The organism is Prochlorococcus sp. MIT 1341 (assembly GCF_034092415.1).
GTDB lineage: Bacteria > Cyanobacteriota > Cyanobacteriia > PCC-6307 > Cyanobiaceae > AG-363-P08.
In genome coordinates this window covers 1,703,219-1,758,688 of the sequence record NZ_CP139304.1, presented here as the reverse complement: position 1 = coordinate 1,758,688, position 55,470 = coordinate 1,703,219, and the positions used below count along the sequence as shown (strand labels likewise).

The following is a 55,470-nucleotide window of genomic DNA, read 5'->3' as shown; positions in this document are numbered from 1 at the left end:
GTCTGGCAGGAGGGAAAGGAGTAACTGTCGCCGAATCCATCAACGCCACCGCGGAAGCTATATACGACACATTTGAAGGGAAATATATACCTCCTTCAGAACAAGTTGTTCTTGAGGAAAAACTTGAAGGCCCTGAAGTTTCGGTTTTTGCTTTATGCGATGGCAAAGAAATGGTGATACTTCCTACAGCTCAAGATCACAAGAGACTTAAAGATGGTGACAAAGGACCAAATACTGGAGGGATGGGTGCATATGCTCCGACCCCACTCATCACTCCTGAGGGGCTAGAAAACATAAAGAAAACAATTCTTGAGCCAGCCTTAAATGCCTTAAAGAAAAAAGGCATTGACTATCGAGGTGTAATTTATGCAGGTTTAATACTCACCTCATCTGGACCTAAAGTTATTGAATTTAATTGTCGCTTCGGCGATCCGGAATGCCAAGCCTTAATGCCCCTATTAGGTCCAGAACTGGCGAAGGTTTTACAAGCATGTGCGCACGGTTGCCTAGAGTTAGCGCCTGAGCTTTCAACAAAAAATATCTGTAGCGCATGTGTCGTGGCAGTTGCCCCTGGCTATCCAAAATCTCCACGAACCAATGAAGAAATCAAAATTGATCTTCAAACTTCAGATAATCTGCAAATCTTCCATTCTGGAACCAAAATGGATAAACAAGGATCTTTTTTTACAGCTGGAGGAAGAGTTCTATCAATTACAGCACAGGCAGAAAGTTTTGAAGAGGCTTTTAATCTCACCTATAAGGGCCTACTTGAAATTAATTTTGAAGGGATCAACTATCGTCGCGATATTGGCCACCAAGTCAGGAATTCTTAAGCTTGGACCGGAAGATAGTCAGCATGGCAAGCACATCTTCGCAAGCCATCTCTGATCGAGGAAAGAACCAACCTCCTCCTCAAGACCCTAAAGGGTTCTGGGAACGAGTAAAGATCTGGTGGTCTGAATTTAGCCTTCAAACAAAATTGCTAGCAATAGCAACCCTTGCGGTGAGCATGTTAATGACAGGCATCACCTTCTTTGTTCTTAATGGCATTCAAAGGGATGCTGGGATAAATGACACACGTTATGCAAGAGACTTAGGCTTATTACTTTCAGGAAATGTTTCTGAACTTATTTCAAAAGGGAAAGAGAGAGAATTAGGAAGTGTAGCGGAAAAGTTTTGGAGATCAAGTAAAAGCCTGCGCTATATCTTCTTTGCTGACAAGGAAGGGTTGATCTATTTAGGAATCCCAGTAAGTGGAACACCTATTAATGGATATAGCGAATTACAACTTACTCGAAGATTAACACTACCTGAAAACTTCAAAAAACGATCTCAAAATCCTCTAATTAGACAACACCTAACGCCGCAAGGACAAGTGACAGATGTATTTGTCCCATTGACATGGGAAGGTGAATTTCTTGGAACTCTTGCCCTTGGTGTTAACCCCAATGAAAAGGCACTTGCGAATGCTGCACTTACTAGAGAAGTTACCGTAGCCGTTTTCATATCTATTTGGGTCTTAGTGATACTAGGCGCAGTTATAAATACACTTACAATTACACGTCCAGTGAAAGAACTTCTCCGAGGGGTAAGAGAAATAGCTTCGGGTAAATTTGACGCAAGAATATCAATGCCAATAAGTGGTGAACTTGGTGAGCTGTTAAACAGTTTCAATGCTATGGCATTACAGCTAGAAGCCTATGATGAGGCAAATATAGAAGAGTTGACATCTGCACAAGTAAAGCAACAATCTTTAATAGCTACAATGGCAGATGGAGCTTTATTACTTGACGAAGAAGGCAAAATTGTATTAGCAAATCCAACTGCAAAAAGATTATTTCGATGGGAAGGTAGGAATCTAGAAGGACAAGAACTGCTAAATGAACTTCCCGAAATACTATCAAATGAATTACATGACTCGCTAACATCCATTCTTAATAGATCAAGTGAAAGCAACGACCTTCGTTGCAGCCTTGATGAGCCAAATAGAACTCTAAGAATAGTACTTCAATCGGTTAGGGACCCAAACAGAGAAACGCTAAAAGGTATTGCAGTTACAGTACAAGACCTAACAAGAGAAGTGGAACTAAATGCCGCACAAAGTAGATTTATAAGCAATGTTTCTCATGAATTAAGAACCCCATTATTTAATATTAAAAGTTATATTGAAACACTTCATGATCTTGGAGATAAACTGAGTGAAGCGGAAAAGATAGAATTCCTAGGGGTAGCAAATTCTGAAGCAGATCGATTGACAAGACTCGTCAACGATGTTCTGGACCTTTCCAAGCTTGAGTCTGGTAGATCAGTCCAGTTTGAATCAATAGATCTTCAACCTGCACTTGAACAAACACTTAGGAACTACAAGCTCAATGCAGACGAGAAGAAAGTTCTTCTCAAGCTGGATTTAAATGAAGACATCCCAAAAGTACTTGGCAACTGGGACCTTCTTCTACAGGTTCTAGATAATCTCGTAGGAAACGCCCTAAAATTCAATAAGGCTGGTGGCTTACTAATTCTTCGTTCTTATACATGGCCAGATACATGTACTGCAGAACCTCCAATAAACAAAGACTCTGCTCCTTTTTGCGAACTCATCTCACCACTCCCGAGGTTAAGGGTTGAAATTTCCGATACTGGTTCTGGCATCAGCAAGGAAGCTCAAGAGAGTATCTTCGATAGGTTTTACCGGGTTGAAAATTCTGTTCACACTGAGGTAGGTACAGGCCTGGGGCTATCAATAGCACAAGGAATTATTCAGAAGCATGGAGGGAAGATTGGCATAGCAAGTGAGCCAGGGACTGGAACAACATTTTGGTTTGACCTACCACTCGAGCAAGCTGATGCTGATGAAGTGTATCTACAGGCTGAGCGCTCAAACCAATTAGCCATATAGAAACAACTCCTCCAAATATATATTATTTACCAGGAAAAGAAACTAGGCTCTTTCTTCATTAATGACCCTATGAGGAACACCACTAAAGATTTGCTCAAAGTTACTAAAGGAGTCTTTAATCTGTGGACCTTTTCCTGTAATTACGAACTCCCTAATCCTTTTGTCATGCCATGATCCTCGCATCTTAAAAACATTTACAGCTCTAGCCATCTCCCCTCTTATTTCGACATATTGAAGCAATAAGATAGTGTCAGTGATAGTTGAAATATGAGAATCCGTTATAGAATGACTACCCATAAATTCTTCTGCTGTATTTGTAAAAAAGCCTGCAATTTCTTCTTGCTTAGCATAACCAGTGACGCCAATTACGAATTGTCTAAATGCATTTAGACTTACACCTCTTGCCAGTGCTGAAAGAGAGTCTATTGCCATTCTTGAAGGCTTGAATTGAGTAATCTGAGTCTTAATTATTTGCAGGTGATCTTCTAAGCCAGTTGACTCTGGGTAAGCACATATAATCTTTAACAGTCCATCTCTCTCCATCTGTTCAAAATCAATTCCCCAACTAGTTGCGTTTCTAAGAAGTTGAGCTCTTGATTCTTCGTAAGCAAAGAGGATTGCGCGCTCTTGATGAGTATAGGCATCCTCAATAAATTTAGAAACAAGCATTGTTTTGCCAGTTCCCGTTGCTCCAGTAGCAAGAATAATTGAATCTTGGAAAAAGCCCCCACCACACATCTCATCTAAATCAGAAACACCCGAACTAATCCTGACATTAGAAGACCTCTGGGTTAAACGCATAGCCCCAAGAGGGAAAACACTTATCCCACTTTCACCCATAGTAAAAGGGAACTCGCCTTTCATATGAGTAGTACCTCGTAATTTTAGGATCTCTACTGTCCTTCGTCTCTTTTCAGCTTCTAGAACATTTCTCAGGATTACGACATTATCAGAAACAAACTCTTCAACACCATAACGAGCAATTGGTCCATACTCTTCTATACGCTCAGTAGTCATAACTGTTGTCACTCCTATCTCCTTAAGTCGAGCAATCAAACGAAAAATCTCTCGTCGCACAACATAAATTGCATCGTATTGCTGAAAGACAGCAGTTATTGAATCAATCGAGACTCTTTTTGCCTTGTACTTGCGAATGGCATAACTAATCCTCTCAATCAAACCTGAAAGATCAAAGCTTCCTGCCACATCTTGCCCCTCTGGATCTGGGGAAGCATCAAGAATAAATAATTTATCTTGATCAACCATTTCTTGGAGATTCCATCCAAAACTTGCCGCATTTCGAAGAATGTCCACTGGAGATTCCTCAAAAGTCACAAAGATACCTGGCTCGTCATATTGCGTGATCCCATTATGCAAAAAATGAAGAGAAAAGACTGTTTTACCAGTCCCAGAAGTGCCGCTAATAAGTGTGCTTCTGCCAGCGGGCAAACCTCCATGACATACATCATCAAACCCGTCAATCCCTGTAGGGAGCTTTTGCACCTGCATTTGAGATGCAGGTCCATTGTTAGTCTTTGAATCCATAACTGCTTTGATCTAAATAAACGCTAGTAAAAAACAGATCAATAGCCCCCTCTCCACCGTGAGCCTTAAGAATCTGATGGTGCTATGTGCTCATCTCCAGACCAATCATGACGAATTCCCAGCAAAATCCTCTTCAGACAACTCTTCATAGAGCAAATCTAGTCCTATAAGAACCCTCTCTCGATCTGAAAGGTCTCCAATAATCCTTCTTACAGGAGGTGGGAGAATCTTTGCGAGTGTCGGAGTTGCAAGAATCTTATCCTCCTCAGCTAATTGAGGATTCTTCAATACATCAATTACCTTTAATGCATATACACCTCGAAAATCTGTTTCCAGAATGTCACGAAGGGTTTTCAAGGCACGCATTGAATTGGGCGTATTCCCTGCCACATAAAGCTTCAGGATGTATGTCTTAAGCGCACTCATAACCAAAAGATTGATTCTTGAAAGGAAAAAACAAGGGGCATTCTTTCTTGAACCAAACAATATCAAGCAAATACTAAAGGCAATTTCCCCTAATAATCGTTCAGAAATCAAATGATAAAGGACTTAACCAATTAAATCTTGACTGATTGACCCTTTACACATGAAAATGATTGATTGTAATTCGATTGCGATTCAGGCTTAATCGTTCGAATCTGGTTTTGAACCTATACCTCAGGTCAGGACAAATTTAACGAGCCTGGACGTGTCCCAATCCCATGGCAAACAAACCAACACCAAAAACAAAGGAGCAGAAAGAACTGCCCTACGTCATAGTCGAATCCTCAGGGAAACAGTTTTGGCTCCAACCCAATCGCTATTACGACATTGATAGGGTTCAGGCCAAAGTAGATGAAAAAATCACCTTGAAGAATGTTTTACTTTTAAAAAATGGCAAGGAAGCCACTATTGGGAAACCTTACGTTGAAGGAGCGACCGTCGAGCTCAAAGTGTTGGCCCATAGAAGAGGACAAAAAATAATTGTCTATAAAATGCGCCCAAAAAAGAAAACACGTCGCAAGAATGGGCACCGCCAAGAACTTACTAGAGTTATGGTTGAATCAATCTCTCTTGCTGGAAAGGTAATCAGCTAACTCCTTCCCTTCTAAACCTAAACCCTACCTCTTTAATCACATGGCTCATAAAAAAGGAACTGGCTCTACCCGTAATGGAAGAGACTCAAATTCAAAACGTCTTGGTGTAAAAGCTTTTGGTGGAGAATCAGTTACTGCTGGTTCAATCCTGATCCGCCAGCGTGGAACCTCAGTCCTGCCAGGGATAAATGTAGGGAAAGGGAAAGACGACACCTTGTTCGCTCTTACTGATGGTGTGGTTAATTTTGAAACCATTAAACGTGGGCTTCGCAACAGAAAAAGAATAAACATTGCCACAGCCGGCTAAAGGCCAAAATATTTTTTGAAGGCTTAAAAGTTTTTGTTTGATTTACTTTCTCTAATCCAATAATGTGCTGTTGCTAAATTAAGGGTTTATAAGTACGTGCTGTAATTAGTAGCGGGTGAAAAACCTCTAGAAAATTCTTCTGAAGAGTATTGAAGAATCCTTCAATCAACTCTTCGTCGTCAAAGTGAAATGGATATTCCCCACTAAATCCCTTAAAGAAATACCAATTAAGTAACGCTATAGAACCTGTATTCATGCGCTCTAAAAAGGAAAGCAACTGACTAGATGGATCTGGCAAATGTTCAAGCACATCTAAACAGACAACAAAATCAAAGCAAACGTTTCCTGTGCTATTTAAATCTCTATGGAAAGAGATCTTGCTATCTAATGCGAGTGCTTTCGCTCGTTGCTCTACAAAGGATCGGTTTTGAGGGTTTATGTCCACAAAGCAGACATGGTCAACTTGATCCAAAGCGGCAGCAAATAAGGCATGCGTGCCAATCCCTCCGCCAAAATCCAGGACATTCCCTCGAGAGAACATCTTTAAGAGTTTCAAGGTGTCAGCTATGTATTCTGCACTCCCTAAATGCCATGAAGCCAGATCCAACAAATGCGCTGTGCCCACACCCTCCTCATAAAAACTAGTGGGATCTGTTAATTCTGAAGTTTTAGGGTGCAGAGCTGCTAATTCCTCTGAACCTTTAGGCAAAAGATTATTTATATCATTTATAGTTGTCTTCAGGTATTTAGCTAAATGTAATTTGAGATCTAAGCCAGTTTTCAAGAATTCTCTAAGGTCAGAATCAACCTCTTCAAAAGGCTTATTCATGAATCTAATCCAACTTATAAACAACTTAGAATGTAATTAAGAGTAATGCGAGTAAAAAACTAGTTCCACCAACAAGAAGGAGACACAAATTGAAAGAGCCTTTCGGTTTTCTAAACATTAACAAGCCAACAGGCATAACATCTCATGGATGCGTAAGTCGCATAAGGCATATTTTGGGAATTAAGCGTGTTGGCCATGGAGGAACACTCGATCCAGAAGTAACAGGTGTTCTTCCAATAGCTGTAGGTAAAGCAACTAGGCTTCTTCCCTACTTACCAGGAGAGAAAACTTATCAAGGGGAAATTCAATTAGGAAGAAAAACAACAACTGATGACATGAGTGGAGAGCTTATAGACCAAACAGATTGGCCTATATTGGACAGTGAGCTGTTAGAGAAATATTTAAATAATTTTTGTGGTTCAATCCAGCAAAAACCGCCTCAATTCTCAAGCGTTCATATAGAAGGTAAACGTGCTCATGAAATAGCAAGATCAGGTAAATATATGGAGCTAAGTGCAAGAGATGTAACTATCCATTCATTAAACCTAATCAACTGGAGCCAAGAGAAAGGGCTTCTAGAAGTATTCATACATTGTTCATCCGGTACATACATTCGTTCCCTTGCAAGAGACCTAGGAGAACTCATCCAATGTCATGGTTGCCTATCAAGACTTCAACGAATACAAGCATTAGGATTACATATATCGCAATCAATTGAGCTCCCAGAGAAAGGAGATTTATTAACAGAATTGCATAAAAAGTTAATTCCACCAATCGAGTTATTCGGCCATATGCAACGGGTCAAGTTAACTAGAGAGCAAAATAATGATTGGATGAATGGAAGAGAAACTTCTACTACAAAAAGACAAGTAGAAGAGGCCCCAAAACAAGACAGTCTCAATCAAGGCAAGAGCTCATCAATCATTGTTCTTGATCCCATGAATGATGTTATTGGGATAGGAATATTAGAAGAATCAGCCATACTTAAACCAAAAATAGTTTTCAACGCCAAATAATCCTGGATCAAAATTCAGTCGGATTTAATGAATTATCACTGACCCAATTCCTAAGGGTAATCCATAGCAGATTTATCAGCCCACAAGTGAACATTATTGTGAACTTTTAACCAGCTAGCAGGGATCTCACCTATGGGCTCGGAGTGAAGCAAGGTTCTTAATATCTCTGCTTTATGTTCTCCAGTAACAACCAGATGGATCTCTTGCGAGGAGAGGATATCTGATATACCTAAAGTGATTGCTTTTAAAGGAACAGAAGTAATCCCACCTGAAAAATCCTTTACATTCTGCTGTCTTGTGGAAGCTGAAAGAGTAACCAAATGACAACCACTAGCAATATCGCATGGTGGTTCATTGAATCCAATATGCCCATTGACTCCAAGACCTAATAATTGCAGTCCTATCCCACCTGAGGATTTCAACAAACGAGAATAGTTATTTGCTTCCAAAATCAAATCTTTAGACATTCCATTTGGCAAATGAACCTTGGACTGATCAAAACCTAAAGGCTCAGCCAAATTTCTTCTCATAAATGAACTAAAGCTATTAGGATGGCTTTTTTCTAAGCCTACATATTCATCAAGATTAAAACTACACCAACCACTTCTCAGAGCCTCAAGATCTGACTGCTTCCATGAGCTCAAACGAGAAACCAATTGTTTATAGATAGGCTGCATAGTTCTTCCTGTGGCAAGACCTATTGGCTTCTGGTTAGAGGAGGAAACCCTTAATCTCAATTTCTTCTCTAAAAGATTAATAAGCTCGTAAATCAAAGAGGTTTCATCTTTACTAACATGGGCCACGTAGGGCCAGGCAGCTTTTTCGTATTTGGATTTCTGCATTTCAATCGAAACAAGTCTCAAAAAAGATTTACCATGATTTTTATTTGTGCATTAAATCAAACTTATTGAAGAATACTACCTAATTCGTCTATAAGGAATCACTTGAACCCCTGTGTAGTAGTGCTTGAGAATTTGTCTATAAGTTAATCCTCTATTGGCCAAGCCATAGGCCCCCCATTGACTCATTCCAACACCATGTCCAGCACCTAATCCACGAACATACAAGAAAGGTCTATTAGTTGAGACATCTATTTTGGGCAACAATGAAGGTGGTGATGTAAATAGCGATGGGGGTGAGAGTGGAGGTGCCCCTAACGGTGGAAGTGAAGGTGGCTGGGACAAGGAATCAAAATCTTTTTGGCCATCAAAACGAGAGCTATCCAAGTTATTTATACTTGCTTGTGAGTTAATTGAATACATTGGTTTCTCAAGATTTTGCTGTGGAGCATAAGTTCTGAAAGCTCGCTTCGGATCCACTTGAGAATTTGAAAGTACATCCAAAAGATCATGCTTTTGAGGCTTGGAGTCAAGCATTTCAAAACTAACAAATGTGCTCTTAAGTCCTAGGCGTCGACGAAGCTCTTGACCAGTTATTGAGATTGTGCCCATCGGACCAATAACCAAAACCTTTTTGACTCTTCCTGTTAAACTTTGACTCTGAACCCTGATAGTCTTTAGGCCATTAACCTCATGAAAAGCACGGCGCAAATACCTTGGAGTAAATGCCATTGACCATTTCCTAGAAGGACTATTATCATCAAAATCTTTTACGCTAATTAAATAAGGTAACTGTTCTCGCCAAACATCACCACTTGATTCTGTTACTCCTCCAGAACTACTATGAAAGACTGCATTTATAAGCTTTCCCTTATGAGCCAAAACTAATGTTCGAGTTGTTTCTGCTGCCTCTCTAGTGCTTTTCGTCTCAGCCTCAACCCCAAGATATACCTGATCTGACATAGTAGCTTGCACATCAAAAAAGTTTTTATTTGAATACCTTTTTAATGCATATGTCCTTGCAGCAATAGCTTGCGCTTGCAAAGCATTCATCGGCCAAGATTTAGGCATTTCACTACCAATAACACTTGCTAAGTAGCTCTCGATTCCTACATGATTCACTACAGTTAAAAGACCATTTTTTAAAATAATCCTCAAAGCCCCCTTATAACGTCGATTGCCGAACCACACCCCTCTTGGGTCATTAGTCCTAATCGAAATAACTGACTGGTCACCAAATCTCAAAGACTTTCTAGAAGAACCTGGAAAAATCGCTTCAAGTCGACCAGACCGTCTTCTCAAAGTCAATGAAACAGCTTGCCTTTCACCAGAAGAAATTCCTTCTATTAGCAATGGAATATCCCTATCCGCTCTAAATCTCAAATTTTTTGCTTGATCAAGTAAGACACGCATTATTGGCTCTTGAGCAGCAAAAGCTATCTGGACAGGAATGACTAGTGAACCCAATCCACCTATAAACAAAAAAAACAGAACCGGCAGATGCCGAACCACAAAAAATTCTTTAAGAAGAATCCCAGTGTGCCCATTTAAGGAGCGCAAAGCCAGTCTTTTAATCTGTTACATGTCAGCATGAACATCTAATCAACAAGGCCTTGCAGGTCACATTCCTCGGCACTAGCTCTGGAGTCCCTACAAGGGCCCGGAATGTCTCATCAGTTGCACTGCGACTTGAGCAGCGTTCTGAGTTATGGCTTTTTGACTGTGGCGAAGGGACTCAACACCAATTTCTTAGAAGTGAACTTCGACTATCTCAACTCAGAAGAGTCTTTCTAACCCATATGCATGGTGATCATGTTTTTGGATTACCAGGCCTCCTAGCAAGCCTAGGGCTCGCTGGAAATAGTTCTGGAGTAGAGCTATATGGCCCTGACCCACTGAAAAATTATCTTGATGCAGTACTTGAAAGCAGCTCAAGCAGGATTAGTTACCCCTTAGAAATACATAAAGTTCGAGAAGCAGCAGAAAAACAAAAAACTCTGTTTGAAGATAATGAAATCCTGGTTACTTGCATTCCACTCACTCATCGAGTGCCTGCTTACGCATACAGAGTGCAGGAAAAAGATAAACCTGGGCGTTTTAATGTAAACCGAGCAAAAGAGCTGGCCATACCACCAGGGCCAATATATGCAGCGCTAAAGAGAGGAGAGGAAGTCATCCTCGAGGATGGTCGAATTATTAAAGGAAATGCTCTATGTGGCCCAACCCGTCCTGGAGTAAGCCTTGTTTACTGCACAGACACACTTTTCTCTACAAAAGCAATTGAGCTAGCAGAAGGAGCAGACCTCCTAATTCACGAAGCAACCTATGCCCATTGCGATGCTGAACTGGCTTATAAACGGAAACATTCCACAAGTACCATGGCTGCTCAAACAGCTGCAGAAGCCGGAGTAAAGCAACTTATTCTCACTCATCTAAGCCCTAGATATGCACCAGGAAATGCAATTACACCTAATGAACTATTAAAAGAAGCACAAGCAATTTTCCCAAATACCCTCTTAGCAAAGGACTTTTTGCAAATTGACGTCAAAGCTCGCTGCAACAGTTCGTGATTCCTAGTGAGCGGTCATCCCACGTCGTGAAAGAATGTGTGCGTGCGGTTTTCGGTCAGTTCCTGTCGTCCTCAATGGCATCTCTAATTTCCTTCTTTCAACGCTCACTTGCAAAACTCCTAATACTGGTGCCAGTCCTAGTTGGCCTCAGCATCAGCCCGATGTCCGTAGGAGCTCTTTACCCAAGTGATCCTTCCTCAGTTGATGTACTCGATACAAGCCTTCGTGGTCAAAACCTACAGAACACGGAGTATGTGAAATACGACCTTTCTGGGAGGGACTTAAGCGAAGCTAATTTAAGTGGTTCTTTCTTCAGCGTATCCAACCTGCAAAATGCAAATCTCAGTGGAGCAAACCTCCAGAACGTAATTGCATATGCAACCAGGTTCGACAACGCTGATTTATCAGAAGCCAATTTCACTGGTGCTGATCTATTGAAAAGCTTTTTCAATGGAGCAGTTATTGATGGCGCTGACTTCAGTGATGCAGTGCTGGACTTAGATCAACAAAAAGCTCTCTGCCAAAGAGCCAGTGGCAAAACCTTTGATAGTTTGCAGTGCAGCTCTGTCACTGAGAGTTATGTACCCTCATCTGAAGTAGAAAACAAATTCAACCCTGGGGTTGGCTAAAAAACTGAAACCAACCTCAAATCCCAAAAGCTTGCATGGTGGAAATTTTTCCACCATGCAAGCTTTTGGTGTTAACAAACTAGTAATTACGGAGAAAAGTTTGATTCATCCTTAGAACGTGGATGCCTGCTATACCACCACTCCTGCATTGCTGGTGTGAAGCGATTTGAGAACAAAGTCAAAAGAGTTGGAACAGGTCTTGATCCTGGCTGCAAAAGCTCAACTGAATATGACGGGCAGCGTCGAGTAGCTATGTCAGGGACAAAACGACAGCCAACACGTTTCCAGCTGGGTTCCTTACTTTTCCATGCCAATCGGGAACAAGGCCAAGGGAGTTCCTCTCTGTCAAACAAACGACAACATGGACCTACTACGCGAAAGCTGTATTGGCCGCCAGGACTTTCATGAATAGTGCCATGTTCCAACAGAACATCTTCCTCTGAAAAATTTTGGGAAGCTAAACCCACAATCAAGCTGAAAAATAAACAAATTTAGAGTGACAAAAAAGCCACCCTCCGAGGGTGGCTGATGAAAGACCTAATAGCAAGGAAACGCTTAACTAATAAACAAAGTCTAATTCAGTAAAGCTCTTCCTCTGCATGAGTGGTAATTGTGCAGTCAGAAGTTGGGTAAGCAACACATGTGAGAACGAATCCAGCCTCAAGCTGGTCATCATCAAGGAAGCTTTGGTCTGACTGATCCACAGAACCGGCAGTGATTTTCCCTGCGCATGTAGAGCATGCTCCTGCTCTACATGAATAAGGAAGATCAATGCCTTGCTCTTCAGCGGCATCAAGAATGTACTGATCGTCAGGGACCTCAATGGTCTTGTTCAAACCCTCGCTCTGGTTTTGGAGGGTGACTTTGTAAGAAGCCATGAAAAATTGGGAGCGCAGAGAAAACCAGAGTAAAAAAAATCACACCTGGATGCACCCTTCTTACATCGGCAAAGGTCCATAAAAGGGGTATATACCGTGCCCCACATCCAAGGCCAATGAAAACCGAAAGTAGCATAAGAAAAACTTATGCCTTTTTTGGATTAAAAATTCCGCTTTGAGATCTCCAAAAGTGCCCAACTACCTTGATTTTTCTGGGATACAACTTGCCATCCCAAGCGATGGAAAGTCATTTTCAACTCAGAAACTTGTTCTACCAATAAGCCGCTTAATAATGCAACTCCATCGTCCTTAAGGATTCGTGCAAATTTGGGAGCAAGATCCTCAATAACTGAAGCGAGGATGTTACAAAGCATCAAATCCGCTGGTTCACCCATCAGGTTTGTTTCCAAGGCCTCAATAGACCCCTTGGAAACTATTAGGTTCTCCTGAAAATCATTCAAAGAAGCATTTTTCAAGGTCGCATTGACTGCTAAGGAGTCAATATCAACGGCAAAAAGACTCTTAGCTCCAAATTTCAAAGCCGTTAAGCCCAATATTCCACTTCCGCATCCAAGGTCTGCAATTCTCATGCCGTTAATATTTTCTCTCTCAAGAGCCTCTAAACAAAGTCGGGTTGTGGCGTGACTACCTGTACCAAAGGCACTTCCTGGATCGATGCGAAGAACTATTCGATCAGAATAAATAGTTGGGACTTTCAACCAAGCCGGCAAAATCAGCAAACTTTCGCCAACAGGATCAGGTTCCCAATGGATCTTCCAAGTCTGGCTCCAGTCTTCATTTTGTATGCGATCCCAAACCGGGCTGCCAAAATTGCGGTCAAAAGGCTCTGATAGCTCACACAAAGATCTTGTCAAAAAACTCCTCTCTTTTTCCTCCCATTCAAATTCAGGCAACCAAATAAAAAGTTTTGGATCTGATTTTGAGGAAATAAATGACTGAATTGCATAGTTATTTATAGAAAGTTGCTGAAGCCTCCATATCAAAGATTCCTCAACTTCGCGAGGAAAAACAATTGAAAGTCGCCACCAAGCATAATCTTCTACCATTTAAACAAGTCGTCTTTCCCTGTTTACAATGTCACTGGGTAAGCCTGTTGTATCCCTTTAATGGAATGAATAGCCTTTAAAAGGTCTGTAGGGATTGGATCATCAATACTCAAAACCATAACCGCATCACCTCTAACTATGCGACGGCCAACTTGCATTGAAGCAATATTCACATTGTGCTCTCCAAGCAATGATCCGAGCTGACCAATAATCCCAGGCATATCTCTATGCCTGGTAAATAACATGTGTCTGCTAGGAATAACATTTACAGGGAATTCATCAATAGTTGTTATGCGCAACTCACCATCAGCGAAAACTGCGCCAGTAACACTATGTCCCCCTTGCTCACCTCTTGCGGTTAACTGTAATGAACCACCTGCAAAATCTCTGATTGCTTCATCCTTAACTTCCAAAACATGTATGCCACGAGTTTTTGCTTCTAAAGAAGCATTAACGTAATTAATACGCTCCCCTAACGCAGTCGTTAATAAACCTTTTAAGGTAGCAACAACAAGGGGCTGTGAAGGATGCTGGGTAAACTCGCCTTGCAGCCTAACTTCAAGCTCCTCAACTTGCCCTCCAGAAAGTTGGCTAACAAATAGTCCTAGAGTTTCAGCTAACTGCAAATGAGGTTTAAGCCTTTCCATAATCTCTGCACTAAGTCCTGGGATATTGACCGCGCTTCGTGCGGGTAGACCTAACAAAACATCTCGAATTTGCTCTGCAACATCAATGGCAACATTTTCCTGAGCCTCTGCAGTAGATGCTCCCAAATGCGGGGTGAGGATCAAACGTTCATTAACTGCACGCAGAGGGGAGCCTTCTGGCAAAGGCTCCTTGGCATACACATCTAGAGCAGCACCTGCAATCACGCCATTCTCAACAGCCTCTGCCAAAGCCTTTTCATCAACGATGCCTCCCCGAGCGCAATTAACAATCCTTGCAGTGGGCTTCATTGTTCCAAGCAAAGTTGAATTAACAAGATTTTCCGTATCCGGAGTTCTGGGCAAATGAAGGCTGATGTAATCAGCTTGAGAGAACAGATCTTCTAGCGATATAAGCCTCACTTGCATTTGTTGAGCACGATCAGCGGAGATAAATGGGTCATATGCAAGAACTTCCATACCCATTGCATTTGCTACACGTGCAACATGCGAACCAATCTTGCCAAGCCCAACTACACCGAGATTTTTTTTATATAACTCATTACCTACATACTTCTTTCGATCCCATGCTCCGGCCATTGTTCTGGAATGAGCATGAGGGACATGTCTTGATAAAGAAAGAAGCAATGCCAAAGCATGTTCTGCTGCTGCAATAGTATTGCCCTCCGGAGAATTCACCACTAAGACTCCCCGTTGTGTAGCTGCTGGGACATCCACGTTGTCTACACCAACTCCGGCACGCCCAATGATTCGTAATCGTCCAGCCGCTTCAATCACATCAGCAGTCACCTGAGTACCAGAGCGAATCATCAAACCGTCATAGGCACCAATGATTTCTATTAGCTCCTCAACTGAGAGTCCAGTTTTTTCATCAACTTGAGCAACCTGGCTGAGAATATCAATTCCCGCAGAATCGATTGGGTCAGAAACAAGAACCTTAGCCATGAATACAGACAGACTGCCGATAAGAACTGTAGAGAGCCGTCGGTTCTTTTATGAAAGAAAACCAAATAGGGTTCAGAATTTAATTAATTGAGGAAACAATTCGTGCCTATTTGCGCAGTAGTTCTCCAGAACAGTGATTCAGCAAATGATCTCGAAAGAGAGTTACAAAAAACTGCTACACCTATTAAGCGTTGCGAGCTTGTTCCACCACCAACATCAGAAGCTGAGTCCCTAACGATACAAGACACCCCTGAAATGGAAAGCAGAAGAAAAATCACAACGATAGAAATAGAAAAGATACCTTTTCTAAATCCAAACCATTCACGGCAAAAACGCCAAAGGTTCATGGCTCTATGGCTAATGCCCTTCGGATTTCTAGCTGGGATCACCTTCTCTCAAATGACTGGCCTTCAAACCTTTTCAAACATTGGCCTGGGAGCTATTGGAGAACCACTAATAGGTGGACTCTTAGGAATGGGCTCTGGATTACTAGGCAGTTATGTCGCAACAGCTGGTGACCCCTCTGGGAAAGATGAAGACATACGTATTCTTAGAAAAAGGCATGAAGAAAACAATTGGCTCCTAATTTTGGAAACACCATTAGGAAGCGAAATACCTTGGCAAGCACTTCAATCAGCAAATCCCATTGAAGTCATTAGATTTAACGAGTTATGAGGCTATCCAAAAATGAGTTCTTAAAAGGATGCCATGACGCTGATGGAATGTCAGAGCTAATTCAGATAGCAGAAAAAGTTTACCAAACTCATCAACCTATTTGGTCCAACTTTGTCTCTGGAAAGTTACGCGAAGAAGCCATAAAAAAGCTCAAGCAGCTAACAGATATTGAATGCAGTAGTGAAGGTGGCTACAAATGTGCTGAACGTCATCGACTCCTTTTTGAGCACATTAATAATCCACTCAAAAGCCAAAAAGGAAATATACCTATAACTGGATTAAGAGTTGAAGGAAACTTCCTTTTTGATCATCCAAGTAAAAATGATTTTCTGGATGCCCTAAACCTAATAGGACTTCCCTCAGAATTCATTGGTGATTTATGGGTAATAAGAGATAGAGGAGCAAATGCAATATGCAGTAAAGAAATTGATTTTGACTTAAATGGCCTCAAAGGAAAGTTAAGAGACGTGGACTTTCAATGCGAGTCTGTGCCCTTAGAAGAACTACAACTACCACCACAACGAGTAATTAAAGAAATTGCCACCGTGGAAGCTTCATACAGAATTGATGCAATTGCCTCGGCAGGTTTTGGTATATCAAGAGCTAAGGTTGTAAAACAGATAAAAGCTGGCGGATTAAGGCTTAATTGGGACAAACTGTCTCAACCTAGTAAGCTTCTAGCCCCTGGGGATCGCATTCAACATGAATCTCGGGGAGTATTAGAAATACTCAGCATTGAATGCACAAAGCGCCAACGTTGGAGGGTTTTAATGCGTCGAACGTAAATTTTGGTTGGAGTACTGCTAATTTGCCCTAGTACTCTTTTGGTGCCCCAAAAACTTCCTCAAGGGATTAATTGGGCGATTAGCTCAGAGGTAGAGCACTACCTTGACACGGTAGGAGTCACTGGTTCGATTCCAGTATCGCCCACTGAAAACCTTGCCGTAAATATGGCGAAAAAAATCTGGCAGATCTATCTATCAAATTCTCCAAACAAACTTCCTCCAATCCTTGAGAAAGCTACAAGCACCATCAAAAGATATTTCAAAGGTTACCAACACAATCTTTTAAGAGAAGATGATCTTAGAGATTTTATATTTAGAAAATTTTCCAAAGAAGTACTTTGGGCTTATGACACTTTGATTCCATTGGCATATAAATGTGATTTAGGTAGATATTGCTTATTGCATCAATATGGCGGTTGGTATTTTGATATCTCTGTTGTTTGCAAAAACTATATCGAAATAGAAGAACAAATAGATATGCTTATTTTCAGAGATGACTTAAGACATTCACGAACATCCTGGGCCGTTTCAAATGGAATCATATGGTCAAAACCTAAAAATGGAATACTAGAAAATGCCATCAACGATGTAGTAAGAAATTGTAAAGAAAAATGGTATGGAGAGAATCCATTGTACCCAACCGGACCAGTCCTTTTTGGTGAATGTATTGCAAAGTCTAGCAGAAATTTGAATATAATTTATGGAGACCTAATTTGCCCAAAGGTACCTTTTACGAAAAAAGGAATCCCTTTCCTTAAAAGTTTATTTAGAGGTCGATTCGTTCTGCCAAATGGAAGGACTTTAGCCCTACTAAAAAAGAGCCATGGAGGAGACCTTTTACGCCTTGGGGGGCAAGGTACTAACAACTATAATCACATTTGGGAAAAGAAAGAAGTCTACAAAAGTATTGATTTTAGAAATTATTGAGTCATACCTTTGCACCAAGAAAGCTACAAGTCCCTAACAAACCAATTAAGCAGTTTACTTTACACTAGAAAAGTTCAACTCTTATCAAGCATATATCTATTAACCCTGAAAAGAAGGCGTTTCAAAAGGACTTCTATAGGTACTAAAATAGGGATGATTCAAAGCCTTTCTCACCTCCACAACAATAGAAGAGTCAGTTAATGTCGCTCACATTCATAATAGGGCTAGGTATATCAGGTATGGGGGCGGCGCGCTTACTCAATGCAGAGGGAAGGAAAGTAATCATTTTCGAACAAAAAAAGGATGAAAGGATATATGAGATTAAAAAAGAACTTGAGAAAGAGGGAATACAAGTAGAAATCGGAGAAGAGCTTGCAATAGAAACCTTTATTCGATTTCAAAAAGAAATTCAAGAAATCATTATTAGCCCTGGAGTAGAATGGGACCATCAAACACTTAACCAATTAAGAGATCTAAATTTTACCGTCAAAGGTGAGATGTCATTGGCCTGGCAAAGGCTCAATTGTATTCCTTGGATAGGAATAACTGGAACAAATGGAAAAACCACGGTAACTTACCTTCTAAACCATATTCTTGAAAGTAATGGCATAAAAGCTCCTATGGGAGGCAACGTAGGAATAGCCGCTTCAGAAGTCGCTAGAAAATTCAAATGCAACCCTAATAACAGCCTTGATTGGGTAATTATGGAAATGAGTAGCTATCAAATAGAAGCTTCATCTGAAATATCACCCAAAATAGGAATATGGACTAACCTTAGTCCTGATCACTTAGAAAGACATAAAACACTTGAAAAATATAGGAAAATAAAACGTGGTTTAATAGAGAAATCAGAAATTCGTATCTTTAATTGGGATGATATTGACTTAAGGAGTAATAAAGAAGACATGCCCTCTGGGATATGGGTAAGCACTAAAGAGAAAGGAACAAAGGAAAATAAAATAAAAGTCTGGGTTAACAGTGAAGGAATGATTGTTAATGATGGTTTGTCTATATTTCACTCTTCAACAAGCAATTTAATCGGCGAACATAACCTTCAGAACATCTTATTAGTAACAGCTACTGCGTTAGAAATCGGACTTTGCCCAAGAGAAATTGAACAAGGTCTAAAGACATTCCCAGGAGTTCCTCATAGGCTAGAAAAGATTGGCGAAATAAACGGTATTGAAGTCTTTAATGACAGTAAAGCAACTAACTTTGATGCAGCCAAGGTGGGCATTAGCGCAATCAAGTCACCTTCTATAGTCTTAGCAGGTGGACAACAAAAAAAGGGAGACCCATCTAATTGGTTAAATGAACTTCAAAGAAGAGCGACTGGAATAGTTCTTTTTGGGAAAGGTGCTCATTCGCTTCATGAACTAATAAAATCATCAGGATTCTCAAACGAAGTAATTTGCTGCGAGAGTCTCGCAAATGCAGTAAAGCTTGGCATTGAGATGGGCTTAAGATACAAAGCGAAAGCTATTATCCTATCGCCAGCTTGTGCAAGCTTTGACCAATATAAAAATTTTGAGGAAAGAGGGGATCATTTTAGAGAGTTAATAGGACCATCCTTAACAATCAAAGGACAGATATAAGGGAAGCAGGTATCAAGTCGAACTCGGGGCAATAGCTTAAGGGTTCAATCTTCCAGCAAAATATAATCCTTCACATTTAATTCTTATTACGTTAGCATCAAACATATAAAAGGTTAATTAATTTCATTCATTACCATGAACACTAAAACAAATCTCAAAGGTCCTGTGGATAATACCATTTTCTTTATAATAATCTCGATTATTCTTTTTGTTGAATCACTTTTAATCTTGATAGGAATAATTAGAAGAGGAGTGATGAAAAAAGATATTCTCCTAAAGAAGACTGATCTGGGGTTCGATATAACCATTTATCACGAATAGGAGAAGACATAGCTCTAACCAAAGGTTATATCTAGAAACACTAAAACAAAAGGTATATCGAAGACTAGGTGATATCGCTTAGGCACTTTATCTCCCGTAACCAATTCTTTTACATCTGGCCAAATTCATATTAAATATATGCCCACGTTCAGGAGAAGCCGATGAAGAGTCTACCCAAGGTCTCCTTGAAGAAAAAGAAGAAAGATACTTATGACTCATATTTCGACTGCATCACAACCTGCTATAGGCTTGGTGAAGAAGATTTTAAATGTGTAACACGCTGCGTAAATATTCACCTAGAAGAGGACCTTATATAATGTCACAAGAGCCCCTCTTTATAAGCAAAGAAGGTGGAACAATCCATCTTATTAAAGGAGATTCAGGGATATTCTTTCGTGTATGCTCCGACCATCTCTCGTTATATTGTCATGACCTTGTTTCAGCAAAAATGCAGCTGGAAAGACTTGAAGAATTTAGAGGTCGCTCTTATTGCATTAACATGGAGCCCATGAAGCAAGAAGGAGAATCACTGAGGAATTTAGTTGAATTATCAGCAGCACCTTATTTAAGAAAAGATGATTAGTCTATAAATTGGAGAGAAAGCATCCAAAAACTAGCAAAGTCAAGAAGTAGGTTTAACTTCTAGTAACTGCCGGAAAATGAAAGGCCAACATAGAACATTGATTCCCACTAAACAAATCAAGAAAAGCTGCTTGAACTAAGTGGTTTTCCTCATAGACATCAATAGATTATCTGACTAGAAAGAAAAAAAGGACCTACGGCACTTAACAAGCCACTCTGTTGTCAAGACTAATTTCTTTTCTCCAACAGGTAATTAGGTCCCCATTTCAAAGACAGGAGGAGAACCATGAACAGTCAAGAAGGGGCCACCTTAGTAGAAGCTCTCATCCCAGCAATTTTTGGAGGGAGTTTATTTATCCTTGCTATCATTGGCAGCCGAGAACTGATTAAGGAAGCAGGGGTAGCATTTAAGAAAAGAGCAAGCGTATAAGGGAAAAGGCCTTTATTTTTCCTCGCCTATTTTGGGAGTAATCAATGACAAGTCAAAAAATTCCAAGGCAAAACAGCCTCTCCTGTGATCTTCCAAGAAAACAACAAGCCATAGAAGCCCTGCTAGGGCTCGCTTGGAGAAAAGAGAAGAAGAAAAGGCCAGAATGGCTAATGAAAGAGTTAAGTGGTCATTGCTAGTGAATAAAAGGCTTTGCTCCTCACAGATGTATTTCTGGAACATATCAAAGAACGAAGAAATCAACCCAATATTGATTGACCCTTATTTTTTATAGAATAAAGAAATCAATTAAAAGCTTTTAATTGATTTTCAGAGTAGCTTGTTTCTCGTTTTATTTGTCCTGTTGGATTCAAGCAATCAAGTGGCAATCCCTGGCCAATCACAAAAAACAGAGGCGTCATAACTGCCAAGGTAAAAAGAAATCCCAAGCCACCGGATGGATTAAAGTCAATCAAAGTGGCCACCCCATGAAGAGTCGCGTAATAGGCAACGGTAAGGGCAGATTGAAGTGGTTTCTTTCCTAACCACCTAAAGAATGTGCCTAGAAAAAAAAGAACGCCGTTCATCACAAAGCCTTAAAAGCTTAGGTAAGGTTTCACTAAGCATAAAAGAAAAACCCCAACTTAGGGAATAAGTCTATTGCTATTGTTATGCATGACCTAATTTTCAATGGCCCTTAATAGAAGAATAAAGATGATGTTATTGAGATTAGCTTGGGTTTAATTGAGCTGCGTCAAGCCCCAAACCAAAGGTAGAAGTTATAGGCCTAATATACTTTGAATTATTATTGTAGTTATTACTCCTTTAAAAAAACAAAGCCAGAGCATTGCATAATCTGTGATTCCAAGCTGCTTTTGGTACCACTTAATGAACTTCTTATGTTTATCAATGAATTGCATTAAGCGAATCCTTAATGAGGACTCAATAACATAAACACATCCCCTATTCCTTTACAAGGTCAAGCCAAGGAGCTCATGCATAAAACATTTTCACAGCAAGAACTGTAAAACTATGATTACGAGCAAAAACCAAGCGCCTCTTCCATGCATAACCTCTACTTTGCTCAATTGGGCGAAAGTCATTTAAAAAGGCCCCCTGAAATTAAAGCCCCCAAGCCAATCTAAACTTCAAATTAGCTTGGGATAATTGCCAGCTGATCCCCATCACCCGGCCATTTTATAAACCATAACCAGTGTCAAGCCAAACGTCATGAGTAGTAAGCACTACTCATAGTGTTATTAGTGTTTCAAGATGGCACTACCTGTAGGGGGTTGTTTTTACAGTCAAATGGCTTTAGAAAAAGAGCCCCCATCACCCAGGCTCTTTGCAAAATGCGAGAGTCTTTTTTTCTGCAAAATTAAGATCATCCCTATTGAAGCCTATAAAAAGCTGAGTTTTTCATTTACTAGAGCGGAGGGAGCCGCTGAGTCCCTCTCCATGTTATAGGCCTAAAAAAGAACTCTCTGAAAAACAATGTACTGAGCTTTATTTAAAAAAAATGTACTGAATTTCTCAAGCAGGAACTTATTTAATCTGGGATAGCCAATCACATCACCGAAATAAACATAACAAAATAATTTAAAAAGGCCTGAAAGCAAAACACTTCCAGACCTTTTTAAAGTTTCATCTGATTCTAAAATTAACTCAGCTTAGCCCTAAAGGGAAAAATATCTTCTCAGGACCAGCAATTACTACTGAAAACGCAATACCTATTGCCAAGAGTTGAACACCAACAAATTGTTTCCAACGGTAAGAAAACAATGAACTGCCAGAATCAAGTCCCCAACCTGCCTTAGGCTCATTCTTCTCACGGGCATACCAATGGAAATTAGAAACCTGAATAATCGCAATCAAGCCGAAAATAGCTGGAACAATTGACAAACCACCAAGAGGCTTTACCAAGCCAATATCTGATGGATGAGGCAGCTGAGTCGCAAAATCAATGATGTGGGTTAAAGCGATCATATTTAAAGGTTAAAGCCAGCTATTATTAGCTGAGTAGGCATTGGGTTTAACAAGCTTTTGAGAGATCGTTACAAACTTAATAGAGATTGAGCTCTAACCTAAACACCTTTTTTAGATCAACTTCCAGGCAAGACCTTAGTTTTCAGGCTCACAATGACCGTGCATCCAACTAATCCGTTTTGAACTATTTACTTGCCTAAAAGATTTCGCCTCCTAATTTTCCTTGATCTTTCACCTAAGGCAGCCTTTAGCTCTAGCTGCCTATGAAGCAGCCTGTTCTCGTTCTTGATAAGAGTTGCTCCAAACCATGCTATACCTAGCCCCAAAATGGCAGGGACGCCGCCTACAAGCCATGCTGACGAAGTGCTTTTAGAGATCATCCTTTTGTTATAACTTGAGCTTTGGCGGTTCTGCTTTCCACTTAATTAAACCTAGAGCAAAAAGGGAAACCCAAAAGTACTTTTCAATAGGAGGTCACCAGTAGTTACCTCCTATTGAAAAGTCACAAGGTGTTTGAGTACTTCAATCAAACAGGCTAATTATTCTAAAGGGATTCGGATCTTCAATGGAGTCCAATTAGATCAAATCCCTTTTGCTTCTAAAGAAGCGTTATGAGCCTTCTGCATCTCAACCATCTCAGCGCATGTAAGAGCAGGCCTGTATTGGAAATCACAACCAAAAGCTGAACGCCAAAACATGAAATGCTTAAAAAGAGCCTTAGCATCAACTGCCTTGCAGACAATGCACAATTCGCCCGACTCTGGCATGTGTAATCTTGCAATAAGCTCGAACCCATCGAACTTATCGAGTTCTGCTCCCTCTTCCATATACTTGATAAAAGCCGTATACCCTTCATCTTGGGTTTCAGAAGGTACAACACAGGAAACAACGTAAAACTGCATTCTCAAATTTGGATAGTCCAAATTTGATTAGAGCAGAAGTTCTTGATTTTGAAAAGTATCGTTGGCAAGAAAACAGATTCAAAACACATCAGAAAATCTAAATTCAATTCATAAACCGTTTTCAGATACTGCATAATCACATGTGCATTAGAGTGGTAGAGCAACATCCCTGCCTCCAACAAAAACTATTTCTTGATGAATAGATTCTTAACCATTTGTGCTGCCATCCTTCTAATTACCTCTCTAAGCCAAATGACCCTTGCAAGTTCTGAAGAAGACTTTATGAAATATATGCAGGTATGGGATGAAAAAAGAGACCTGGCTAGTAAATATCTTGAAGAAGCTGAAAGTGAATTCAAAGCTGGTGACGAACTTTCAGGGTGTGCTTCTCAGCAAAAGGCTGCAGAATACGGAATAGACGCAACAAATGCCCTACTAAAAGCTATGAAAATGAATAGCTCGGCTGATGGCATTGAAAATATCGAATCTGGGTTAAGAAAATGGCAAGAGTTAAGAGATTTTTGTTGATCAAAGTATAAATAAATTATGGCTAAATACTATTGCCCTTTTTGTTCCCCTAGAAATCAAATTCACCATAGAAGCCCAAATGGAGAAATGATATGTGGAAATTGTGGGGACAATCTTGTTAAGATCCCTTTAATAAAACCTACGAAAATCCTAGGCTTACTAGCATTATTTGCATTCTCAGCTCCATTACTTATATCACTAATCTCTATCTTCCAACATAACCACACTCCTAAATCAATCAAACCTTCATTGCACGGGAGAGTACCAGAAAAGAGAATCTTGCCAAATAATAAAAGCACTAATCCCCAGCTGTTTCAAATTGTCTTAGCAGACGAAACCCCTTTCGCAAAATCAAAATTGCTCCATAAGTTCCCAGGCCTAAAGGCAAAACAACTAAAGGATTTAGCTTTCCAAATGTAGACCAAGTATCGCTCCCATGAGAAAGAGCATGGCAAGGGCTGAGCAACATAATTGAAACAAAGACAAGCGCCCATCCCAAGCAAGAAAGGATGCCTTCTCTATTTTTCCCATCATAAAAACGATCTAAGCCAATCGGCCAACCAAAAGATAGGACTGCTAGACGTGTTAGTGCCTTCTTTTCTTCTTTACGAAACATAGTTGCTTCAATAACCGAAAAATCTCAGATAGCACTATAGATAAGAAATTTTTAAAATGCGAATCATTTCATAGTTCATAGTTTATGTATGCCATCTCTCAAATATCTAATGAGATCAAAGGCTAAATAGTTTTTCTTCAGCAAAAGAAATTTCAGATTCGGCAACCAAGTTGGATCAATCCACTGTCCAAAAGTCTCCCAAGCTTTATAGCAGTTGCCTCTTCCAATCTTGAGAAATAAGGCTGATGGCTTGTGACCCAATCTAATTCCTCACTCGTTATCACACCGGAAGAGAGAGACTCAAGGAAAAGCAATCCTAAATTCATAGTTTCGGCAGATGAAAAGTTTTAAATGGCAGCCGCCCTAATTTGCATAGAGTGACTGCCTGAGCTGTCAGGCCGATTGATCCCCATCACCCGGCCGATGTGAGAACAGTACTAAGTTACAGAAGAGGATCATCGTTTCGTAACACTAGATATAGATTTCGCTTTACCTAACTTCAAGTAAATGCGCTACCAATAGTAGGCACTTCACCTAACCTAGTAGTAGACACAATAAAAAAACCTCGCCAAATGCGAGGTTTTTTTATTGATTAAGATGCTAATCAAACAAAGGGGTTTTCCTCAAACCTCTTAGTTAGAGGCTGGGGTTGCCAGACCTCCTAATGCATCAGCTATACGCCTGAAGTCAAAGCCCATAGCACGGAGTGCATGCCATAGATGACCTTGAATACAGAAGAAGCCAAAGTAGTACTGGACATTAACCAATGCCGCACGAGTTGTATGGCCTAAGAAATACTTACAATCAGATATGTCGCCTGTATCAACCCAATATGGGGAGATACCAAACTTAAGTTGTAATGGCTCACCATACCAATCGATTGGGTATACGGTGGTGTTCTGTGCCGCCCAGAAAGCAGCAATAATTCCCATCCAGCCAAGTCCAGCAAGTGACCAAGACAAGACTGCTTCCGCTGAAAGCAAACCAGCCCCTTTGAATTTGTCGTATTCACCAAGACGCTTTTTCTCGAAAGGTGTAGCACCTGTTGCTATGTGGAAAGCACCACCAGTTATTTGCAAGAAAGCCAAGAAAGCATGACCTTCCATAACTTCCTCAAGACTGTCAATAGCAAGGAAATCAGTTTGGTGACTCCATATTCTCCCGAAATCGCCATATCCAGGGAAAACTTGTCGCACAGATCCTATGGCTGGATCATAGATGCCATGCCATCTGGCCCATTCAACAAACCAAATACAGGCAACACCCAAGAAAATTAGATGGTGGCCAAGGATGAAAACCTGATTATCAGGGTTATCCCATTCAAGTTTGAACCTATCCACTCGGCCAATAGGACCACCTTTTAAATCAGGGTCGAATAATAAAGAGTGAAGAAGCGCTGCACCTCCATAAACAGCTGAAAAGATCAGATGAAAGAGTGCAATTGTGGCAACCCCAACTCCTGTCCAGACCCCAGCCTCGTCGAAGCCAATGCCTAGTGAAGCCAAATGGGAGAGGTATATAGAGCTCTGATGCCCCATTGGCAGGGAGGAGTCATAACGGGCAAGCTCCCAAAGGCAACTTGCACCAGTGAAGAAGCAAATAATTCCTGTGTGCCCAACATGCGAGCCAATGAATCGGCCTGCTCGGTTTGTAACCACAGAATTACCAACCCACCACCCATAGGTAGGGTTTGGATTTCCATAGGTCTGCATAATTTAAGAGTGCAAGACGGCGAGACGTAAGGCACCTTACACTCATTTTGCCCTTGTAAGGCAGGGTGATTTAGTATCCGTAAAAGACTGCGGCATAAGGGTTTTGACCACGAAGTTCAATAATTGATTATGATTGTATTTAACTTAATAGAGCACGAGAGTCCTTATCAATACTGACAATACAGACTCTTTTAACGAGATATTTTCTTGAAAATATTGCAACTAATTCACATGGATTATGTCGGTTATAGAGGTTAATTCGGTTTTGAACTAAGAAATTTTTTGTCGTAAACCGTCGTTAAAAAGTTCCTGACTTGAACGATTTGATGATTTATCCCTTGCCTTAAAGAATCCCCAGGGTGCCATGCCAGCATCGTTATATAGCTATGCCGCAAGGATGCAGCCTCAATAAATAGAGCCATCTTCTTCATGTTGTTGAAGAGACTCCTGCGTTAAATGTCTCTCAGAGACGGAACCTGTCAGCTCCTCAGAGACGGAACCTGTCAGCTCCTCAGAGACGGAACCTGTCAGCTCCTCAGAGACGGAACCTATCAGCTCCTCAGAGACGGAACCTGTCAGCTCCTCAGAGACGGAACCTGTCAGCTCCTCAGAGACGGAACCTATCAGCTCCTCAGAGACGGAACCTGTCAGCTCCTCAGAGTCAGGATCTTCGTCAAACTCACTTTCTAACAAGCCTTTTAATTCACTAGCGTCAGTCTCTATCTCCTTCACTTGCTTGTCGGTATTACTGAAATTTCGCTGCCTAGCATCATTAATCAATAGCAAAGAGAGGTCTTTGATGTTGAGCAAAGACTCCTTTTCATGAAAATAGATTTTCTTGATAGTTGCTTTTATTTCATGGTCAAATGGACCTTTCTCTACCACTACAAAGCCAGTCCAGCCAGTCAATATTAAAACTAAGATTAGGAAGACAGAGATTAGGCCCCGAAAAAGAATGCTCACGTCAATTCCGCCATAATGTTGCTCCCTACTTCGTCAGTTTATTAACCAAGACTAGATTTACAGCGAATTAATGAAAAGATAAAAATCATTACCAGATCCATCTGCATGGAAATCTTGTTGTCTCCACTCCCATCTTCGATAATTGCGATCACAGTGCTGACAGCAGTAACGGTATTTATACTTATAACTAGACAGCAAGAAAAGCCAAAAAAGAAGTCATATGACAGCAAAGTACTTCTAAAAGAGCTACTTGAAAGTTTTGGACTAGAAATCCCTGTAGAACTAGAAGAGCCTAAAGAAACTGTAATAAGCTCAGCCAAGAGACATTGACATGGAAAGCGATCTTCTTATCCCTTTAATATGGACTGTTGTCTTTGGAATACTGCTTACATTAGGGGTAAGGAAGTTTACTAAAAAGCAACCAACAAACAAAAGGTGGGTTCGTCCCAAATCAACTGATGAAATAAACAAGTCTCAAGATGAGTAACTCTTATCTCAGAAAAAATAAGGATAGAGTACATATAACTAAATTTCTTAATTGAACCATAGTTGTCAAAACTAAATAATGAATAAGCGTCTTTTCTTTCCTGCTACCAAAAGAAACAAAGAGCCCATAACACTTCTCATCTCTAAGTTTATTCATAATTCCGGAATAGTTCTAGAAATTGCAAGCGGCAGCGGAGAGCATGGAGTAAACTTTCAAAAAAAATTTCCAAATATTATATGGCAAACAACTGATCCAGATGCAGCCGCAAGGGAAAGCATCAATGCTTGGATAAGACACGAAAAGTTTGAACATAAAATGCCTAAACCAATAACACTTGACGTAAGGCAAAAACCATGGCCACTTACCAATAAAATTCGCAAAGATTTAAAAACTATAATTTGCATCAATATGCTCCATTTTACCCCCTGGAAATGCACATAAGAGCTTCTCAAAGAATCAGTTAGACACTTAAATAGTGGCAACAATCTAATCATCTATGGCCCTTTTAAGGGAAACAATGTTCATCTAAGTGATGGCAATGCAGCTTTTGACAGCTCTCTAAAAATGAGTAATCAGGAATGGGGTATCCGTGATATTGAGATAGTTAGCAAAATGGCATTTAAATATGGATTCTCAAAATTATCTTCTCATCAATTCCAGCCAATAATCTATCTCTTGTTCTCGAAAGATAAAATATATTCACCTCAGAATCTACTTTTTAAATTAGAAAAAAATGCCCTTAATCAGCCTCTCTGCTAGGACGTAGAGTCAAAAGCTTAGAAGTTAATATTTAAACTCACATTCAAGAATAGCTAATGCTTCATCAGGTAAGTTAAGGAAAGAGTCCAAAAGAAAACTCCCAGTTGGCTCTATTTCAGCAACACCGATAAGCCTGGCCCTTCCATTATCCTGTAACGTCATACCCTCTACTAGATGCCTTTTACTACTTGCTTTACCTGTATGAAGACAAGTCCTCACAATTAATTCAGGAGCAGATATTTTTGAAAATACAGTCAAAACGAACCTTGACTCAAACTGAAGTGAAATTTCTCCGCTTAGCTTATTAATATAGCCCTCTAACTTGTCTAAATACATTTTTATTTCAAGTCCTGGAGGAATGCGTAATCCTATAAATCTTGTTGTAGACCAATTGATATCTGGCATTGAGAATGTATCAGGGCAAAATCTAAAATAATCCATACTCACTTTGTGACTTGCAAGTTTTACAGCCTCTCCACCACCACCAGTTGCATCATACAAAAAACTCGGGTATGAACTAATCGCCAACCTACAGCCACTAAGGCTTTTTAAGTGCATGAAACTCTAAGCTCATTTTTCAAAGGCTATTTAAAGTTATTTTAATATTGTTTCTTAGCACGCTGAACACACCAAAGCTGCCCCTTCTCAGAAGCCAAAAGAACCTCTTCGTAGAGGCATTTAATTCGTCGTGTTGTCGAATTGGTTGATTTGTGTTTCATACCCAAAGATATCCAACAAGGCATAGTGATTCAATAGGCATTTAGAAGACTCATAAAAGCTATAGATTTTGATCCCAAGAGCCAATTCAAGTCTGCTCAAAAGAAGCCTTGATCAATAAACTACCTGTCTGCACATTTATCAATCACGCCAAAAAAGCAGGCCTAGGCTTCTTAAAGATTGAATCCACTCCATATCTAACAACTGCAAAATGGACTCTTAGTTGTTAGGGCACCAAAACAACTAATGGCAAAGCACCTGAGATTTGCTCAATTGGGTGCATTCTTCATGTCTCTCATGGAAAAACTTGCCTCAGTAGGTTTTGCAATTGCAGCGAACCTTGCTTTATTTCTATGGATAGTAATCAGCAGGCCGCTCTGATTTCAAATCAAGTATCACCTAGAACAAAGCTCTAACATCTAATCTCTTACTTCTAAAGTCACAACAAAAATGTCTATGCAACATGTCTTTGATAATGCTTCAAAGGTTTTCGTCTTTGGTTTTGGATTGACGATATAGCGCAAAGGCTTCGATTCCTTCTAAATTGTCGAACAGAGTTTTGTCTTGCACGCCAAGGTCTATCAACTCTCTGATCTGAAAAATTATTTCGCCCTTTCATAAAGCGAAAAGCCTTCCATTTGGATTTCTCTGTTTGCGCAGTTTTGAACTTCCAAAACAAGTGGAAACAAAGAGAGAAAAATCCGGTTATCAATCCAGCCACAAGATGACCAATGCCTCACCTCTATCTTCTGGTCTCGTCAAGCCCAAAGTTCTTTTACAAGTCCCTCAACCAAAGCTATGCAAAAGTATCAATGCCCCGACTGCATCTATGCATACGATCCACGTATAGGCGATCCATCGCAAGGAGTTCCACCAGGTACAAAATTTGAAGATCTTCCTTCAAATTGGAAATGCCCTGCATGCAGAGCAGGCAGAAGAAGGTTCAAGGCAATTCATTAAAGATACTTTTTCGCAAAGCGTGATATTTTAGAGGCTATTGGCAAAGTGTTATTCATGAAGTAGTAGCACTTAGATGCAAAGTAAATCGAGAGCTTTTTCTTAAATGAAGATACTTAGTAGCTATTTCTTATAATAATGCTCAAAGGTACTAAGGGAAATGAAATAGAATAATTAAAATTAAAGTCCTATTTCATTTATTCATCTTTAACCTTACTTAGGTTGACTATTAACAACTTCTCGTCAGGACTAACTTCCCTCATCTCAGGATGCTGCATGGCATCTCTCTTATATTTCTCTGCATAAACTTTAGAAGGCCCCTTGTATCCTGATGTCTCATGAACTATCAGCCAACTTAGCGCTAAAAGCGAGAGTAGCATTCCTATTAGGAGTAATAAAAGAAATGAGATGGGAGTTGATTCAAGAAGCATTCAGCAATATCTAACCGGATCATTCTGAAAGTATTATGGCAGGACTTGCTTTAAATAAATTCTATAACAACTGAATCAGAACACAAAGATAAATCAATGGGATCCCCTCACTGAAAAAGCCTGCTTAGGGCTAACTTCCCAACAATCCTTTTAATGTTTTGTGAGGTTTTAATATTTTCGGAGTGAGCCCCTTAAGTAACCAACTCTTTGACAAAGCCCTTAGAGCTGTATTTTCATCATTAGGTTATCCCCTGCGTTAAGGCTTATATGGGCTTAGAAAAACATCATTCCATGGAAACCCTGAATGTCCTTGGAGAAGCATTAGAACCATGCAGCTGTGAACCTATGACAGGGTGGTACAGGGATGGGTTTTGCCACTCTGATAAATCTGATCTTGGGAAACATATCATTTGCTGTGTTTTAACTAAGTCATTCCTGACATACAGCAAAGCCCAAGGCAATGACCTCAGCACACCAATGCCTCAATACGGCTTCGCTGGGTTAAAACCTGGGGATCATTGGTGTTTATGTGCTTCAAGATGGAAACAGGCTTATGAAGATGGGATGGCACCAGCAGTCCGTCTGAATGCAACCAATATCAAGGCCCTTGAAACAATAGGAATAGAACCTTTGATGCAGCATGCTCACAAGGAAAACTAGTCATGTCCATTACATTGTCGAACTGCTATCACATTTATGCCTTGATGAGATTTGTTTTGTCTCCACAATTTATTTGACACTTCGCCAATGCAAGCCAATTCAGCTGCTGCTTTTATCGCAACAGGAACCTGAGTGAAAGCCAAGATAATTAATGCTGCACCTGTACCAGGCGCATGAATATTTAACCTTAGACCTTTGGGCAAAAAACTCTTTGGCATCTCTCGTTAATAGTTTCCTAAAGTTAAGATGCTATTAAATCATCATTATTTTCAGGAACAAGCTCAGAAATCAAGCGTGAAGCTATTAATTCTAGAGAACGTTCATTAGGGTTGCTACATATAGGGTCTTCATCAAGGAAGCAATCATCAATAAAGGCATCTAATGCATTGTCATTTCTTTTCATGGACTAGTCAAGTAATGCTTCTAGCATCTCAACAGATGTATAGATATTGTCAACTAATTTACTAAGTTTTTCCTACTCATTAGCTAGATTTGATCTAAAGAAACTCTTTACAAAGCACTTCTCCACAATGCAATGAATCAATCCTATTCCTCCACCTTATTCCATACATCTTGGCCATCAAAAGACTAAAAGGGGGGCTTTTACTGGCCACCTAAAAAATCTGTTTCTTGTGCATACCCTCACTAAGACAAGGAAATTGTGGCATTAATTCCTGATGGTAGCCAAAGTTTTAATTGATCACTCGACCGGCAAGGCAAATGAGCCGCCATGGTTATACCATCAGCTATCGCGATGGGAATAGAAACAGATTTGAATTCTGTGCCTATGCAAATAACTCTTATGAAGCAAGGCAAATCGCTATGGAAACGATCAAATTCGTGCATGAACACCCAAATTCAATTGATCACATCCTGCGCTCGAGTTAACTCCAAAAAAGCGGTTACTTCTTAAAACCTATATAGGGTAGTGAGGGCAAGAGAACTAACTTGCTCTCCCCAAAAAGTCGGCCAAAACCTAAAGAGGGTCTAAAGAATCATTCACTTTGAGGTCTCAAGCCCTTATTTTCACCCTCATGGAAAATAAGGTTAGGGAAAAAGCCCGAGAAATAGCTGTTTCTCCAGAAACAGGTTATTCGTGGACTAAAGATCAATTAGAAGATTACGAAGAGTCGTGGGCTAGGGACCACGATCATCAAACATGATCACTCTTTTATTGAAGAACAGGGATATGTCACAAAAGCAGAGAAGGCATCCGTATTCTTTGAAGATCTCCTTGTCTGGTTAGGGAAATCCCAACTGATTAAATTTTTTATAGCTCTTTAAAAAGGGCATCCTGGGCTTGATTGCTTAGCTTTTTCCAACCTAAAATGCAAATACTATTTGTAAGCTGACAGTAACTAATTATTTAACGCTTAAAAAGTTTGTCAAAAAAAGTACTCTACAGATTGGTTATATATTCCAATTGAGAGGGGTATTAGCTTAATAAGCCTAAGCTTAAAGAATCATTGGACCCTAAAAACTCTTCTAAAAAAAAATTATTTTTTAGAATTAAATTTGCTGATAGAATGGAAGCTTTAAAAAGAAAGAAGAGCCTTGGAAGTTAGAAAGAGAACAAGCTATTGTAAACATGGTAATATTTTATAGGAATACAAAAGTTTTTAAACTTATTCAATAAGGTTGATTTGAATTCCATCTTCTTTAGTAAAGCTAGCATCCCATAGCCCCTTACAAATTTTCTTAAGGCTAACAATTAGCTCCTCAGTATTTCCAGTCCTAATCCAATCTGCCTTTAAAGAAGGAAGATTTTCTTGCATTTCTTCAATCGAAATTTGTATCAAAAGGAGGCTAGAATCGTCAGCTGCTCTTCTAAGTGGGCCTTTTTCACTTCTTTGGAAGACCGTAAGTAATATCTGGCTGATGAGACTTTCACGTAAATTGCAAAAGTCATCCCCCGAATCATTGGATAGCTTAACTGACTTTCCACATAAAGGCATAGCCCTACAGCCATCTTGTTCTATCAAAGCGAGTGCTATTAAATATAGGCAGTCGTGCATAAATAAGTTTTAATTAGTTCATCTTTAAGCATATCCCTTTCTAGGATTTATGGTCGATTCTCGTTTTATAAAAAAATCTCAGTTAAATGGTTTAAAGGGTTTTGGCGTAGGCCTGGTCTGCGCAGAATCTGATAGTTCAACAAAATATGCTGTAAGTTCTTGTCGTGAGTTATTTATCGAGTCGCCACAAATTCCAAAAATTGAACCGGAAACAAATTCCGCCATTTCTTCTTTAGGTAATAGCATAATTTGCTTAAGATCTCCAGAAAAGACCAAATCTCTAATCATTGATCTAATCGCGACTTTTACAGCCTTTTCTGAATCTTTGACTTCTAAAATTGAAGAGCAGTAAGCTTCTGAGAATTGATTAACTAAGTTTGATATTTGGGGTGAATAATCATTAGAAGCAGCGATTACTTTAGTTGGAATGGTAAGAAGACAGCAACTAATTAAAATAGAAAAAATTAAAACAATTGAATTGCCAAGACAATTGGAAATTCTTGAAAAAAAGAAATTGAGCATATTTATTTAAGTTAACCTTAGTTTTAGATTAGTTCTGCCAAGGGATAAGTGGAATCTCAATTAATAAAAATTGCCATTTAGGAAGGCTCCTATAGAAGAGGGGACATCATTAGCAATGCATCCAATTAAAGCAAAGGTAAAAATTTTGGCTCTGATCGTAAATTCAAACCGGGAGAAATCTTACCAAGGCAAGGCCAACTACTGCTGCAAATACAACGGAAACTGCTATAGCCACTAGTCCTGGAACCATTCCGCCGCCTTCTTCGGAGCTCATGTTTTTTGAAATAAACGCTGTGATGTTGTTAATCTAATGGTTCCTAGAGGTAAGTGCGTAAATAAACAATAAATTCTCTAGTTTTTACACCCCTGACTCCAGCACCAATTCATTCAAGAGTCGAAGGTGGAATCTTTAAATGTATCGGATTTAAGTTCTTAAGCAAAAGAACAACCTTTGATTTGAGTTTTGCAAGGGTATTTCATAAGACCAAAACCAAAATTATAAAATTTATGCTTTCAAGGCCTAGTCTGGTATGCTGAATAAGCTAATTGATGCAAGAGTGAAGAGAATATACTTAGACTAAAAAGTCTTATCCTTAAGGTCTTTTTTTACAGATGGGATTCAATGTTCACAATAAATCAAGAAAAGGGATTTCAAGCCTGATCCTTCTTGGTATTATTTCTTTTAGTATCTATATTTATATCAGTCCATACTTATCAATTCTAGCATTCAAGAGAGCACTAGAAAACAAAAATCCAACTGAAGCTAGTGAATATATTGATTTTCCTTCTGTCAGGAAAAATCTTAAAGCCCAATTAATTAATAAGCTTTCGGAAGAGATCAATAAGGAAATCCAATTCACTCCTTTTGGTGAACTAACTATGGTTATGGTTAATCCTATTATCAACAAAGTTGTCTCCTCGACAATTGACTCAACAGTTAGTCCCAATGGCTTAAAAGTGTTATTAACTCAAGGCAAATTATCTATGGATAAAAATTTGGCAAAAAACGACAAAGGTTATGCTAAAGAGCATGATTCTAGAAAGAAATATGCTGAAAATAGAATCAAGCTGTATTATGAAAGCTTAAATGTATTCATCCTGGCGAGTCAACTCCAGAATTCAGATGAAATCATTAAAGCCAGCTGGAGAAGGCAAGGAATATCTAATTGGAAAATAAATATAATTGAACTCCCTAACCAGATTATAAAGGGGATAAGATTTTAAGTGCAATTAGGTAAGTTTATGCATTATAAATAAGGGAGATTTATTTACCTATAATGTTCCAGCTTGCTGGTATAAGATCAGGTGTTTTATCAATCACAGAGTCAAACCATGGACTAGGTGCAACAACAATCTTACCGGGGAAATTAGCTAACCATGCTGCCCACCAACTAAATGTGCTATTAGCAATTATATGGTGCTTGCAAAAACTCATAAGGTGCAAGTCGATCTCGGGATTTGCTAAGTTTCCATCTATATAGGTGACATTATCCGATAAAGGAAGGTTTGATTTAGCCCAAAAAGGATCATCTGAAAAAACAAAGAAATGGGGATTATTGACAAGCTCTTTTAGAAAGTTAATTGAGTTAGTATAATAAGAGAGAGAACAAAGTCCATGAACGGATAATATCTTTGAGTTTGAGGCATAGTCACCTCTACGAACATGTAGCATAACACTGTTAAGTCGTCTTGCTTGATTAGCTATTTGTTGATTCCTGTCGCTAAGTGGCCTAACGGGAAGATATTCCATTCGAATAATTTTAGAAATGCTCTTAAAATATTTTTCTGACTGAAAGTATCCATCTAGGAATATTTTATCGGGCAAAGTCTCTACATTTCGATCATAATTAAAGGATTTTTCTCGATACCATAATTTATAGATACCAAATTTCTGTAGGTATTTAGATGGTTTCCGCATAAACAATGGTCTTCTCTTTAACACTTTTTCATTGGCCAACTTAGAAGTTACCCTTAAGCGGTCTAACAGATAGGCATTTAAAGGATTGTCTATCTCGTTAAGGGTATAAGATCTTGTATCTATAAGTAGTTCCACATTAAGCCTATTTGCTAGAGCTTTGGCTGCAGCATATTGGAATAATTGATTGCCAAGACCTCCTATCAGCCTAATTCCAATCACAATTTTCTATTGTTGTATATTGTTCATGATAGAGCTAGTAATTTTAAAATGAGGGTGCCTGTTAGCTCTTATTAATATTAAAAGGTAAAAGCAAAAATCTTATGCAGCCGCTTTAAAACTCTTTCAAAGATAAAACTCTGGAAATGCTGAATGGTTTCAGAAGTGTAAATTCCTTAGAGACGCAAATAAACCTAAGAAAATTTATAATATGTGTATGTAAAAATTAAATTCATAATGAGATAATAATCTGCAGTAAACTATATACACTCTTAGTTATAATCGATCTTGCCATATCGATATCATTTCATCTATCATCATCTCAAAATTATACCTTGGTTTCCACCCTAGTTTCTCACGAATCTCTAGAGAGTCTCCTTTTAGATAATTCAATTCCTCAGGCCTCATATACCTTTTATTCTGCACAACATAATCACGATAATTTAAGCCAAGAGACTTGAAAACATAATCACATAATTGGCGCACAGTTCTTGTCTCTCCTGTAGCAACAGTCCAATCCCTAGGTTCTGTATGATTAAGAATCAAATGCATTGATCTAACATAATCATATGAATGTCCCCAATCACGGCTTGAGTCCAAATTACCTAACTCTAATTTCTCTCTCAATCCCTTCTTAATCTCAACAGCTCCTTTAACGACTTTATTAGTAACAAAGTTAGTTCCCCTTCTAGGTGATTCATGGTTAAAAAGTATCCCATTACATGCGTGTAATTTATATGCATTTCTATAATGACAAACCAAATTATAAGCCATAACCTTAGAACACCCATAAGGGCTGACTGGACTCATATTAGTTGTTAATCTTTGGCAACCATCATTATCAACAGAATTACCAAACATTTCTGATGAACTTGCCTGATAAAATTTCGCTTCTGGAGTAACCTCTCGATAGGCTTCAAGCATATTTAATACTCCTAAAGCATTTGTTTTTATCGTAAATGAAGGCACATCAAAGCTAACTCTGACATGGCTCATGGCGGCCAAATTATAGATTTCATCAGGCTGAACTCTTCTTATAATTTTATAAAGTGAAGTCTCATCAATTAAATCGCCATAATAAGTAGTAACTTGATCATTTATTTCATGGATTCGCGAACTCTGATTCTCCGCTACTGATTGCCTTCGAACAATTCCAAAAACTTCGTAGCCTAACTGAACAAGATATTCGGCAAGATAACTTCCATCCTGTCCTGTAATGCCAGTAATCAAAGCTTTCTTCACTTAAATGCCTCCAATTTTCTCAAGTCAGTCAAATAAGTTAGCTTCAATTCCTAAGTGCCATTTTAAAAGCTTCTGGGAACCTAGCCATACCTAGTTAAGCTGTTTAAGGTTTCATGTAATAATAATATCCGATCATGTGAAGATAATGTTAACGCTATGACCTTTTTTAGGAAATTGATAATCGACTCAATTTGTTGCGATCACTGAGAAAAAAGGATCACCTTTACTACCAAAGATTCGAAAAAACCCATTCACAACGGTACTCTCTGCAATAACATCAGGTTGAGTCCAACCTTGGGAAATCAAAATAGAACTAACATAATTTATGTGATCAGAATCTGAACCATGTGTCCAAATACGAGGTGCCTTGTCCCAAAAGGCTCGGTTAGAAAATGAGACTATTATTTTCCCTTTAGGACGTAAAACCCTTTTAAGTTCCAAAGCTATTTCTTCAGGCTGTTGCAGGTATTGCCAGCCCGCAACCATCAGGCAGTAATCTACAGAAGAATCGTCTAAAGGCAACTTCTGATTTTGGTTAAGGTCCTGGGTCCAAAAGGAATCCAAACGCTTATTAGACTCTAATTCTATTTTATTTAGGCCATGGCCAATAACTTTGTGAAATTTAAACTCATTTGGCAGATGGCTAACCCAACTACTCATAAGATCCAAAACTACAGAGTTTCTAGTAAGATGTTCTCTATAAAGCTGGGTCAATCTTTCTCGAAAGGACTTGTCTAAGTGATAAACAAAACGAGGTGTCGCATAAAAAATACAATCATCACTTTTATCTATCTTCTCCCTTTGGTAGTCAGTCAGGACTTTACAGGCCATTTTTTACAAAGAATTTCTCATGTCTAATAGATCGAATTTTATTCCAAAAATTACCCGATAGCAAATCCAAAGAAAAAAACGCTTCGGTAATGGCATAATGTTAAGATAATTTAGCCTAAACAATAAAACTAGTTAGTCTCAAATAATCTAATAAAAATTAAATCATTAAGCTCATTGAACTCTTTACAGGAGAATCTTGCAAATAAGGCTATTAAACTAACAGGCTCAAAAAACAGTGAGCTCGAACGCTATTGCTGGATGGTGGTTCACGAATATATACATGGTGCAATGCCTTCAGAATATGATATAAGAGAAATAGATGAATACCTTTATCTAAATGTTCTAAGCTTGGCAAAAGAAAAAATACAACCCTAAAATTTAGGCTTATTCATATAAGAATTCCTATAAATTGATTAATGATATTATTTATTGAGAAAAATTATTAAAGCAATAAAAAACAATTGGTGAAAAAGACAACTACAATGTTTGCATACTAATTATATTCACCTGGAACATCATTTTTCTGAACTGTAACTCGGCCAACCTTCTTTCCAGAGAACCTAAGCAATTCATCTCCTGAGAACTCATAACCTAGACTTAAGGCGATTTGAGCTACATCATCAGCAGTTGAAGAGTTAAGAACCTTCTCTTTGAGCGAAGGTTCATCCTGCATCTTCTGCAAAAAAGCCTTTAATTGCTTTAAAGCCATATTCCTAAACAATGCCTCATCAAAGTAAAAGTCTAAACGTTTACCTCTTAAAAGTTTGCCCCAGTACAGGAAATGTATTAAAGATTTTGCCCTCTCTTCAAGCAAAGGCTAATGCTCGGTCACTCAATGATGATTGTTTCATATATATCTCTTCAATCTCACAATAAGGTATTGAAGGGTAACCCTTACCCAAGAAAAAGAACAGGTTTAAAAGACAAATTACCCCCTGATAACAACTTTATGAAAAACTTTTCGGGCCTAGATATTTATACTTCTATGGCTTGTACAAAAACCCTACAAAGCGAAGGTAGAGAATCACCGCTCCATTCCTGAAGGGTCTTTTGCAATGGACACCCTCTGCTTTTTTCAAACCAAATATCCATCTCTTCCCCGGTAAGCTCGTGTCTTCCCATCAGGATTTGGCCTATTACCGCAAAATCTCCGTGATGTTTTTTGGCTATGTCTGGCAGCTCGCCTAACGCCTTATTTAGGGAAAGACCTTTCAATGATGCATGTTTCTGAAACTCGTATCTAACTGCTTTGGTATATGCCCGTGCTCCCTCATCAGTAAAACGTGTTTCGCCAAAGCTCAAAATAGACGGAGAAGTCTCTTGATATTGCTTTTGCTCCAAACGATTATCAAAGAACTCATCAAAATTTGAGGTTTTAGATTCGGAAACTTCTCCTTGTTTTGAACCTGACAAAACATCTAGCAGAAGGTTATTGGCAAGCTCATCAACCGATAAACCGGAATTATCTGCTTGAGCTTTAAGAAGCTTCTGCAACTCAAAGGTAATCGTCACACTAGGTCGAGGCTCTTCCACTACAACAAAAGTGACGCTTGATACAAAGTAACGTTTGAAATGGCATAAGGTTTTATCAGAGCTCTTTTGATGTCCATATCACTACATAAAAAGTTGTTGGGAGTGACTTGCCCAAAAAGCACTAGATAGACAACTCAAGAATCTTAGGAATTAGACGTTAAAAGCTTTGAATTGAATGCTTTTGTTTGATTCCACCCATAATCAACAACCTCAGAGGACAAAGTGCACTCGGTAAGCTCAGGGTTCCTCAAACAATCAAGAATCCTTGCCATATCAATTGATGATAGCTCACCATTCGAGTTCCATTTAAGAGTAGTTTTCCTTTGCTCAGGGTGAACGAATGGCGTCTTGTCCCTATGACTCATATTGCTCTCAAGATTATTTAAATAGGATTTTGCAGTATGCAAATCAGTCGCATAAATACAACGACTATGAAAGCAAGACCGAAAAACCCTCCCAGAATCACCTCTAAAACAAAATATTACCCCCCCATTCGGGCTTATATAAAAAGGTTTGGCCCCATTCATGACATCACCTCCGTTTTTAAGTGAACCTGGACACAGTGCGTAATACAATCCACCCTTTCTTCATCAAGGGAACACTCCGTAATACATTCAAAATATTCCTCGATAGGGTCATTCTTTCCATTGACTAGTAAATAGCTTTGATCTTCAGACATCTCCTCCTCCTTACAAATAGGGCCTAATTTATATCATCAAAAATCCATACAAATCGAAATTTGCAACCAAAAACTGATTAAGATGGGTAAAGGTACTGGCGCACAAATGCTAGTTATTTCAACGAAAAAGCTAGAATCATAAAACAATTATTTTTGATATAAAAATATTTTGCGAGTAAAGGTAAAATTTCCATCCGGGAAAAGAATATTACTTTAAAGATTAAGCATCCATGAAAATGTAAGCTTACTGAATATCAACAAGAGAAAAAGCATTCTGTGAGGTCTGCTAAAAACTTTCTAAGCAATTAAGGAGCTATAAGAAAATTTCCAGAAAGGGATGGTAAAGCCAGGCGTAATTCGCATTATCACTGCTTGTCATTTTGTAGCAGTTGCTACAAAATGACAAGCAGTGATAATGCTCATACCCCCTCGACGTCTCTGCGCTCCGATGAACTCTGAGCGATTGAAGCCTCTGAAATCGTCCCAAAACCAATTGAAACTTGCCTTAGCTACCTAGCAAGGCTTTAAAGCTAAATCAATATGAGGCTTATCTCAAGGCAAGCCCTCTTCTTGAAGTCCAAATCAACCTCTGAAAATAGAGATGCCAGCCAATAGAATTAAATAAGAACATCATCTACACGAGAAGTACTTTGGTTCCAGAAAAAGACCTCCTAAAAGAAGTTACGCAAGAGCTTTGGCAATCTGTCAACAAACTTCGCCCAGGACTCCCTAAAGAGGCTCGGATGCAGCTCGTGCTAAAAGCACTCATCACAATTGGAGACTTGCCCAATCCCATTGAAGCAGCGATGGTTGTAGGAACTTGCTTAGAAATGGAAGGAGGAGAAGAGGAGCCTCCGAAGCAATCCAACAGCGAAGCCTCAACTGACAAAGGATCTAAAGTGGAAGAGGCCCCCGATGGAAGACGAATTGTCCGTAGGAGATCGGCAGCTAATTAATCGGCTAATTTTATTGAAAGGCATTGAGCTTCTAGCAGTAATAAGACAATTTTGTGAAACATCAGTCATTACATAAAAAGCACTATCAATACGATGAAAGAGCAAAATTAACTGATAACTTACTGTTTATATGTACTTTGACCTAATAAAAATTAGTGTCCTAGTTCATGCTTCCTGAAGAAGATAATTTAGGTATTATGCATTCATGTTCAACAACCTTACCGCTTGGGAGCAATTGAGCAAAACGAGGGTTATTTAGATGCAAACCATATTCATTATCTTGGTAACTCCACAACCATTTATTATCTCGAAAAGTAATCTCTCCGGATTGGAATGAAATAGGCAGCATTATATTTTTTGACTTCCAATTAAGCACCACAAAAGCTCCTTGATCAATGTTTTCTAGATCATCAACCAAGGCAAAGTCTCCGGATAGGTTATTCCTTATAGTTGCATAAAGAGTGGAGCCATCACAAATAAACGAAGTAGATGGGCATATCGTTATGAATAATGAAAAAAGAAGGCTAAAGACCAACATATTTAATCGATTGATTTCGAATTTTCCTTGGTCATTTTCTTGTAAAGCAAAAAGCTTATTCCTAAAGTAATAAATACGGGGAAAACCAAACCAAGGAGTTGAAGAGCTACATATAAGACTATAGAGATTATAGCAATTCGCCTAATCATCAAATTATTGTCTTGAAAGATGCCAGCCAAGAATGTGAGAGTTGATTCAAGCATTACGTTAGCCCCTAAATCTCATCGGTCTCAATCAATATATAGCCTTTTTAATAAACGTCAAATCAATTTAATAGTTAAAAGCAAAGCCATTTAGCTCTATCGAGATTATTCTTTTTGGTTGAATAAAGACAATTAATAATTAATCAGATGGGTACAAAATATGTACTTTTTTCTGTTAGAAACTCATACCATTACATTGTCTATTGTTTAGATAATGCTGATTTAATTTTCCCTCTTATCTCATCAGGGATTTCTTTAGGGCAATGGTCATACGATCCTTTGACCATCTGAAGTTCTGATCCACTCAGAAGTTGATCATCACTTAGCTTTTTATCCCCTACTGAAGCAACTCTACCACCGTGTCTAGCATTAAGTACTTGGGTATAGGTTGCTGATGCAATGCCAATGGCCTTTGAGAATTTAAGGCCTACACTAAGGGCATTGCATACATATGTGGTACCAATTCCCTTATAGAGAAACAGATCCTTGTCAGTAGCAGCCATTATTTTTTTACTAATCTTTTCTTTATTGGAAAGATTAGGGGCAACTTTTGAAGAGTTTGAACCCCCACAACTAACAGTTAATACCAATAAAGGCACTGCCATGAGTCGAGTGAAAAGGCTTAACTTGATTTGCAAGGTAGATTAAATGAGAATAATCAAATTCAGAGCAATAGGCTCCAATCTGTATAGGACATCATAATCACATGATTTCAGCAAAGCAAGACAAGGAATCTAAAACATGTTTTCAATTGAAATTGAACAGCATTCCGTTAAACAAGCAAACCTCTATGGAAAGATATTATGAATAAGTCAAATTGGTTTTCCCTCATCTGGTTAATAAAAATCTGATACCCTAATGATTACCCCTTACTTCTTCGTAATCAATTAATATAAATAAATGAATTTAACTATTAATTCTAAGTTGGTTATACCAGCTAAAGAGCTAAGTTGGCGTTTCTCAAGGGCTACTGGTCCTGGCGGTCAAGCTATTAATAAAACGTCTTCTCGAGTTGAACTTATATTCGATCTAGCTTCTTCAAATGTGCTTGATGTTTATTATAAGCAAAGATTAATGAGAAACCTCAAAGGCCATTTGATTAATGGATGTCTTCATATAATTGTATCTAAAGAACGTTCACAATATAAAAATCGTCAACTTGCGCTAATATATTTATCAGATCTTCTACGTGAAGGGTTAAGGCCTCCTCAAAAAAAAAGGAAATCAACAAAGCCAACTATTTCATCTCAGAAGCGTAGAATTCAGGTAAAGAAACAAAGAGGCGAATTAAAACGGAAAAGGCAAGGCAGGCTTTCCGAAGATGATTAAAAGGGTTATCCCTGGAAAAATCATTATGGCCATAATCTATTAATTATTGGATGATTACTGTTTAACATAGTTATTAATAAAGTGTAAGCCTTATATAAACATCGAATTGTTATGCGAACACTGCGGTTCTACCTCTATAGACCATTACTTGATGTCGCAAATGCAATCTTACAGCTGTTGCTAAAGCAACTCTCTCAGTATCTCTTCCCTTACGAATTAAGTCTGAGACCTCATCTCTATGGCTTACATTAACAAGTGTTTGCTCGATAATAGGTCCATCATCTAACTCCTCCGTGACGTAATGAGCTGTTGCTCCGATCAGCTTCACTCCCCTTTGCCATGCTTGGAAGTAGGGGTTGGCACCCTTAAAAGCTGGAAGAAAGGAATGATGTATGTTAATAATTGGAGGACATCTTTCTATAAAGTTTCCTGTTAAAACTTGCATGTATTTTGCTAAAATAACTAATTCAATTTGATGGTTTAAGAGAATATCTAGCATTCTGCTTTCTGAATCACTTTTATATTTTAAATTGTTAGGGATATAGTAATAGTTTACATCCAGATCATTACAAATTCCCTCTAAATCCTGATGGTTGGAGATAACTAAAGGGATGTCCATACGAATCTCACCGCTCCGTGCTCTCCAGAGCAAATCTAACAAGCAATGGCTTTGTTTGCTAATAAAGATAGCAGCTCTAGGGATAGCATCGGAGAAATGCACGGAGGCCTTACCATCTAGATGTCGAGCTAATTGTTTAACTTCGATGGGTATAGATTCATTATCAACTGCGAATCCATCTAAACCCCATTCGATTCTACTAAGAAACAACCCTGCTTCATTGTCGGTATGATGATCTGCATGAAGGATGTTCCCTTTATGATCAGTTACCCAACTGACCAATTCCTTAACCAAGCCAGGTCGGTCAGGACAAATAAGCTGAAGCGTGCAAGAGGAGGTATTCATTAAATATCTCAAGAAATAAATTCATTAAAGACTATAGGACTTCATTTTAACCATTTAGAAGGTGCATCATGTATGAAATACGAACTATCTATCCAACAAGATTCAAGACAGCAACAAATACCAAGGATGATTTTCATCTGGCATCATCGGACTAGCTTTCATGATCCAATACTAAAGATATTGCCTCTAATTGCACTCACATCTTTCTAAAGATAGAAAGCTTGTAGGAGAAAGCATTCACAACCACTTCAAGAGATCAAATGAAGGGCTATTTCCCTAGCAAAAAAGAAATGAGGTTATTAAAATTTTAATCTTGGTGCCCCCTAAAAAGAAGCTAGAATATAATATTCATTTTGTTACTAAGAAAATGTATCAACCAATGCGAAGAGTTGCTTCTATTTGCATTTTATTTTGTCTTTCACTTATGTGCTGTCTCCAAGTAGCTAATGCAGAACTTGCTCCCATAGAGGAGCATGGGTTGGATAATAAAGAAGGAATTAATCGAAATTCAGAAAGACAAGAGAGCATTAATGAACTCTTAGGTCCAAAAGACAATTTCCCATTTCTGCCAGACAATCACAGAGACAGTGGAACAGGTAAATTTCGTGCTTTCAACTGAATTGCTTTAGACTCAGAGCTTAAGTAACACATCTAAGCAATCAAAATCTAATTCAGGATTAGATACTGACTAATTCTCCTCTAAATGAAGTACTGTTTTGCATCCACCATGATCCAGAAAAGAGAGTTCATCAGGCAATTATCTTTTTCGTAAAGTGATTTGCATGCACAAAAAGGTGATTCTTAAGAAATGAAAAGCAAAAGACCTTCTCCAAATATTGCTCGATTTTTGTAGCAACATTGATAAGGTAAAAGGAATTCGGTGCTAAAAGTTTTGATCTCACCTGCTAAGAACAGAATCAATCAGCAGGTAACCCCACTTAATCCAGCGAAAGAGATAGAAAATCAATGTCAGATTCAAGTCCTAATTAGATTAAAGGCATGCAAACAAATTAAACAATATTTCTTAGGCCTAAGAGTAAGAACCTTATGAAAGGCCCATTCAAGGAATCATGAATAGGTTCAATCCATATTTTGTTGGTAAAAAGGAGACCATTTTGACAGATAGAAAAATGTAAATACCAGAATATTTAAATTCAAAACATGTTTACCCTTGCTAAATTTATAGAAAAATCAGGTCCTTTGAACAAAATTTTTCTCCTAGCCTTCACCTTGATAACGGTAGCTTTTGGTGGATGTTCAACTGAAGCAAAGAAAAAAGCAACCCCTGCTCTATTCAATAGCAAAGCTGAAGCAGAAAAAGCTGCCGAGGCTTTTAACTGCACTGGGGCTCACAAAATGGGTGATAAGTGGATGCCATGCAAAAACCATGGTGATTCTAAGCATCAACACAATCATTAAAAATGTCGAATCTAAATACCTCCAAGCAACAACGGTCAGAAAGCACCGAGCATTGCGGAAGTAAGCCCAAAAAAATTGCTATTGGTATAGCACCACTCGGGATAGTTTCTATTGGTATTGTGCCAATGGGTATAGTCACTATTGGAATAGTTCCAATGGGAGTTGTATCTATTGGGGTAGTCGCAATGGGTGTAATGAACGCTTCTATAGTGGGCATGGGAATATTTTCTGCAGGAATTACTACTATGGGTCTTAAGGTATGGAGCCCTGAAGGAGCAGCCCTTCAAAAAACATTCGATGAATCAAATTCATCATCTAAGAACATCTATGCTTATCCCTCTAGATCTCAAGCTGAAGCTGAAGCGAAAAAACTAGGATGTTTAGGTGTGCACAAAATGGGTACTTTATGGATGCCTTGTGCAACTCACAGGGTACCCCAATAACACATACATCCCATTAAATATAGATGTGGAGGGAATTAGCGAATAGTTGCAAACATTTCTGCTCTATAATCAAAAACAAATCATGGACACACTAAATAACTATCACGTTGGATTAGACCCAGCAATAAAAACCTTTATTGCTGTTTCTTTAATAATCGGTCCATTAGCCATTGCAGGTTTGGTTATGATCCTAAAAAGAATTGAGAAAAACAGACCTGAACGAATAAGATGGAAATAAAAAACAACAGGAGTCAAATCTATATTCATGAAAATCATTATTAATTGAAAAGATTAGATACAACAGCTGGGTTAATTAAGCCACATATGACCAAATAAATCAAAAATAAGAATTAACTGGCTTTCACTATTCCTTATTGTTGACATTAATTGTAAATTGGATTACCGTTTAAGTTCTCAATAAATGAACCTATACATTGTAGTACTTGGTGGAAGGGTGAAGGGAGGGAACATAGAGATGCATGACATACGATGGGTCGTTGGTGACACTTTCGAATCAACTTTTCCTGAGTTGAAATCGGAATGGATAGGTGTATCAAGAGGCCTACATATAGATAGCTTCAAGTTAATAAAATTTGTAGATGGTTACAGGGTCAAGCTCGTTGAGAAAGCCACAAAGGCTACAGGGAAAGCCAATGAACTCTGGCTTGTAAATCTTGGAGGATATAAAGAAAGTGAAATGCTTGAAAAGCATCATTTAGAAATCGTAGTAGCAGATTCAGCGAAAAAAGCAAAGAACAAAGCTCAAAAGAAATGGACCGAACCAATGAAGCAGGTTCACAAAGACAATCTATATAAGATTGACAGAGTAAAGAATTACACAGTAGTGTTAGAGAAAGATCCTCAGAATAGATCTGTTAACATGCAACCTGATTGGATAGGCTACTGGGTCATAGGCTGAAAATAACATTTTAGTTCAAAAAATAAAATTAGTATCAATAAGACAATGTCGTTGTCTGTTAGAAATAATTTTTTTCAACTAGTATTTATGGATTAGAGGTGTTGGAATAATGAAGAGTGCAAAAGGATGAAGGTAATTCGTGTAAATCGTAAAATGAGTTTATAGTTTATGATGGTTAGAATATAGTTGGTAGAGCATGGAAAAAGTTTTAGTCACAAGTGGGGTCGAAAAAACATGGCCAAAAGAAAAGGCAAGTGTATTATTTCTAGGTGAATGGTGTAAAATATACTCAAGAAGAAAAAAATGGGAAAATCTAGAACACACAACCTTAAAATATCATTGGGACGATCGAGAGAAATTATTTAAAGATTACAAATCACTATTAATTCTGTATGAATCAGTTTTAGAGGAATTAGCGTTAATTTTAAATAAAAAGCATAATACAAATTATTCTGTTAGATATTGGCGAATACTTATAGGTCCTTGGCTTGGAATGTTCATTTATATTCTATATGACAGATGGTTCATGCTTAAGGAAGCATTTAAAAAGCATGAAATAAATAAAACCAATATAATTCAAGTTTCCGAAGAAGATCTTGCTGCTAATGACTACCAAGAGTTCCACAGTCTGATAGTAGGTGACAAGTGGAACGAAATGATGTGTGGGGAGATTATTAAATTTATGGGAAAAGAAATATGTTATGTAGGGGAAATAGAAGCGGAGGCTGATTGTGACGAAAAATTGGAGAATGAATTAATCTTTGAATCGAGAAAAAATAAGTTGAAGACATTTATAAAAAATTTATTGATGAGGTTGAATCGTAAAGACTCACATCTGATTATTGATACCTACATGGATTTATTCAAGCTAGTTGAGCTTCATCTTCGTCTTAGGAACAGGCCGATATCATGGGAAAGGCCAGAAATAAAAGGGAACCAATTTTCCAAAAAAGCTAGAAGTTGGGTTGTCACTATTACGCAAGATCATAAAGAATGCACAGAGTTCATAGAGCTACTAAAAACATTTTTACCTAGGTTTATGCCTAGGATATATTTAGAAGGTTACAAAAGCCTTGTAAATTTAACCGCAAATTCACTATGGCCTAAAAATCCTAAGTCTATTTTTACAGGTGGAGCTTTCTTCAATGATGACTTCTTTAAAGCATGGACAGCAAGTCAAGTTGAAAGAGGAATTCCTCTATTCATAGGCCAGCATGGAGGCTCCTATGGAATTTGCAAGTGGGTATTTGAAGAGGATCATGCTCAAAAAATTTCAAACAATTTTCTAACATGGGGCTGGAATACACCTGGTGATTCTTCTAAATGTATTTCAATAGGTATGTTACGGTCATTACCTTCTAAAGTAAGAAGAGAAAATGAATCTAAAAGAAGAAAAAATGTCCTATTAGTTCAATGGAGTTATTCTAGGTATAGTTTTGCAATGTTTAGTAGTACAATAGGTTCTGGTCAATGGGAGGAATACCTAAACAATCAATTTAAATTTGTAGATACTCTACCAAAGGTAATACAGGATAAATTAATTGTTAGGCTGGGAAGATGTGACTTCAGATTATGTCAATATGAAAGATGGAAGGATAGGTACAAAAATATATATATAAATTCAGGAGAAGTGCAGATAAAAGAACTTCTAAAAGATACACGTATTTACATAAGCACATATAATTGTACAACTTTTTTGGAATCATTAGCATTAAACATACCAACAATAATATTTTGGGACCCAAAGCACTGGGAAATCAGGGAGGATGCAATTATGGACTTTAAATTACTTAAAGAAGTAAATATTTTCTTTGATGACCCTACAGATGCTGCCAATCATCTTAAAAGGTTTTGGAATGATGTTAATACTTGGTGGCTAAATAGAAAAACCCAAGAAATTAGAAGCTTATTTTGCTCAAAATATGCTAATCAAGATAGGAATATGGTAGTCAGATTAACTAATCTTATTGGTGATTATAGTAAGTCAAATATGTTAAAAGCCGAATGATTAGAATTAGATTCAACAATTTGTGAAATTAGAATTATATTTTTTTTTAAATTAGTAACATTAATAGCTCATGTAGAGTTAAGCCGAGTATTGTCTAATGATAAATGCGTGGTTATGACACAGCATGACGAAGCTTCTTCTTAGTAATTTGACCATTAATTCACATTAAGTAATTTCTATGGGAGCTATTCATATTATTGGTGCTGGTCCAGCAGGAATATCATTAGCATATTATGCACAAATTTCTGGCATAAAAGAAATCACTATCTATGAAATGACCGACAAAATAGGTGGGATGGCCAGATCATGGGAGCATAAAGGTTTCATACTAGATACAGGCCCACATATCTTTCATACATCAGATAAAGAAATCGCAAAGGACTGGGGGAGCATAGGAGATGATCTATTAATACCTGGTAATTACACTTCTTGTAATATCATAAAAGAATACCCAAATAAACTTTTCGACTATCCCATATCATTTGAAACGCTTAGAAATAATCTACCTAAAAGTATTTTGAATCAGATATTAGAAGAATACAAATCTATAAAAGAAAAAGATAAATCTAGATCCTCATCTAGTTTCAAAGAGTTTATGGAAGGAAAAGTAGGAAAGACTTTAAGCAAACTATTCTTTACAGATTATCCCCAAAAGGTTTGGGGTATTAAAACTGATAAAATGTTAGCAGATTGGGCGCCTCAAAGAATAGAATTAAGAGAGAGTAGCGGACCATTTTATACAAAACCTTTCGTAAAGGTTGGGAAGCTTGGTACCGGTTGTTTTTATCATAGAATAGTTGAAATCCTCAGAAAATCTGAGGATTTTAAATTAAAAATGAATAAAAAGCTTAGCAAGGTCAATTATTCTGAAGATAAAATAAGGTCTTTAGTTTTCAACAAAGAGGAAAAAATAGAAATTTCACCTGGAGATATTGTTGTCTCAACAATCCCAGCAACAACACTAGCTCGATTTATAGGTCAAGAATTAGACTTAGAATTTAGAGGTGTTAGATCAAGATATCTATTCTTTAAGAATAATCGAATCCTACCAAAAGATTTTAATTGGGTATATTGTAGTGATAAAAGCCTTTCATTTAATCGGATCACTGAACCAACTACTTTTTCAAAACACCTTGGCCCAGAGGGTTTTGCCTTTTTATGTGTAGAGAACACATTTGCAAGCAAAGGAAATATACCTTCTTCAGAAGAGAGCTTCGATGAGATTCTTGACTGGCTATCTAGACAGAAAGATTTTAACTCTACAGGCTATATCTCTGAATTTAGTACTGAGAATATTGAAAGATGTGTTTATCCAATTCAAGATACTAAGTTTAGAGCAAATTTAGCAAAATACAATTCTCGAGTTGCCTATTTTGAAAACTTACATGTGATTGGTACGGGTGGAGAGTTTCATTATTCAGATATGCAAATAATTTTTAGAAAGAGTAAAGGTTTAATTAATAGCTTGCTCAAAAAAATAACAAAAGAAAACATTTATAGTGTTCCGTTAATAACTTCAATCAGTAAAAAAAGTAATTCATTAGTTCATTTATCACCAACCAAGCAGAATGAATCAAAGGATTCTAACTCTGAGTACATTACTTTATCAAGCCTTCATCATATCTCAGGTTCTAGAGTTCCGTTAATTGCAGAAATTGGTATCAATCACAATGGGGATATAAGCCTTGCAAAGGCAATGATGGAAGCAGCGAAGGAGTCAGGAGCTGACTTTGCAAAATTCCAGTACTATCAAAAAGATGCGAGAGTTGAAAAAAACTCACTAACTGAATACTTACATGAAACAGCAGATGGAACTGAAATGTCTCTAAATGATATTTTTGAAAGAGCAAGATTAAATGAAAATTCATGTTTAGATTTGATTGACCATGGTAAAGAAATTAACTTGCCAGTATTTTTTACAGTTTTTGATATTAAATCTGCTTCTTACATAAGAAGCATTGGTCAAAAAATAGTTAAAATTGCTTCAATGGATTGCAATAACCTTAAGCTGCACAAGGCAATTAATTCGCTGGGTTTCGAAACGGTAATCATTTCAACAGGAATGAGTGATATAGAAGAAGTCAAAAGATCAATATCAAGGTATTCAAAACAAACAGAAGTCATGCTAATGAGTTGTAGAAGCTCTTATCCAGCCAGGCTTGAAGATATAGATTTAGGAGAGATTAGTTATCTTAGAGAAATTACAGATTGTTGTATAGGCTATTCTGACCATACTGAAGGTATTTTAACAAGTCTTTTAGCTACGGCTGCAGGCGCAGCCTATATAGAAAGACACTTTACAACTAACAAACATCTGCCAGGTCCGGACAATAAAATGTCAATTGGACCGAAAGAAACATTAGAGCTTTCTAAGCAATTACATCTAGTCTCAAAATCAACTTCTAAAAAAAGAAAGGTTATTCACCCAAGTGAGCAAATAACATTTGCAATGCAAAAAAAATCTCTTAGGTTCCCACACAATCTAAAAGTTGGTGATCTGATTCACACTGACGACCTAATTGCACTTGCACCACCTGAGGGATATAGTGATTTCCATGCCATTTTACCGAGGTGCGCACTAAGGATAAAAAAGGTTGTAAGTAAGAATCAGCCTGTTAGCATAGATGATATAGAAATCCTGGATTAATTATAAATATGGAGAGAATCATTGTGTTATCAAATTCTGTAGGGAGGATTTTTGAAGATCGAATAAAAACAACAGCTGTTCGAGAGATTGGAGATTATCAAATTGTTTCGCTCCTTTGCTCAGAAAAAATTGATTACGCTGATTTTGTAAGGTTAGTCTCGGAAACGAGCTCTCATTTATTTGTAGATCTAGAAAAGAAGCAACCTCTTAACATTACAAATAAGGCTGACCAACTAAATAATCTCTTCAAAAGTATTAGATTGTCTATAAATGAAACGGGCCTTCAAGATAAGTTGGCTCTCTATCCTATAAAGTTAAATGATCTAACAGTAAGTGCAACCTGGAAAGAACTAACTAGGCAGTATATGGATATTTCCGGTTTAAAGTTAGGTTTAATCGGTACGGGTAATATTGGATCAAAACTCATAAAGGCCCTTACGGAATCTGGCGTTAAAATAAAATGCTTTAATCGAGATATTAATAAGGCTATTGCAGTTGTAAATTCCATAATTCTTACTAAGCCAGCACATACGATTGTATCGCCAGATTTAGTACGTCATATTGAGCATACTTTTATAAATACTCAAGGAGTGATCATTTCCTGTAGTGATATATCAGAAGATATATCTGACTTTCTACCTTTAATTCATAAGAATTTTAAAATATTTCTAATTGGTCACTCACTTCTAAAATCTGGGGCTCTGAAAAAAATAAAAGCCAACAAATATATAGACCTACAACGAGTTGATATTGGTAAAGAGTTGATTAGTTACATCATAGGTACATTGGCAACTTCCAGTTACTCAAATTTTGGCCAAAACGATTTCGACAATAAAATATTATGCTCAGGCGGATTTATAGGAGAAGAGGGTGCACTTGTCGTTGATAATTGCCAGTCTCCGAAATGGTTTTATGCAGAATGCGATGGTTTAGGGGGACTTTCTTATGAAGCTTCTTGTACTGAACTGCAATCATTAAAACAAATGGACGAAACCTACAACAGATGCTAAATAAAGAATCCCAGAAATCTTTCTTCAAAATTCTAATATAAATAAAAACCATGGAAAGAATAACCAAAGCTTTTTGGGTTTGGGCTCAATTCAGCGAACTAGATCAAAAACACCTGGAAGAGATTCAAGATAAAGTAAAAACCAAACTAAGAAGCGTATCTTTTCCAATACATATAACCCTAGCAGGTCCTTTCGTTAAGTTAGAACAATCTGCACTCCAAAAAATACATAAATTCTGCAGCAACCAATCACCCTTTAAGGTAGATGCCATTAAATATGAACATAAAAAAAAATTCTTTGAATCATTTTTTATTTCCTTAGCCAGGTCAAATAAATTAGATTCCTTTAGAGAAGAAATCTTGAGAATTAATCATTTAGATTCAACTAAAATCTTCTCGCCGCATATAAGTTTAGTCTATGGGTACCATGAAGCTAAAAGTAAAGTGGGCCTCATTCCTTCTCTACCAAAATTAATATGTTCTCTAACAGTAAATAAAATTTCTATTGTTGATTTTGATGAAATCACATGCCTTGCAAAAATATCAAGGAGCTATCCCTTAGGCCTTCATAATATAGAGAAAGCTCAAAGCTTGAAATGACTTTGAAAAATCTAAATACAAAGCCCTGCTTAGGCTTTGTTGGCCTAGGGGCGATAGGCCTGCCAATAGCAGCAAACCTACTTCGAGCCGGTTTTCCTTTAAAGGTTCATACAAGGAGTCGAACAGCAGAAAGAAGTCAAGAATTAGATGGAGCAAAGCGTTGTTCTTCACCAAAAAGTGCAGCTGAAGGAGGTGATTTTTTTCTGATTTGTGTGAGTGATGAGGATGCAGTAGAGGAAGTTTTGTTTGGTCCTGAAGGGGCTGAAAGTAGCCTTAGGCCAGGACAAGTTGTAATTGATTTTTCCACAATCAGTCCTGAAAAGGCGAGATTATTTGCAGCCAAACTTGCCCCTAAAGAGATTTCCTATATTGATGCTCCAGTAACGGGAGGAACAGAAGGGGCTAAAGCAGGTAGCCTAACTATTTTCCTAGGCGCTGAAAATGAATCATTCAAGGATGTAGGTTCAATTTTTAAAGCCATAGCAAGTTCTGTCTACCCTTTTGGACAGGTTGGCAAAGGTCAAGAGGTAAAAGCTATTAACCAGATCCTCGTTGCTGGAAGTTATGTGGCAGTTGCAGAAGCAATTGCCTTAGGACAAGAATTAAAACTGCCAATGGATATAGTCATCAAGGCGCTTCAAAAAGGGGCTGCTAGCTCTTGGGCACTCTCGCATCGTTCCCAATCAATGCTCAAAGATGATTATCCATTAGGCTTTAAATTAAAGTTACACCACAAAGATTTATCCATTGCATTAAGAACAGCAGAAGAATTAGGTTTAAATCTTCCAATAACATCAAAAGTAAAAGAATTAGAAGAAACCCTAATAAAAGAAGGCCACCAAGATAAGGATATTTCTGTTCTAAAAAAATCAATTACAAAAACTTAACTAAGCATCCAAAAGAAAATATTTCACCAGTTTATTTCTTGTTCTAAAGACTTTTTGAAAGATACTATTATCAAAGTAATAAATATCGTTGAGCAAGAGGTAGGACTGCTGCCGGCTCACAAGTAAGTAATTCCCCATCAGCAAATACTTGATAGGTTTGCGGGTCAACTTTTAAAGAAGGCAGCGCATCATTGCAGCGCATATTTTTCTTAGAAATTTCCCTAGTGTTTTCAACTGGCAAACAATGCCTTCTCAACCCAAGTTTTTGCGGCACTCCCGCATCCATGGCAACTTTGCTTATAAATGTAATGCAGCTGGGAGCAATAGCAGCTCCGAAGGAAGCAAACATTGGTCTTCCATGAACAGGTTGCGGTGTTGGAATTGAGGCATTGGCATCACCCATCTGTGCCCAAACTATGCTCCCTCCCTTTAAAACCAGTTCTGGTTTTATCCCAAAGAAACCTGGTTTCCAAAGCACTATATCTGCTAGCTTACCTACTTCTATTGAGCCAATATGATTGCTCATTCCATGAGCAATTGCTGGGTTAATTGTCACTTTCGCGATGTAACGTTTTAAACGATTGTTGTCATTACGTTCTATGTCCTCTGGAAGAGGTCCGCGTTGAACCTTCATTTTATGAGCTGTCTGAAAAGTTCTACTAATTACTTCTCCTACCCTTCCCATTGCTTGAGAGTCACTTGCAATAATTGAAAAAGCTCCTACATCATGGAGGATATCTTCAGCAGCAATCGTTTCTCTCCTTATACGTGATTCAGCGAAGGCAACATCCTCTTGAATCTTAGGATCCAAGTGATGACAAACCATGAGCATATCTAAATGCTCTTCAAGAGTATTAATGGTGTATGGTCTTGTGGGATTTGTACTACTTGGAAGCACATTAGCTTCTCCACAAATTTTTATGATGTCTGGAGCATGGCCACCACCTGCACCTTCAGTATGAAATGTATGAATAGTTCTGCCATTAATAGCCTTAATAGTATCTTCAACAAATCCTGCCTCATTAAGAGTGTCAGTGTGGATACAAACCTGAACATCCATTTGGTCAGCAACTTGTAAACAGCAATCAATTGATGCAGGTGTAGTACCCCAATCCTCATGGAGCTTCAAACCACAAGCACCTGCCAAAACTTGCTCTTCTATTGCAGGGTGACTGCTTGCATTTCCTTTTCCAAAAAAACCAAGGTTTACCGGTAAACCTTCAGCCGCTTGGAGCATTCGCTGAATATGAAACAAGCCAGGCGTGCACGTGGTGGCATTTGTTCCTGTGGCAGGTCCGGT

Annotated in this window: 67 protein-coding genes, 1 tRNA gene and 1 pseudogene (2 of these 69 only partly in view); 35 read left to right on the top strand and 34 right to left on the bottom strand. The window is 38.3% G+C overall.

The genetic code is table 11. The features are described from left to right. Both purD and SOI84_RS09010 read left to right on the top strand, forming a co-directional pair. Positions 1-833: the 3' portion of a phosphoribosylamine--glycine ligase gene (gene purD, locus SOI84_RS09015; protein ID WP_320674197.1), read on the top strand. The gene continues 484 nt to the left of window position 1, outside the view; the window shows 833 of its 1,317 coding nt (coding positions 485-1,317); its start codon lies off the left edge, out of view; its stop codon occupies positions 831-833. A 23-nt stretch (positions 834-856) separates the two neighbouring features. Further along, a complete protein-coding gene (locus tag SOI84_RS09010; protein ID WP_320674196.1) occupies positions 857-2,896 on the top strand; it encodes an ATP-binding protein in 2,040 nt (679 codons plus the stop codon). A 42-nt stretch (positions 2,897-2,938) separates the two neighbouring features. Here SOI84_RS09010 and kaiC read toward each other — a convergent pair whose 3' ends face one another. Further along, positions 2,939-4,405 carry a circadian clock protein KaiC gene (gene kaiC / locus SOI84_RS09005; protein WP_414153636.1) on the bottom strand — a complete coding sequence of 489 codons (1,467 nt, stop codon included), beginning with the start codon at positions 4,403-4,405 and terminating at the stop codon, positions 2,939-2,941. Between the two features lie 141 nt (positions 4,406-4,546). Beyond that, positions 4,547-4,867 (bottom strand): circadian clock protein KaiB, encoded by a 321-nt coding sequence (kaiB, locus tag SOI84_RS09000; protein ID WP_320674194.1) that lies wholly within the window; start codon positions 4,865-4,867, stop codon positions 4,547-4,549. Positions 4,868-5,142: 275 nt separating this feature from the next. On the opposite strand from kaiB, the gene rplU reads away from it, so the two are divergent. Continuing rightward, positions 5,143-5,517: a 50S ribosomal protein L21 gene (gene rplU, locus SOI84_RS08995; protein ID WP_320674193.1), complete on the top strand. Its 375-nt coding sequence runs from the start codon at positions 5,143-5,145 to the stop codon at positions 5,515-5,517. A gap of 40 nt (positions 5,518-5,557) precedes the next feature. After that, the gene (gene rpmA, locus SOI84_RS08990) at positions 5,558-5,824 is read left to right on the top strand and encodes a 50S ribosomal protein L27 (RefSeq protein ID WP_320674192.1); all 267 of its coding nucleotides are present in this window, start codon (positions 5,558-5,560) and stop codon (positions 5,822-5,824) included. Between the two features lie 73 nt (positions 5,825-5,897). On the opposite strand, the gene SOI84_RS08985 is transcribed toward rpmA, so the two are convergent. Beyond that, positions 5,898-6,653, bottom strand: a complete 756-nt coding sequence (locus tag SOI84_RS08985) for a class I SAM-dependent methyltransferase (RefSeq protein WP_320674191.1) — start codon at positions 6,651-6,653, stop codon at positions 5,898-5,900. A gap of 89 nt (positions 6,654-6,742) precedes the next feature. On the opposite strand from SOI84_RS08985, the gene truB reads away from it, so the two are divergent. Further along, positions 6,743-7,669 (top strand): tRNA pseudouridine(55) synthase TruB, encoded by a 927-nt coding sequence (gene truB, locus SOI84_RS08980; protein ID WP_320674190.1) that lies wholly within the window; start codon positions 6,743-6,745, stop codon positions 7,667-7,669. Between the two features lie 50 nt (positions 7,670-7,719). On the opposite strand, the gene SOI84_RS08975 is transcribed toward truB, so the two are convergent. Further along, positions 7,720-8,511 carry a glucosamine-6-phosphate deaminase gene (locus tag SOI84_RS08975; protein WP_320674189.1) on the bottom strand — a complete coding sequence of 264 codons (792 nt, stop codon included), beginning with the start codon at positions 8,509-8,511 and terminating at the stop codon, positions 7,720-7,722. Between the two features lie 75 nt (positions 8,512-8,586). Then, positions 8,587-10,068, bottom strand: a complete 1,482-nt coding sequence (locus SOI84_RS08970; protein WP_320674188.1) for a SpoIID/LytB domain-containing protein — start codon at positions 10,066-10,068, stop codon at positions 8,587-8,589. Between the two features lie 53 nt (positions 10,069-10,121). Between SOI84_RS08970 and SOI84_RS08965 the strand changes: the two genes are divergently transcribed. Next, complete coding sequence (locus tag SOI84_RS08965; RefSeq protein WP_320674187.1) at positions 10,122-11,078, top strand: ribonuclease Z; 957 nt, start codon at positions 10,122-10,124, stop codon at positions 11,076-11,078. Positions 11,079-11,152: 74 nt separating this feature from the next. Next, the gene (locus SOI84_RS08960) at positions 11,153-11,707 is read left to right on the top strand and encodes a pentapeptide repeat-containing protein (RefSeq protein ID WP_320675443.1); all 555 of its coding nucleotides are present in this window, start codon (positions 11,153-11,155) and stop codon (positions 11,705-11,707) included. 86 nt (positions 11,708-11,793) lie between these two features. Here SOI84_RS08960 and SOI84_RS08955 read toward each other — a convergent pair whose 3' ends face one another. The 4 genes from SOI84_RS08955 to serA all read right to left on the bottom strand — a co-directional run bounded on the left by SOI84_RS08955 (position 11,794) and on the right by serA (position 15,262). Continuing rightward, on the bottom strand, positions 11,794-12,174 hold the full coding sequence (locus tag SOI84_RS08955) for a hypothetical protein (protein WP_320674186.1): 381 nt from the start codon (positions 12,172-12,174) through the stop codon (positions 11,794-11,796). Positions 12,175-12,285: 111 nt separating this feature from the next. Beyond that, positions 12,286-12,585 (bottom strand): ferredoxin, encoded by a 300-nt coding sequence (locus SOI84_RS08950; protein ID WP_320674185.1) that lies wholly within the window; start codon positions 12,583-12,585, stop codon positions 12,286-12,288. Positions 12,586-12,746: 161 nt separating this feature from the next. Then, entirely contained in the window at positions 12,747-13,652 is a 906-nt protein-coding gene (prmA, locus tag SOI84_RS08945; RefSeq protein WP_320674184.1) for a 50S ribosomal protein L11 methyltransferase, read from the bottom strand. Between the two features lie 23 nt (positions 13,653-13,675). Further along, positions 13,676-15,262 (bottom strand): phosphoglycerate dehydrogenase, encoded by a 1,587-nt coding sequence (gene serA / locus SOI84_RS08940; protein ID WP_320674183.1) that lies wholly within the window; start codon positions 15,260-15,262, stop codon positions 13,676-13,678. A gap of 102 nt (positions 15,263-15,364) precedes the next feature. Between serA and SOI84_RS08935 the strand changes: the two genes are divergently transcribed. The 8 genes from SOI84_RS08935 to SOI84_RS08900 all read left to right on the top strand — a co-directional run bounded on the left by SOI84_RS08935 (position 15,365) and on the right by SOI84_RS08900 (position 20,774). Further along, positions 15,365-15,937, top strand: coding sequence for a hypothetical protein (locus SOI84_RS08935; protein ID WP_320674182.1), 573 nt, complete (start codon positions 15,365-15,367; stop codon positions 15,935-15,937). Next, entirely contained in the window at positions 15,934-16,722 is a 789-nt protein-coding gene (locus tag SOI84_RS08930; RefSeq protein ID WP_320674181.1) for a photosystem II S4 domain protein, read from the top strand. The genes SOI84_RS08935 and SOI84_RS08930 overlap by 4 nt, the downstream gene beginning before the upstream one ends. A 73-nt stretch (positions 16,723-16,795) precedes the next feature. Beyond that, a tRNA-Val gene (locus tag SOI84_RS08925) sits at positions 16,796-16,867 on the top strand. Further along, positions 16,852-17,649, top strand: coding sequence for a glycosyltransferase family 32 protein (locus SOI84_RS08920; protein ID WP_320675442.1), 798 nt, complete (start codon positions 16,852-16,854; stop codon positions 17,647-17,649). The genes SOI84_RS08925 and SOI84_RS08920 overlap by 16 nt, the downstream gene beginning before the upstream one ends. A gap of 200 nt (positions 17,650-17,849) precedes the next feature. After that, positions 17,850-19,244 (top strand): UDP-N-acetylmuramoyl-L-alanine--D-glutamate ligase, encoded by a 1,395-nt coding sequence (murD, locus tag SOI84_RS08915; protein WP_320674180.1) that lies wholly within the window; start codon positions 17,850-17,852, stop codon positions 19,242-19,244. Between the two features lie 637 nt (positions 19,245-19,881). Then, positions 19,882-20,148, top strand: a complete 267-nt coding sequence (locus SOI84_RS08910) for a hypothetical protein (protein WP_320674179.1) — start codon at positions 19,882-19,884, stop codon at positions 20,146-20,148. Between the two features lie 285 nt (positions 20,149-20,433). Then, on the top strand, positions 20,434-20,577 hold the full coding sequence (locus tag SOI84_RS08905) for a hypothetical protein (protein ID WP_320674178.1): 144 nt from the start codon (positions 20,434-20,436) through the stop codon (positions 20,575-20,577). 44 nt (positions 20,578-20,621) lie between these two features. Next, entirely contained in the window at positions 20,622-20,774 is a 153-nt protein-coding gene (locus SOI84_RS08900) for a hypothetical protein (RefSeq protein WP_320674177.1), read from the top strand. Positions 20,775-20,879: 105 nt separating this feature from the next. Here SOI84_RS08900 and SOI84_RS08895 read toward each other — a convergent pair whose 3' ends face one another. The 4 genes from SOI84_RS08895 to SOI84_RS08880 form a co-directional block, all read right to left on the bottom strand. Beyond that, entirely contained in the window at positions 20,880-21,161 is a 282-nt protein-coding gene (locus SOI84_RS08895) for a hypothetical protein (RefSeq protein WP_320674176.1), read from the bottom strand. A gap of 1,078 nt (positions 21,162-22,239) precedes the next feature. After that, positions 22,240-22,560 carry a hypothetical protein gene (locus SOI84_RS08890; RefSeq protein ID WP_320674175.1) on the bottom strand — a complete coding sequence of 107 codons (321 nt, stop codon included), beginning with the start codon at positions 22,558-22,560 and terminating at the stop codon, positions 22,240-22,242. A 188-nt stretch (positions 22,561-22,748) separates the two neighbouring features. Further along, the gene (locus tag SOI84_RS08885; protein ID WP_320674174.1) at positions 22,749-22,940 is read right to left on the bottom strand and encodes a hypothetical protein; all 192 of its coding nucleotides are present in this window, start codon (positions 22,938-22,940) and stop codon (positions 22,749-22,751) included. Between the two features lie 201 nt (positions 22,941-23,141). Continuing rightward, a complete protein-coding gene (locus SOI84_RS08880; RefSeq protein WP_320674173.1) occupies positions 23,142-23,462 on the bottom strand; it encodes a DUF3303 domain-containing protein in 321 nt (106 codons plus the stop codon). Between the two features lie 195 nt (positions 23,463-23,657). Between SOI84_RS08880 and SOI84_RS08875 the strand changes: the two genes are divergently transcribed. Continuing rightward, positions 23,658-23,990, top strand: a complete 333-nt coding sequence (locus tag SOI84_RS08875; protein WP_320674172.1) for a hypothetical protein — start codon at positions 23,658-23,660, stop codon at positions 23,988-23,990. A 298-nt stretch (positions 23,991-24,288) separates the two neighbouring features. Here the strand turns inward: SOI84_RS08875 and SOI84_RS08870 are convergent, their stop codons facing one another. The 4 genes from SOI84_RS08870 to SOI84_RS08855 all read right to left on the bottom strand — a co-directional run bounded on the left by SOI84_RS08870 (position 24,289) and on the right by SOI84_RS08855 (position 27,281). Further along, entirely contained in the window at positions 24,289-24,606 is a 318-nt protein-coding gene (locus SOI84_RS08870) for a hypothetical protein (protein ID WP_320674171.1), read from the bottom strand. A 152-nt stretch (positions 24,607-24,758) separates the two neighbouring features. After that, positions 24,759-24,932, bottom strand: coding sequence for a hypothetical protein (locus SOI84_RS08865; protein ID WP_320674170.1), 174 nt, complete (start codon positions 24,930-24,932; stop codon positions 24,759-24,761). 306 nt (positions 24,933-25,238) lie between these two features. Continuing rightward, positions 25,239-26,318: a chlorophyll a/b binding light-harvesting protein gene (locus SOI84_RS08860; RefSeq protein WP_320674169.1), complete on the bottom strand. Its 1,080-nt coding sequence runs from the start codon at positions 26,316-26,318 to the stop codon at positions 25,239-25,241. Between the two features lie 405 nt (positions 26,319-26,723). Then, the gene (locus tag SOI84_RS08855; protein WP_320674168.1) at positions 26,724-27,281 is read right to left on the bottom strand and encodes a hypothetical protein; all 558 of its coding nucleotides are present in this window, start codon (positions 27,279-27,281) and stop codon (positions 26,724-26,726) included. Between the two features lie 114 nt (positions 27,282-27,395). On the opposite strand from SOI84_RS08855, the gene SOI84_RS08850 reads away from it, so the two are divergent. From SOI84_RS08850 to SOI84_RS08840, 3 genes and pseudogenes are all read left to right on the top strand, one after another. Then, complete coding sequence (locus SOI84_RS08850; protein WP_320674167.1) at positions 27,396-27,611, top strand: hypothetical protein; 216 nt, start codon at positions 27,396-27,398, stop codon at positions 27,609-27,611. Between the two features lies 1 nt (position 27,612). Continuing rightward, positions 27,613-27,768: a hypothetical protein gene (locus SOI84_RS08845; RefSeq protein ID WP_320674166.1), complete on the top strand. Its 156-nt coding sequence runs from the start codon at positions 27,613-27,615 to the stop codon at positions 27,766-27,768. 78 nt (positions 27,769-27,846) lie between these two features. Next, positions 27,847-28,527, top strand: a pseudogene (locus SOI84_RS08840) (DUF938 domain-containing protein). Between the two features lie 24 nt (positions 28,528-28,551). On the opposite strand, the gene SOI84_RS08835 reads toward SOI84_RS08840, so the two are convergent. Continuing rightward, positions 28,552-29,085 (bottom strand): hypothetical protein, encoded by a 534-nt coding sequence (locus tag SOI84_RS08835; RefSeq protein ID WP_320674165.1) that lies wholly within the window; start codon positions 29,083-29,085, stop codon positions 28,552-28,554. Between the two features lie 957 nt (positions 29,086-30,042). Between SOI84_RS08835 and SOI84_RS08830 the strand changes: the two genes are divergently transcribed. Then, positions 30,043-30,204: a rubredoxin gene (locus SOI84_RS08830; protein ID WP_320674164.1), complete on the top strand. Its 162-nt coding sequence runs from the start codon at positions 30,043-30,045 to the stop codon at positions 30,202-30,204. 194 nt (positions 30,205-30,398) lie between these two features. On the opposite strand, the gene SOI84_RS08825 is transcribed toward SOI84_RS08830, so the two are convergent. Beyond that, positions 30,399-30,632, bottom strand: a complete 234-nt coding sequence (locus SOI84_RS08825) for a hypothetical protein (protein WP_320674163.1) — start codon at positions 30,630-30,632, stop codon at positions 30,399-30,401. Positions 30,633-30,899: 267 nt separating this feature from the next. On the opposite strand from SOI84_RS08825, the gene SOI84_RS08820 reads away from it, so the two are divergent. After that, positions 30,900-31,292 (top strand): DUF2237 domain-containing protein, encoded by a 393-nt coding sequence (locus tag SOI84_RS08820; RefSeq protein WP_320674162.1) that lies wholly within the window; start codon positions 30,900-30,902, stop codon positions 31,290-31,292. On the opposite strand, the gene SOI84_RS08815 is transcribed toward SOI84_RS08820, so the two are convergent. The 5 genes from SOI84_RS08815 to SOI84_RS08795 all read right to left on the bottom strand — a co-directional run bounded on the left by SOI84_RS08815 (position 31,289) and on the right by SOI84_RS08795 (position 33,829). Further along, a complete protein-coding gene (locus SOI84_RS08815) occupies positions 31,289-31,510 on the bottom strand; it encodes a hypothetical protein (protein WP_320674161.1) in 222 nt (73 codons plus the stop codon). The genes SOI84_RS08820 and SOI84_RS08815 overlap by 4 nt on opposite strands. 23 nt (positions 31,511-31,533) lie before the next feature. After that, positions 31,534-31,695 (bottom strand): hypothetical protein, encoded by a 162-nt coding sequence (locus SOI84_RS08810; RefSeq protein ID WP_320674160.1) that lies wholly within the window; start codon positions 31,693-31,695, stop codon positions 31,534-31,536. Positions 31,696-31,937: 242 nt separating this feature from the next. Further along, complete coding sequence (locus SOI84_RS08805; protein WP_320674159.1) at positions 31,938-32,138, bottom strand: hypothetical protein; 201 nt, start codon at positions 32,136-32,138, stop codon at positions 31,938-31,940. Positions 32,139-32,917: 779 nt separating this feature from the next. Continuing rightward, positions 32,918-33,307, bottom strand: a complete 390-nt coding sequence (locus SOI84_RS08800; protein ID WP_320674158.1) for a hypothetical protein — start codon at positions 33,305-33,307, stop codon at positions 32,918-32,920. Positions 33,308-33,385: 78 nt separating this feature from the next. Continuing rightward, complete coding sequence (locus tag SOI84_RS08795; RefSeq protein ID WP_320674157.1) at positions 33,386-33,829, bottom strand: hypothetical protein; 444 nt, start codon at positions 33,827-33,829, stop codon at positions 33,386-33,388. 612 nt (positions 33,830-34,441) lie between these two features. On the opposite strand from SOI84_RS08795, the gene SOI84_RS08790 reads away from it, so the two are divergent. Continuing rightward, on the top strand, positions 34,442-35,053 hold the full coding sequence (locus tag SOI84_RS08790; RefSeq protein WP_320674156.1) for a DUF2939 domain-containing protein: 612 nt from the start codon (positions 34,442-34,444) through the stop codon (positions 35,051-35,053). A 40-nt stretch (positions 35,054-35,093) separates the two neighbouring features. Here SOI84_RS08790 and SOI84_RS08785 read toward each other — a convergent pair whose 3' ends face one another. From SOI84_RS08785 to SOI84_RS08775, 3 genes are all read right to left on the bottom strand, one after another. After that, entirely contained in the window at positions 35,094-35,966 is an 873-nt protein-coding gene (locus tag SOI84_RS08785; protein ID WP_320674155.1) for an alpha-1,2-fucosyltransferase, read from the bottom strand. Positions 35,967-36,239: 273 nt separating this feature from the next. Continuing rightward, positions 36,240-37,205 (bottom strand): GDP-mannose 4,6-dehydratase, encoded by a 966-nt coding sequence (locus SOI84_RS08780; RefSeq protein WP_320674154.1) that lies wholly within the window; start codon positions 37,203-37,205, stop codon positions 36,240-36,242. 186 nt (positions 37,206-37,391) lie between these two features. Then, positions 37,392-38,036 carry a methyltransferase domain-containing protein gene (locus tag SOI84_RS08775; protein WP_320674153.1) on the bottom strand — a complete coding sequence of 215 codons (645 nt, stop codon included), beginning with the start codon at positions 38,034-38,036 and terminating at the stop codon, positions 37,392-37,394. 174 nt (positions 38,037-38,210) lie between these two features. Here SOI84_RS08775 and SOI84_RS08770 point away from each other — a divergent pair, with 174 nt between their 5' ends. After that, positions 38,211-38,411 carry a hypothetical protein gene (locus tag SOI84_RS08770; RefSeq protein ID WP_320674152.1) on the top strand — a complete coding sequence of 67 codons (201 nt, stop codon included), beginning with the start codon at positions 38,211-38,213 and terminating at the stop codon, positions 38,409-38,411. Between the two features lie 118 nt (positions 38,412-38,529). On the opposite strand, the gene SOI84_RS08765 is transcribed toward SOI84_RS08770, so the two are convergent. The 3 genes from SOI84_RS08765 to SOI84_RS10030 all read right to left on the bottom strand — a co-directional run bounded on the left by SOI84_RS08765 (position 38,530) and on the right by SOI84_RS10030 (position 40,096). After that, on the bottom strand, positions 38,530-38,745 hold the full coding sequence (locus tag SOI84_RS08765; protein ID WP_320674151.1) for a Nif11-like leader peptide family natural product precursor: 216 nt from the start codon (positions 38,743-38,745) through the stop codon (positions 38,530-38,532). A 266-nt stretch (positions 38,746-39,011) separates the two neighbouring features. Then, a complete protein-coding gene (locus SOI84_RS08760; protein ID WP_320674150.1) occupies positions 39,012-39,548 on the bottom strand; it encodes a hypothetical protein in 537 nt (178 codons plus the stop codon). A gap of 164 nt (positions 39,549-39,712) precedes the next feature. Next, entirely contained in the window at positions 39,713-40,096 is a 384-nt protein-coding gene (locus SOI84_RS10030) for a hypothetical protein (RefSeq protein WP_414153590.1), read from the bottom strand. 802 nt (positions 40,097-40,898) lie between these two features. On the opposite strand from SOI84_RS10030, the gene SOI84_RS08750 reads away from it, so the two are divergent. Beyond that, positions 40,899-41,204, top strand: a complete 306-nt coding sequence (locus SOI84_RS08750; protein ID WP_320674149.1) for a TIGR03894 family protein — start codon at positions 40,899-40,901, stop codon at positions 41,202-41,204. A 160-nt stretch (positions 41,205-41,364) separates the two neighbouring features. On the opposite strand, the gene SOI84_RS08745 is transcribed toward SOI84_RS08750, so the two are convergent. Both SOI84_RS08745 and SOI84_RS08740 read right to left on the bottom strand, forming a co-directional pair. Then, a complete protein-coding gene (locus SOI84_RS08745; protein WP_320674148.1) occupies positions 41,365-41,742 on the bottom strand; it encodes a hypothetical protein in 378 nt (125 codons plus the stop codon). Positions 41,743-42,145: 403 nt separating this feature from the next. Then, positions 42,146-42,550: a cAMP phosphodiesterase gene (locus tag SOI84_RS08740; protein WP_320674147.1), complete on the bottom strand. Its 405-nt coding sequence runs from the start codon at positions 42,548-42,550 to the stop codon at positions 42,146-42,148. 295 nt (positions 42,551-42,845) lie between these two features. Between SOI84_RS08740 and arfB the strand changes: the two genes are divergently transcribed. Then, positions 42,846-43,274, top strand: a complete 429-nt coding sequence (gene arfB / locus SOI84_RS08735; protein ID WP_320674146.1) for an alternative ribosome rescue aminoacyl-tRNA hydrolase ArfB — start codon at positions 42,846-42,848, stop codon at positions 43,272-43,274. Between the two features lie 109 nt (positions 43,275-43,383). Here arfB and purU read toward each other — a convergent pair whose 3' ends face one another. After that, positions 43,384-44,238, bottom strand: coding sequence for a formyltetrahydrofolate deformylase (gene purU, locus SOI84_RS08730; protein WP_320674145.1), 855 nt, complete (start codon positions 44,236-44,238; stop codon positions 43,384-43,386). Between the two features lie 424 nt (positions 44,239-44,662). Here purU and SOI84_RS08725 point away from each other — a divergent pair, with 424 nt between their 5' ends. From SOI84_RS08725 to SOI84_RS08680, 10 genes are all read left to right on the top strand, one after another. Continuing rightward, positions 44,663-44,857, top strand: coding sequence for a hypothetical protein (locus SOI84_RS08725; RefSeq protein ID WP_320674144.1), 195 nt, complete (start codon positions 44,663-44,665; stop codon positions 44,855-44,857). Positions 44,858-45,438: 581 nt separating this feature from the next. Continuing rightward, on the top strand, positions 45,439-45,657 hold the full coding sequence (locus tag SOI84_RS08720; protein ID WP_320674143.1) for a hypothetical protein: 219 nt from the start codon (positions 45,439-45,441) through the stop codon (positions 45,655-45,657). Between the two features lie 2 nt (positions 45,658-45,659). Next, a complete protein-coding gene (locus tag SOI84_RS08715; protein ID WP_320674142.1) occupies positions 45,660-46,100 on the top strand; it encodes a hypothetical protein in 441 nt (146 codons plus the stop codon). A gap of 82 nt (positions 46,101-46,182) precedes the next feature. Then, positions 46,183-46,338, top strand: coding sequence for a hypothetical protein (locus SOI84_RS08710; protein WP_320674141.1), 156 nt, complete (start codon positions 46,183-46,185; stop codon positions 46,336-46,338). 183 nt (positions 46,339-46,521) lie between these two features. Further along, positions 46,522-47,019: a DUF1543 domain-containing protein gene (locus SOI84_RS08705; protein ID WP_320674140.1), complete on the top strand. Its 498-nt coding sequence runs from the start codon at positions 46,522-46,524 to the stop codon at positions 47,017-47,019. A 196-nt stretch (positions 47,020-47,215) separates the two neighbouring features. Continuing rightward, entirely contained in the window at positions 47,216-49,027 is a 1,812-nt protein-coding gene (locus SOI84_RS08700; protein ID WP_320674139.1) for an LIC12162 family transferase, read from the top strand. A gap of 178 nt (positions 49,028-49,205) precedes the next feature. Beyond that, the gene (locus SOI84_RS08695) at positions 49,206-51,674 is read left to right on the top strand and encodes an N-acetylneuraminate synthase family protein (protein WP_320674138.1); all 2,469 of its coding nucleotides are present in this window, start codon (positions 49,206-49,208) and stop codon (positions 51,672-51,674) included. 23 nt (positions 51,675-51,697) lie between these two features. Then, positions 51,698-52,684, top strand: coding sequence for an NAD(P)-dependent oxidoreductase (locus tag SOI84_RS08690; protein WP_320674137.1), 987 nt, complete (start codon positions 51,698-51,700; stop codon positions 52,682-52,684). 50 nt (positions 52,685-52,734) lie between these two features. Then, on the top strand, positions 52,735-53,283 hold the full coding sequence (locus tag SOI84_RS08685; protein ID WP_320674136.1) for a 2'-5' RNA ligase family protein: 549 nt from the start codon (positions 52,735-52,737) through the stop codon (positions 53,281-53,283). Next, positions 53,280-54,170: an NAD(P)-dependent oxidoreductase gene (locus SOI84_RS08680; RefSeq protein WP_320674135.1), complete on the top strand. Its 891-nt coding sequence runs from the start codon at positions 53,280-53,282 to the stop codon at positions 54,168-54,170. The genes SOI84_RS08685 and SOI84_RS08680 overlap by 4 nt, the downstream gene beginning before the upstream one ends. Before the next feature lie 70 nt (positions 54,171-54,240). Here the strand turns inward: SOI84_RS08680 and ureC are convergent, their stop codons facing one another. Next, positions 54,241-55,470 carry the 3' portion of an urease subunit alpha gene (gene ureC, locus SOI84_RS08675; RefSeq protein WP_320674134.1) on the bottom strand. 480 nt of this gene lie beyond the right edge of the window, so the window shows 1,230 of its 1,710 coding nt (coding positions 481-1,710); its start codon lies off the right edge, out of view; the stop codon is at positions 54,241-54,243.

Excerpts from the sequence above, each read along its gene's own strand:
- SOI84_RS08890 (WP_320674175.1), bottom strand. The coding sequence starts at position 22,560 with ATGATCGCTTTAACCCACATCATTGATTTTGCGACTCAGCTGCCTCAT.
- SOI84_RS08820 (WP_320674162.1), top strand. The coding sequence starts at position 30,900 with ATGGGCTTAGAAAAACATCATTCCATGGAAACCCTGAATGTCCTTGGA.
- SOI84_RS08835 (WP_320674165.1), bottom strand. The coding sequence starts at position 29,085 with ATGCACTTAAAAAGCCTTAGTGGCTGTAGGTTGGCGATTAGTTCATAC.
- SOI84_RS08860 (WP_320674169.1), bottom strand. The coding sequence starts at position 26,318 with ATGCAGACCTATGGAAATCCAAACCCTACCTATGGGTGGTGGGTTGGT.
- SOI84_RS08825 (WP_320674163.1), bottom strand. The coding sequence starts at position 30,632 with ATGCTTCTTGAATCAACTCCCATCTCATTTCTTTTATTACTCCTAATA.
- SOI84_RS08700 (WP_320674139.1), top strand. The coding sequence starts at position 47,216 with ATGGAAAAAGTTTTAGTCACAAGTGGGGTCGAAAAAACATGGCCAAAA.
- SOI84_RS08900 (WP_320674177.1), top strand. The coding sequence starts at position 20,622 with ATGACAAGTCAAAAAATTCCAAGGCAAAACAGCCTCTCCTGTGATCTT.
- SOI84_RS08985 (WP_320674191.1), bottom strand. The coding sequence starts at position 6,653 with ATGAATAAGCCTTTTGAAGAGGTTGATTCTGACCTTAGAGAATTCTTG.
- SOI84_RS08805 (WP_320674159.1), bottom strand. The coding sequence starts at position 32,138 with ATGCACGAATTTGATCGTTTCCATAGCGATTTGCCTTGCTTCATAAGA.
- serA (WP_320674183.1), bottom strand. The coding sequence starts at position 15,262 with ATGGCTAAGGTTCTTGTTTCTGACCCAATCGATTCTGCGGGAATTGAT.
- SOI84_RS08865 (WP_320674170.1), bottom strand. The coding sequence starts at position 24,932 with ATGAATTTAGGATTGCTTTTCCTTGAGTCTCTCTCTTCCGGTGTGATA.
- SOI84_RS08695 (WP_320674138.1), top strand. The coding sequence starts at position 49,206 with ATGGGAGCTATTCATATTATTGGTGCTGGTCCAGCAGGAATATCATTA.
- SOI84_RS08870 (WP_320674171.1), bottom strand. The coding sequence starts at position 24,606 with ATGTTTCGTAAAGAAGAAAAGAAGGCACTAACACGTCTAGCAGTCCTA.
- SOI84_RS08815 (WP_320674161.1), bottom strand. The coding sequence starts at position 31,510 with ATGCCAAAGAGTTTTTTGCCCAAAGGTCTAAGGTTAAATATTCATGCG.
- SOI84_RS08745 (WP_320674148.1), bottom strand. The coding sequence starts at position 41,742 with ATGTTGGTCTTTAGCCTTCTTTTTTCATTATTCATAACGATATGCCCA.
- SOI84_RS08905 (WP_320674178.1), top strand. The coding sequence starts at position 20,434 with ATGAACAGTCAAGAAGGGGCCACCTTAGTAGAAGCTCTCATCCCAGCA.
- SOI84_RS08960 (WP_320675443.1), top strand. The coding sequence starts at position 11,153 with ATGGCATCTCTAATTTCCTTCTTTCAACGCTCACTTGCAAAACTCCTA.
- kaiC (WP_414153636.1), bottom strand. The coding sequence starts at position 4,405 with ATGCAGGTGCAAAAGCTCCCTACAGGGATTGACGGGTTTGATGATGTA.
- purU (WP_320674145.1), bottom strand. The coding sequence starts at position 44,238 with ATGAATACCTCCTCTTGCACGCTTCAGCTTATTTGTCCTGACCGACCT.
- SOI84_RS08880 (WP_320674173.1), bottom strand. The coding sequence starts at position 23,462 with ATGCAGTTTTACGTTGTTTCCTGTGTTGTACCTTCTGAAACCCAAGAT.
- SOI84_RS08680 (WP_320674135.1), top strand. The coding sequence starts at position 53,280 with ATGACTTTGAAAAATCTAAATACAAAGCCCTGCTTAGGCTTTGTTGGC.
- SOI84_RS08845 (WP_320674166.1), top strand. The coding sequence starts at position 27,613 with ATGGAAAGCGATCTTCTTATCCCTTTAATATGGACTGTTGTCTTTGGA.
- SOI84_RS08930 (WP_320674181.1), top strand. The coding sequence starts at position 15,934 with ATGAGGCTATCCAAAAATGAGTTCTTAAAAGGATGCCATGACGCTGAT.
- SOI84_RS08765 (WP_320674151.1), bottom strand. The coding sequence starts at position 38,745 with ATGGCTTTAAAGCAATTAAAGGCTTTTTTGCAGAAGATGCAGGATGAA.
- prmA (WP_320674184.1), bottom strand. The coding sequence starts at position 13,652 with ATGGTAGAAGATTATGCTTGGTGGCGACTTTCAATTGTTTTTCCTCGC.
- SOI84_RS08885 (WP_320674174.1), bottom strand. The coding sequence starts at position 22,940 with ATGATCTCTAAAAGCACTTCGTCAGCATGGCTTGTAGGCGGCGTCCCT.
- arfB (WP_320674146.1), top strand. The coding sequence starts at position 42,846 with ATGAATTTAACTATTAATTCTAAGTTGGTTATACCAGCTAAAGAGCTA.
- SOI84_RS08740 (WP_320674147.1), bottom strand. The coding sequence starts at position 42,550 with ATGGCAGTGCCTTTATTGGTATTAACTGTTAGTTGTGGGGGTTCAAAC.
- SOI84_RS08895 (WP_320674176.1), bottom strand. The coding sequence starts at position 21,161 with ATGAACGGCGTTCTTTTTTTTCTAGGCACATTCTTTAGGTGGTTAGGA.
- SOI84_RS09010 (WP_320674196.1), top strand. The coding sequence starts at position 857 with ATGGCAAGCACATCTTCGCAAGCCATCTCTGATCGAGGAAAGAACCAA.
- rplU (WP_320674193.1), top strand. The coding sequence starts at position 5,143 with ATGGCAAACAAACCAACACCAAAAACAAAGGAGCAGAAAGAACTGCCC.
- SOI84_RS08715 (WP_320674142.1), top strand. The coding sequence starts at position 45,660 with ATGTCGAATCTAAATACCTCCAAGCAACAACGGTCAGAAAGCACCGAG.
- SOI84_RS08710 (WP_320674141.1), top strand. The coding sequence starts at position 46,183 with ATGGACACACTAAATAACTATCACGTTGGATTAGACCCAGCAATAAAA.
- SOI84_RS08790 (WP_320674156.1), top strand. The coding sequence starts at position 34,442 with ATGGGATTCAATGTTCACAATAAATCAAGAAAAGGGATTTCAAGCCTG.
- SOI84_RS08725 (WP_320674144.1), top strand. The coding sequence starts at position 44,663 with ATGTGCTGTCTCCAAGTAGCTAATGCAGAACTTGCTCCCATAGAGGAG.
- rpmA (WP_320674192.1), top strand. The coding sequence starts at position 5,558 with ATGGCTCATAAAAAAGGAACTGGCTCTACCCGTAATGGAAGAGACTCA.
- SOI84_RS08810 (WP_320674160.1), bottom strand. The coding sequence starts at position 31,695 with ATGAAAAGAAATGACAATGCATTAGATGCCTTTATTGATGATTGCTTC.
- SOI84_RS08705 (WP_320674140.1), top strand. The coding sequence starts at position 46,522 with ATGAACCTATACATTGTAGTACTTGGTGGAAGGGTGAAGGGAGGGAAC.
- SOI84_RS10030 (WP_414153590.1), bottom strand. The coding sequence starts at position 40,096 with ATGAATGGGGCCAAACCTTTTTATATAAGCCCGAATGGGGGGGTAATA.
- SOI84_RS08800 (WP_320674158.1), bottom strand. The coding sequence starts at position 33,307 with ATGCACGACTGCCTATATTTAATAGCACTCGCTTTGATAGAACAAGAT.
- murD (WP_320674180.1), top strand. The coding sequence starts at position 17,850 with ATGTCGCTCACATTCATAATAGGGCTAGGTATATCAGGTATGGGGGCG.
- SOI84_RS08775 (WP_320674153.1), bottom strand. The coding sequence starts at position 38,036 with ATGGCCTGTAAAGTCCTGACTGACTACCAAAGGGAGAAGATAGATAAA.
- kaiB (WP_320674194.1), bottom strand. The coding sequence starts at position 4,867 with ATGAGTGCGCTTAAGACATACATCCTGAAGCTTTATGTGGCAGGGAAT.
- SOI84_RS08795 (WP_320674157.1), bottom strand. The coding sequence starts at position 33,829 with ATGCTCAATTTCTTTTTTTCAAGAATTTCCAATTGTCTTGGCAATTCA.
- SOI84_RS08685 (WP_320674136.1), top strand. The coding sequence starts at position 52,735 with ATGGAAAGAATAACCAAAGCTTTTTGGGTTTGGGCTCAATTCAGCGAA.
- SOI84_RS08910 (WP_320674179.1), top strand. The coding sequence starts at position 19,882 with ATGTCACAAGAGCCCCTCTTTATAAGCAAAGAAGGTGGAACAATCCAT.
- SOI84_RS08950 (WP_320674185.1), bottom strand. The coding sequence starts at position 12,585 with ATGGCTTCTTACAAAGTCACCCTCCAAAACCAGAGCGAGGGTTTGAAC.
- SOI84_RS08830 (WP_320674164.1), top strand. The coding sequence starts at position 30,043 with ATGCAAAAGTATCAATGCCCCGACTGCATCTATGCATACGATCCACGT.
- SOI84_RS08875 (WP_320674172.1), top strand. The coding sequence starts at position 23,658 with ATGAATAGATTCTTAACCATTTGTGCTGCCATCCTTCTAATTACCTCT.
- SOI84_RS08975 (WP_320674189.1), bottom strand. The coding sequence starts at position 8,511 with ATGCAGAAATCCAAATACGAAAAAGCTGCCTGGCCCTACGTGGCCCAT.